At 41.7% G+C, this 57,671-nt stretch carries 56 protein-coding genes and 1 CRISPR repeat array (2 of these 57 running past the window's edge); of the genes, 32 read left to right on the top strand and 24 right to left on the bottom strand.

Annotated elements, in window-relative coordinates; all coding sequences use genetic code 11:
• From gltB to FN732_RS00945, 3 genes are all read right to left on the bottom strand, one after another.
• Positions 1 to 1,799, bottom strand: the beginning of a protein-coding gene (gltB, locus tag FN732_RS00935) for a glutamate synthase large subunit (protein WP_142933676.1). The gene continues 2,536 nt to the left of window position 1, outside the view; only the first 1,799 of its 4,335 coding nucleotides appear in the window; it begins with the start codon at positions 1,797 to 1,799; its stop codon lies off the left edge, out of view.
• Positions 1,800 to 1,839: 40 nt separating this feature from the next.
• The gene (locus FN732_RS00940; RefSeq protein ID WP_142933678.1) at positions 1,840 to 2,427 is read right to left on the bottom strand and encodes a hypothetical protein; all 588 of its coding nucleotides are present in this window, start codon (positions 2,425 to 2,427) and stop codon (positions 1,840 to 1,842) included.
• A 179-nt stretch (positions 2,428 to 2,606) separates the two neighbouring features.
• Entirely contained in the window at positions 2,607 to 3,200 is a 594-nt protein-coding gene (locus FN732_RS00945; RefSeq protein ID WP_142933680.1) for a LolA family protein, read from the bottom strand.
• 53 nt (positions 3,201 to 3,253) lie between these two features.
• Here FN732_RS00945 and rsmD point away from each other — a divergent pair, with 53 nt between their 5' ends.
• The 5 genes from rsmD to folK are packed head-to-tail and all read left to right on the top strand — an operon-like array spanning position 3,254 to position 7,138.
• Positions 3,254 to 3,829 (top strand): 16S rRNA (guanine(966)-N(2))-methyltransferase RsmD, encoded by a 576-nt coding sequence (gene rsmD / locus FN732_RS00950; protein ID WP_142933682.1) that lies wholly within the window; start codon positions 3,254 to 3,256, stop codon positions 3,827 to 3,829.
• Entirely contained in the window at positions 3,829 to 4,476 is a 648-nt protein-coding gene (locus FN732_RS00955; protein WP_142933684.1) for a 6-carboxytetrahydropterin synthase, read from the top strand. The genes rsmD and FN732_RS00955 overlap by 1 nt, the downstream gene beginning before the upstream one ends.
• Positions 4,466 to 6,232, top strand: coding sequence for an excinuclease ABC subunit UvrC (uvrC, locus tag FN732_RS00960; protein WP_142933686.1), 1,767 nt, complete (start codon positions 4,466 to 4,468; stop codon positions 6,230 to 6,232). Before FN732_RS00955 ends, uvrC begins: the two co-directional genes overlap by 11 nt.
• Positions 6,222 to 6,719, top strand: a complete 498-nt coding sequence (locus tag FN732_RS00965; RefSeq protein WP_142933688.1) for a CinA family protein — start codon at positions 6,222 to 6,224, stop codon at positions 6,717 to 6,719. Before uvrC ends, FN732_RS00965 begins: the two co-directional genes overlap by 11 nt.
• On the top strand, positions 6,716 to 7,138 hold the full coding sequence (gene folK / locus FN732_RS00970) for a 2-amino-4-hydroxy-6-hydroxymethyldihydropteridine diphosphokinase (RefSeq protein WP_142933690.1): 423 nt from the start codon (positions 6,716 to 6,718) through the stop codon (positions 7,136 to 7,138). The genes FN732_RS00965 and folK overlap by 4 nt, the downstream gene beginning before the upstream one ends.
• Here the strand turns inward: folK and FN732_RS00975 are convergent.
• Positions 7,103 to 8,221, bottom strand: a complete 1,119-nt coding sequence (locus tag FN732_RS00975; protein WP_142933692.1) for a KamA family radical SAM protein — start codon at positions 8,219 to 8,221, stop codon at positions 7,103 to 7,105. The genes folK and FN732_RS00975 overlap by 36 nt on opposite strands.
• A gap of 95 nt (positions 8,222 to 8,316) precedes the next feature.
• Positions 8,317 to 9,723 carry a SagB/ThcOx family dehydrogenase gene (locus FN732_RS00980; protein WP_142933694.1) on the bottom strand — a complete coding sequence of 469 codons (1,407 nt, stop codon included), beginning with the start codon at positions 9,721 to 9,723 and terminating at the stop codon, positions 8,317 to 8,319.
• 127 nt (positions 9,724 to 9,850) lie between these two features.
• On the opposite strand from FN732_RS00980, the gene FN732_RS00985 reads away from it, so the two are divergent.
• The 12 genes from FN732_RS00985 (at position 9,851) to serS (ending at position 23,583) form a co-directional block, all read left to right on the top strand.
• A complete protein-coding gene (locus FN732_RS00985; protein ID WP_142933696.1) occupies positions 9,851 to 10,543 on the top strand; it encodes a TIGR00703 family protein in 693 nt (230 codons plus the stop codon).
• 11 nt (positions 10,544 to 10,554) lie between these two features.
• Positions 10,555 to 11,271, top strand: a complete 717-nt coding sequence (locus FN732_RS00990; RefSeq protein ID WP_142933698.1) for a hypothetical protein — start codon at positions 10,555 to 10,557, stop codon at positions 11,269 to 11,271.
• A 25-nt stretch (positions 11,272 to 11,296) separates the two neighbouring features.
• The gene (gene pfdA, locus FN732_RS00995; protein WP_142933700.1) at positions 11,297 to 11,761 is read left to right on the top strand and encodes a prefoldin subunit alpha; all 465 of its coding nucleotides are present in this window, start codon (positions 11,297 to 11,299) and stop codon (positions 11,759 to 11,761) included.
• Positions 11,736 to 11,891 (top strand): prefoldin domain-containing protein, encoded by a 156-nt coding sequence (locus FN732_RS09530; RefSeq protein WP_185954193.1) that lies wholly within the window; start codon positions 11,736 to 11,738, stop codon positions 11,889 to 11,891. Before pfdA ends, FN732_RS09530 begins: the two co-directional genes overlap by 26 nt.
• A gap of 51 nt (positions 11,892 to 11,942) precedes the next feature.
• Positions 11,943 to 12,437: a hypothetical protein gene (locus FN732_RS01000; RefSeq protein ID WP_142933702.1), complete on the top strand. Its 495-nt coding sequence runs from the start codon at positions 11,943 to 11,945 to the stop codon at positions 12,435 to 12,437.
• A complete protein-coding gene (locus FN732_RS01005) occupies positions 12,437 to 13,012 on the top strand; it encodes a hypothetical protein (RefSeq protein WP_142933704.1) in 576 nt (191 codons plus the stop codon). The genes FN732_RS01000 and FN732_RS01005 overlap by 1 nt, the downstream gene beginning before the upstream one ends.
• Before the next feature lie 95 nt (positions 13,013 to 13,107).
• On the top strand, positions 13,108 to 13,728 hold the full coding sequence (locus FN732_RS01010; protein WP_142933706.1) for a hypothetical protein: 621 nt from the start codon (positions 13,108 to 13,110) through the stop codon (positions 13,726 to 13,728).
• The gene (der, locus tag FN732_RS01015) at positions 13,728 to 15,167 is read left to right on the top strand and encodes a ribosome biogenesis GTPase Der (protein WP_142933708.1); all 1,440 of its coding nucleotides are present in this window, start codon (positions 13,728 to 13,730) and stop codon (positions 15,165 to 15,167) included. The genes FN732_RS01010 and der overlap by 1 nt, the downstream gene beginning before the upstream one ends.
• A 9-nt stretch (positions 15,168 to 15,176) precedes the next feature.
• Positions 15,177 to 15,755 (top strand): flavodoxin family protein, encoded by a 579-nt coding sequence (locus FN732_RS01020; RefSeq protein ID WP_142933710.1) that lies wholly within the window; start codon positions 15,177 to 15,179, stop codon positions 15,753 to 15,755.
• Positions 15,756 to 15,757: 2 nt separating this feature from the next.
• Positions 15,758 to 16,451: direct repeats of the CRISPR family, unit length 29 nt; unit sequence CTTTATATCCCACTACGTTCAGATAAAAC.
• A gap of 272 nt (positions 16,452 to 16,723) precedes the next feature.
• Positions 16,724 to 18,679 carry a transglycosylase domain-containing protein gene (locus FN732_RS01025; RefSeq protein WP_142933712.1) on the top strand — a complete coding sequence of 652 codons (1,956 nt, stop codon included), beginning with the start codon at positions 16,724 to 16,726 and terminating at the stop codon, positions 18,677 to 18,679.
• Position 18,680: 1 nt separating this feature from the next.
• On the top strand, positions 18,681 to 22,310 hold the full coding sequence (locus tag FN732_RS09535; protein WP_425456856.1) for a DNA gyrase subunit A: 3,630 nt from the start codon (positions 18,681 to 18,683) through the stop codon (positions 22,308 to 22,310).
• The gene (gene serS / locus FN732_RS01040) at positions 22,303 to 23,583 is read left to right on the top strand and encodes a serine--tRNA ligase (protein WP_142933714.1); all 1,281 of its coding nucleotides are present in this window, start codon (positions 22,303 to 22,305) and stop codon (positions 23,581 to 23,583) included. The genes FN732_RS09535 and serS overlap by 8 nt, the downstream gene beginning before the upstream one ends.
• An 18-nt stretch (positions 23,584 to 23,601) precedes the next feature.
• Here the strand turns inward: serS and FN732_RS01045 are convergent, their stop codons facing one another.
• The 5 genes from FN732_RS01045 to FN732_RS01065 are packed head-to-tail and all read right to left on the bottom strand — an operon-like array spanning position 23,602 to position 30,508.
• Positions 23,602 to 25,626 (bottom strand): STT3 domain-containing protein, encoded by a 2,025-nt coding sequence (locus FN732_RS01045; protein WP_142933716.1) that lies wholly within the window; start codon positions 25,624 to 25,626, stop codon positions 23,602 to 23,604.
• A 20-nt stretch (positions 25,627 to 25,646) separates the two neighbouring features.
• Positions 25,647 to 27,599 (bottom strand): sensor histidine kinase, encoded by a 1,953-nt coding sequence (locus tag FN732_RS01050; protein WP_142933719.1) that lies wholly within the window; start codon positions 27,597 to 27,599, stop codon positions 25,647 to 25,649.
• On the bottom strand, positions 27,592 to 29,205 hold the full coding sequence (locus FN732_RS01055; protein ID WP_142933721.1) for an NAD(P)H-hydrate dehydratase: 1,614 nt from the start codon (positions 29,203 to 29,205) through the stop codon (positions 27,592 to 27,594). The genes FN732_RS01050 and FN732_RS01055 overlap by 8 nt, the downstream gene beginning before the upstream one ends.
• A gap of 17 nt (positions 29,206 to 29,222) precedes the next feature.
• A complete protein-coding gene (gene def, locus FN732_RS01060) occupies positions 29,223 to 29,756 on the bottom strand; it encodes a peptide deformylase (protein WP_142933723.1) in 534 nt (177 codons plus the stop codon).
• The gene (locus FN732_RS01065) at positions 29,741 to 30,508 is read right to left on the bottom strand and encodes a sugar phosphate isomerase/epimerase family protein (RefSeq protein WP_142933725.1); all 768 of its coding nucleotides are present in this window, start codon (positions 30,506 to 30,508) and stop codon (positions 29,741 to 29,743) included. The genes def and FN732_RS01065 overlap by 16 nt, the downstream gene beginning before the upstream one ends.
• Positions 30,509 to 30,587: 79 nt before the next feature.
• Here FN732_RS01065 and FN732_RS01070 point away from each other — a divergent pair, with 79 nt between their 5' ends.
• From FN732_RS01070 to FN732_RS01090, 5 genes are read left to right on the top strand one after another with little or no spacing between them, the layout of a single operon-like run.
• Positions 30,588 to 32,573, top strand: coding sequence for a hypothetical protein (locus FN732_RS01070; protein ID WP_142933727.1), 1,986 nt, complete (start codon positions 30,588 to 30,590; stop codon positions 32,571 to 32,573).
• Positions 32,574 to 32,599: 26 nt separating this feature from the next.
• Positions 32,600 to 32,944 (top strand): phosphoribosyl-AMP cyclohydrolase, encoded by a 345-nt coding sequence (gene hisI / locus FN732_RS01075; RefSeq protein ID WP_142933729.1) that lies wholly within the window; start codon positions 32,600 to 32,602, stop codon positions 32,942 to 32,944.
• Positions 32,941 to 33,228 (top strand): phosphoribosyl-ATP diphosphatase, encoded by a 288-nt coding sequence (hisE, locus tag FN732_RS01080; protein ID WP_142933731.1) that lies wholly within the window; start codon positions 32,941 to 32,943, stop codon positions 33,226 to 33,228. The genes hisI and hisE overlap by 4 nt, the downstream gene beginning before the upstream one ends.
• A complete protein-coding gene (locus FN732_RS01085; RefSeq protein WP_142933733.1) occupies positions 33,228 to 33,557 on the top strand; it encodes a PocR ligand-binding domain-containing protein in 330 nt (109 codons plus the stop codon). Before hisE ends, FN732_RS01085 begins: the two co-directional genes overlap by 1 nt.
• Positions 33,558 to 33,563: 6 nt before the next feature.
• On the top strand, positions 33,564 to 34,454 hold the full coding sequence (locus FN732_RS01090; RefSeq protein ID WP_142933735.1) for a GGDEF domain-containing protein: 891 nt from the start codon (positions 33,564 to 33,566) through the stop codon (positions 34,452 to 34,454).
• Here the strand turns inward: FN732_RS01090 and FN732_RS01095 are convergent.
• The gene (locus FN732_RS01095; RefSeq protein WP_142933737.1) at positions 34,431 to 34,772 is read right to left on the bottom strand and encodes a histidine triad nucleotide-binding protein; all 342 of its coding nucleotides are present in this window, start codon (positions 34,770 to 34,772) and stop codon (positions 34,431 to 34,433) included. The two genes, FN732_RS01090 and FN732_RS01095, sit on opposite strands and share 24 nt — an antisense overlap.
• Positions 34,772 to 36,004: a penicillin-binding transpeptidase domain-containing protein gene (locus tag FN732_RS01100; protein ID WP_142933739.1), complete on the bottom strand. Its 1,233-nt coding sequence runs from the start codon at positions 36,002 to 36,004 to the stop codon at positions 34,772 to 34,774. The genes FN732_RS01095 and FN732_RS01100 overlap by 1 nt, the downstream gene beginning before the upstream one ends.
• Before the next feature lie 59 nt (positions 36,005 to 36,063).
• Here FN732_RS01100 and FN732_RS01105 point away from each other — a divergent pair, with 59 nt between their 5' ends.
• The 10 genes from FN732_RS01105 (at position 36,064) to oadA (ending at position 46,983) form a co-directional block, all read left to right on the top strand.
• On the top strand, positions 36,064 to 37,128 hold the full coding sequence (locus FN732_RS01105) for a DNA double-strand break repair nuclease NurA (RefSeq protein ID WP_142933741.1): 1,065 nt from the start codon (positions 36,064 to 36,066) through the stop codon (positions 37,126 to 37,128).
• Positions 37,118 to 37,813, top strand: a complete 696-nt coding sequence (locus tag FN732_RS01110) for a class I SAM-dependent methyltransferase (RefSeq protein ID WP_142933743.1) — start codon at positions 37,118 to 37,120, stop codon at positions 37,811 to 37,813. Before FN732_RS01105 ends, FN732_RS01110 begins: the two co-directional genes overlap by 11 nt.
• Complete coding sequence (gene mnmH / locus FN732_RS01115; RefSeq protein ID WP_142933745.1) at positions 37,804 to 38,835, top strand: tRNA 2-selenouridine(34) synthase MnmH; 1,032 nt, start codon at positions 37,804 to 37,806, stop codon at positions 38,833 to 38,835. Before FN732_RS01110 ends, mnmH begins: the two co-directional genes overlap by 10 nt.
• Before the next feature lie 61 nt (positions 38,836 to 38,896).
• A complete protein-coding gene (gene amrS / locus FN732_RS01120; RefSeq protein WP_142933747.1) occupies positions 38,897 to 39,904 on the top strand; it encodes an AmmeMemoRadiSam system radical SAM enzyme in 1,008 nt (335 codons plus the stop codon).
• A gap of 44 nt (positions 39,905 to 39,948) precedes the next feature.
• On the top strand, positions 39,949 to 40,407 hold the full coding sequence (locus FN732_RS01125) for a YbhB/YbcL family Raf kinase inhibitor-like protein (RefSeq protein WP_142933749.1): 459 nt from the start codon (positions 39,949 to 39,951) through the stop codon (positions 40,405 to 40,407).
• Between the two features lie 14 nt (positions 40,408 to 40,421).
• Complete coding sequence (locus FN732_RS01130; protein WP_142933751.1) at positions 40,422 to 41,684, top strand: MBL fold metallo-hydrolase; 1,263 nt, start codon at positions 40,422 to 40,424, stop codon at positions 41,682 to 41,684.
• Entirely contained in the window at positions 41,681 to 43,120 is a 1,440-nt protein-coding gene (locus tag FN732_RS01135; protein WP_142933753.1) for a hypothetical protein, read from the top strand. The genes FN732_RS01130 and FN732_RS01135 overlap by 4 nt, the downstream gene beginning before the upstream one ends.
• Positions 43,121 to 43,240: 120 nt before the next feature.
• Positions 43,241 to 43,702, top strand: a complete 462-nt coding sequence (locus tag FN732_RS01140) for a phosphatidylglycerophosphatase A family protein (protein WP_185954195.1) — start codon at positions 43,241 to 43,243, stop codon at positions 43,700 to 43,702.
• Positions 43,695 to 45,113 carry an acetyl-CoA carboxylase biotin carboxylase subunit gene (gene accC / locus FN732_RS01145; protein WP_142933758.1) on the top strand — a complete coding sequence of 473 codons (1,419 nt, stop codon included), beginning with the start codon at positions 43,695 to 43,697 and terminating at the stop codon, positions 45,111 to 45,113. The genes FN732_RS01140 and accC overlap by 8 nt, the downstream gene beginning before the upstream one ends.
• 13 nt (positions 45,114 to 45,126) lie before the next feature.
• Complete coding sequence (gene oadA, locus FN732_RS01150) at positions 45,127 to 46,983, top strand: sodium-extruding oxaloacetate decarboxylase subunit alpha (RefSeq protein ID WP_142933760.1); 1,857 nt, start codon at positions 45,127 to 45,129, stop codon at positions 46,981 to 46,983.
• Between the two features lie 18 nt (positions 46,984 to 47,001).
• On the opposite strand, the gene FN732_RS01155 is transcribed toward oadA, so the two are convergent.
• From FN732_RS01155 to dapC, 12 genes are all read right to left on the bottom strand, one after another.
• Complete coding sequence (locus FN732_RS01155; protein ID WP_142933762.1) at positions 47,002 to 47,898, bottom strand: lysylphosphatidylglycerol synthase transmembrane domain-containing protein; 897 nt, start codon at positions 47,896 to 47,898, stop codon at positions 47,002 to 47,004.
• On the bottom strand, positions 47,885 to 48,850 hold the full coding sequence (locus FN732_RS01160) for a glycosyltransferase family 2 protein (RefSeq protein WP_142933764.1): 966 nt from the start codon (positions 48,848 to 48,850) through the stop codon (positions 47,885 to 47,887). Before FN732_RS01160 ends, FN732_RS01155 begins: the two co-directional genes overlap by 14 nt.
• Entirely contained in the window at positions 48,837 to 50,396 is a 1,560-nt protein-coding gene (locus FN732_RS01165) for an ArnT family glycosyltransferase (protein WP_142933766.1), read from the bottom strand. Before FN732_RS01165 ends, FN732_RS01160 begins: the two co-directional genes overlap by 14 nt.
• A 38-nt stretch (positions 50,397 to 50,434) precedes the next feature.
• Positions 50,435 to 51,337 carry a histone deacetylase family protein gene (locus FN732_RS01170; RefSeq protein ID WP_142933768.1) on the bottom strand — a complete coding sequence of 301 codons (903 nt, stop codon included), beginning with the start codon at positions 51,335 to 51,337 and terminating at the stop codon, positions 50,435 to 50,437.
• Positions 51,334 to 53,481 (bottom strand): ribonuclease R, encoded by a 2,148-nt coding sequence (gene rnr, locus FN732_RS01175; protein WP_142933770.1) that lies wholly within the window; start codon positions 53,479 to 53,481, stop codon positions 51,334 to 51,336. The genes FN732_RS01170 and rnr overlap by 4 nt, the downstream gene beginning before the upstream one ends.
• Positions 53,471 to 53,842, bottom strand: a complete 372-nt coding sequence (locus tag FN732_RS01180) for a toprim domain-containing protein (protein WP_142933772.1) — start codon at positions 53,840 to 53,842, stop codon at positions 53,471 to 53,473. The genes rnr and FN732_RS01180 overlap by 11 nt, the downstream gene beginning before the upstream one ends.
• Positions 53,842 to 54,762: a hypothetical protein gene (locus tag FN732_RS01185; protein ID WP_142933774.1), complete on the bottom strand. Its 921-nt coding sequence runs from the start codon at positions 54,760 to 54,762 to the stop codon at positions 53,842 to 53,844. The genes FN732_RS01180 and FN732_RS01185 overlap by 1 nt, the downstream gene beginning before the upstream one ends.
• The gene (locus FN732_RS01190) at positions 54,759 to 55,316 is read right to left on the bottom strand and encodes a C-GCAxxG-C-C family protein (protein ID WP_142933776.1); all 558 of its coding nucleotides are present in this window, start codon (positions 55,314 to 55,316) and stop codon (positions 54,759 to 54,761) included. The genes FN732_RS01185 and FN732_RS01190 overlap by 4 nt, the downstream gene beginning before the upstream one ends.
• 65 nt (positions 55,317 to 55,381) lie before the next feature.
• On the bottom strand, positions 55,382 to 56,671 hold the full coding sequence (gene eno, locus FN732_RS01195) for a phosphopyruvate hydratase (RefSeq protein WP_142933779.1): 1,290 nt from the start codon (positions 56,669 to 56,671) through the stop codon (positions 55,382 to 55,384).
• Complete coding sequence (gene tsaE, locus FN732_RS01200) at positions 56,659 to 57,117, bottom strand: tRNA (adenosine(37)-N6)-threonylcarbamoyltransferase complex ATPase subunit type 1 TsaE (protein WP_142933781.1); 459 nt, start codon at positions 57,115 to 57,117, stop codon at positions 56,659 to 56,661. Before tsaE ends, eno begins: the two co-directional genes overlap by 13 nt.
• The gene (locus FN732_RS01205; protein WP_142933783.1) at positions 57,110 to 57,499 is read right to left on the bottom strand and encodes an ExbD/TolR family protein; all 390 of its coding nucleotides are present in this window, start codon (positions 57,497 to 57,499) and stop codon (positions 57,110 to 57,112) included. The genes tsaE and FN732_RS01205 overlap by 8 nt, the downstream gene beginning before the upstream one ends.
• Positions 57,496 to 57,671: the 3' portion of a succinyldiaminopimelate transaminase gene (gene dapC, locus FN732_RS01210; protein ID WP_142933785.1), read on the bottom strand. 979 nt of this gene lie beyond the right edge of the window; 176 of the gene's 1,155 nt are visible here — the last part of the coding sequence; its start codon lies beyond the right edge, outside the window; the stop codon is at positions 57,496 to 57,498. Before dapC ends, FN732_RS01205 begins: the two co-directional genes overlap by 4 nt.

Genomic DNA, 57,671 nt, shown 5'->3' on the forward strand with positions numbered 1-57,671 from the left:
ATTGGGAACTCTACCTCTCTATCTGAGAGAACTACAATCTCGGTGTTTTCGTTCAATATTGATTCCTTTACAGAGGAGAAAAGTTTATCCAAACCCCTTTTTAGTGACGTCTCAAATTCCATTTTAAAGGTCTTTACGTTAACAAAATAGGTATTCTTAATCTCGTTAAACTCGGTAGGGGTTAAAAGAGGGGAGTCTATCTCTATTCTCCTCCTTAACTTTCCCGAGAGCTCCAAAAAGTTCACCTTCGACCCCAACCTTAACTTTAAGCTCATTACAGCCTTTTCCCTTATCGGGTCAATGGGTGGATTGGTTACCTGGGCAAACCTCTGCTTAAAGTGGCGAAACAGGAGGTAAGGCCTATCTAATAGATTTGGAATAGGAGTATCATCCCCCATGGAAAAGACCGGCTCCTTTCCCATTTCAGCCATGTACTCAACTACTTCCTCTAAATCCTCTTTGGAGTAGCAAAACTTAACCAACTCCCTGTTGAGATTTTCGGAAGGTTGTGGTTCTAAATGATTCTCCCTCTTTAGTTTGTAGAGCTTTCTCCTTACCTCTTTTTCAACTAAAAATTCCTCAGACATTTCACTCAGAATTTCCTTGTTTTCTTTTATCTCTCCCGTTTCCGTATCAACTAAAAAGACCTCTCCCGGCATCAATCTTCCAAACTTTTTGACCTCTCCATCAGGTACATCTATCATTCCAACTTCTGAACCAAAGACAACAAGACCGTTCTCTGTGACAATGTACCTTGCAGGCCTTAGTCCGTTCCTGTCTAACTTTCCTCCAACCACCCTTCCATCGGTAAAGGCAACTGCTGCAGGACCATCCCAGGGCTTCATTAGAAGGGATACGTACTCAAAGAATGCCTTCTCCTCCTCTGATAAGTCATCTAAGAGCTCATAGGCAGGGGGAATTAAAACCGTTATTGCAACCTCAGGCTTGATTCCAGAAATAACCATGAGTTCAAAAACTCTGTCCAAGGAGGCCGAGTCACTCTCGTCAAATTCCACAAGGGGAAGGACTTGAGAAATTCTCTCTCCTAACACTTTTGAACTTAGAATCGGCTCAATAGACCTAACAAAGTTTCTGTTAGAAGTTATTGTGTTTATCTCACCGTTGTGAGCTATCAACCTTAGAGGTTGGGCAAGCCTCCATTCAGGATTTGTATTTGTTGAGTACCTCTGGTGAAAAATGGCTATTGATGAGGAAAGTTCCTCATTCTGAAGGTCTAAAAAGAATCTCTTTAAATCGGGAGCAAGGAGCATTCCCTTGTAGACAACTAAATCCCCCGAAAGAGAAACAACGTAATTCTCCAGATTTAATTTCTGGAGCTCCCTTTCGAGTTTCCTCCTTAAAATGTAGGTTTCAACTCTATTTCCCTTTGGAGCTATTACCTGATAAATGGCAGGAAGACTTTTCCTCGCAATTTCCCCACACTGACTAACGTCTACAGGAACCTCCCTTAAAACAGCATCTCCTAACGTTTTCTTAACCTCCTCCTCTATCAGGGAGAGAGCTCCCTCTACATGGCCTTTCAGGAAGAATGTTCCTACAGTTACCTCTTTAAAATTGAAGTCTCCTCTGATTTTTTTGGCTTCCTTTACGAAAAATTCATGAGGGATTTGGAAAAGAATTCCTGAACCGTCTCCAGTTCTTCCGTCAGAGAGAGCAGCTCCTCTATGGGTTAAATTGGATACAGCCTTTAGTCCCTTATCAATTATTTCATAGCTTTTTTCACCGCTGATGGATGCAATAAATCCAACTCCACAGGAATCCTTAACACTTAAAGCCATTGTTACTCCTCTTATAGGTGGATTTTAATGAGAATTAATTTTAACAAAACCTTAGAATATATTTACCTAAGGGAGATTCTATCGGTTCAAGGCCTACAAATGTAGAGTTTCCAACTCTTTCCTTTTTGTAAACGTTTGAGGGGTAAAATACGTATTCGGGTTTCGTTATTTCAAGTATCTCCTTAAATACAGGTTTATCTGGAGCGTCAGAAACAACTAAAAAGTTCAACCTCTTTTCACCGCTCTTTAAAAAAAGAGCTATCAGGTTTTCAACGTCCTCTTTAAAAATGGAGTTTATTTTGCTTCTTCCTATTTTTCCCTTTATTCTTATCCACTCAGAACGGGTAAACTTTGCAGTTGAAGGGTTGTAAACTCCACTTACTCCAGAAAATACAACTCCTTCCTTTGTCTTGAAAATTCGGGACATGAAGTCAATGCCAGAGCTCCTTGATAAAACCTCAATTCTATCCCCTTTCCCTCGGGAATAGAACCACCTCTGAGGAATTTTTACAAGCTGCTCAAATCCGTGGGTTCCTAACGAAACCACCACATCCGGATTAGAAACCTCAATTAACCCTAAGAACCTTTCTAAATTTCCCCTAACCGGTCCCAACAGGAGTACTTCCATCTTACCTTCAAGCTCGCGTTTTTTAAAAATTATAGCTTAATAATTAAGAATTTCTCCTTGACGCCTTAACCTTTTGTTTCATATATTTATGAACAACATAAAGTTATTATATTTAGATGAATCGATTCAAAGATAGCTTTTTTCTATAGCTTCCCCTTCCAATTCCCATGGTACCCTCCTTAAGGCTGGCTCTGAGCCGGCCTTTCACACTCCTCCAACTTAAAGAGGGAATTTCTCAGCGGAACGTTCCTCTCAAACTCCTTAATTAGGTAAGTTTGCTCTGTTCCATCGTACTGAATTGCAACAACTTCCTTGAGTCTATCTCTTTCAAAGAGAAATCTAATTTCCTTAAAGTAGGAATTTTTACTCTTCGGTTTTAAAATGAAAATTTCATCAGAGTTTAACTTTCTGTGAATAATGTTGTATTCCTCCTTTAAGAGTTCTGGAGCTTCTACCAATTCCAGAATGGGAAACAGGGATAGATTTTCCTTCACACTTGAAATCTGACACGTTCCATCATCAAGAACTGTTTCCATTAAACGGCCGTTTGAGACAACAAGGGATTTGCTTCCCCACGTGTACTTCCAGAGAAACTTTAAAGGTCTTTCGTAGAAAATCTCTCCTTTGTACATGGTAACTTCATCACCGGCAACGGGGAGCTCCATCCTCTGAGAGAAAACAATATGAAGTGTATTTATTCCCTTAAAGTAATCTGTAAGTGTTCCTGCAAGGGAGGTTTGAAAGAGAAGAAGCACAAAAAGGAGAACCTTCACAATTTCCTCCTTCTATTTAAATTAAGTACTAACGCTAATTTATTGGAGTCAGAATGAAAGTTGTAGGTGGAAAATATAGAGGAAGGCCAATCAAATCGATGCCAAAAAGGGAGGATACAAAGCTTTTAAGGCCAACAACGGAAAGGGTAAAGGAGTCGGTCTTTTCCATTTTGAATAACTACCTTGAAGGAACAAAGTTTTTAGACCTCTTTGCAGGAACGGGCTCTATAGGAATTGAAGCCCTCAGCAGGGGAGCAGAAAAGGTTGTTTTTGTGGAGAGCGATAGAAGGTTCTGTAATCTTATAAAGGAAAACCTTAAAAAGCTTGGTATTCCAAGGGAAAAGTACGAAGTAATCTGCGATGACTATACAAGAGCCCTTAAAAAACTCTCAAAGAGAGGAGAGGTTTTTGACTTTATCTATGCGGACCCACCCTACGAAAGAGGTTACTACACAAGAGTTGTCAACATGGTTAAAAACTTAGGTTTACTCGATAGGGACGGTCTCTTAATTCTCGAGGAGCCGAAGAAGAATCCATTCATTCCTGAAGACGAGGAGTGGTTGGTTGAAAAGAGGAGCTACGGAACCACAACCGTCAGTTTCTTAAACTTTAACCCGGAGGACGAGTAATGTTTGAAATATCAAAGACATTTGAATTTTCGTCTGCCCACTCGGTTCACTCTCAAAGGCTTAATCCAGAATGGGCTGGTAACAGTTATCCAAAGTGTAGAAGACTTCCCGGACACGGTCACAACTACAGGCTCAAGGTTTTTCTATCCTCTGACAAATTGGATGAAAGTCAGATGGTTACCGATTTTGGTCATTTGAAGTGGTTGAAGGAGTTTATAGACGACTGTTTTGACCATAAACTAATATTAGGAATGGATGACCCGGCCTTTCATTTCCTCCTTGAAAGGTTAGGTTTAACGAATGGAAACAGTTTTATTATTCCACACGGAAAAGCCAAATCTACCATAGTTGATGAACACTTTAGAATTGAGACGAAAGAAATCTCTGAAATTTCATTAAAGGATTTAAATAGATTCAATTTCATTACTTTCAATAGCTACTCACCGAACGAGATATCTCCGATTACAGATTTTTACCAGAGGCTAATTGATGGAATAGCCTTTTTCAAGGGTTCACCAACCTCTGAGAACTTGGCAAGGTTTTTCTTTAAGTTTGTCTCTGAAAATGTAAAACCATTAGGAGTAAAGTGCAGTAGGGTGAAAATTTATGAAACTCCAACGTCCTGTGCATCGTACTTTGAAGAGTAAGGTTGAGTCCGTTCCAGAGCTTCCAGGTGTTTACCTGTTTAAGGATAGGGACGGAAATGTAATCTACGTTGGAAAGGCAAAATCCTTAAAGAGGAGACTTCTAAATCACCTATCGGCCACGAATCCAAGCGATAAGAGTTACAAAATCGTCAGCTCATCCTGTGACTTTGACTACATTGTGGTAAAGAGTGAAAGGGAGGCCTTAAAACTTGAGGCTGAGCTGATAAAAACGTACCTTCCAAGATTCAACGTTCTTTTAAAGGACGATAAGAGCTATCCTTTTCTCGTTATAACGGATGAGGAGTTTCCAACTGTAAAGATTGTAAGGAAAAAGGACGATGTTTCCGGAGAGAAGTTCGGTCCGTTCATTCCACCCAAAATTGCACGGCAGTTAAAGGAGCTCCTCCATAAAACCTTTAAACTGAGAAAGTGCAAGGAATTAAAGAAGAGGAATAAACCCTGCCTCCAGTACTACATAGAAAGGTGCACAGCCCCCTGCTGTGGCTACGTTGGAAAGAAGGAGTACAGAAACCAAGTTAAGGGAGCTCTATCCTTCCTAAAGGGAAACGTTAAGGAGCTCATAAAGGAACTCCACTCAAAAATCGAGGAGGCAGCCGAGAAGTTGGAGTTTGAAAGGGCTGCCTCACTGAGGGACCAGCTTCTTGCAATTAAGGAGGTCTATCAGAGGAGCTCTTACCTCTTTGATGAATTTCCCAACTGTGACATATTCTACTTGGAAGAGAAAAAGGGTCTCTTTAACGGAGTTAAGTTAACAGTTAGGAATGGAATCATCTACGGAAAGGAGAGCTTTACGTTTGACCCTGTTGACCCCTGGGATGAGGAATTACTTGAGGAGCTCTTTAACTACGGAGAGGAAAAAATTTCGAGTGAAGTTGTTGGAACGATATGGTTGAAGAACAACTACTCTTGCTTTGAACTTCCAGATAGGATTTTTACAAACTTTAAATCCCTTGATTCCCGTTATAAAACGGAGGATATACCAGAGAGCATTTTGACCCTTGTTAAAAAGAACAGAAAATTCGAAAGGGCAAGGTTAAATCTTGAAAAGCTGAGAGAGGAGTATGAATCTGTCTTTTACGATTTCTTTCCCAATAGGGTGGAGGTCTTTGACATCTCGACACTTCAGGGAGAGGCAACTGTAGGTTCTTGCGTTGTTTGGGAAAATGGAGAGTTTGTTAAAAGTGATTACAGAAGGTACAGAGTGAGAAGTGTAGATGGCGTCAACGATTATGCATCAATGGAGGAGGTTTTGAACAGGAGGTTTAAGAGGATAAAGTCGGGAGAGGTCAGAGCTCCAGACCTCGTTTTAGTCGATGGGGGAGTAGGACAGCTCAACGTGGCCGTAAGGGTCAGGGATTCCTTAAATCTGGATTTCAGGGTGTTCTCAATAGCAAAGAAGGAGGAGTTGGTTTTCACGGACGACGGAGAAATCATTGAAACTAAGAAGTATCCATTACTTTTCAGGTTCTTCACGTCCCTTCGGGATGAGGCCCACAGATTTGCAATAAGCTACAATAGAAAAGTTAGGGAAAGAGAGATGTTGAGGAGTTCCTTTGATGGAATAAAGGGGCTTGGGGTTAAGAGGAAAACACTGATAGAGAGGTTTTATCCGGATTTAAGGGAGCTCTCAATGGCAACAATTGAGGAGCTCCGAAGGATTGGCATTCCGAAGAACGTAGCAGAGGAAGTTATAAAACGGGCAAGGGAAGTTTTTGGAGGGAGAGATGAGAGTTGAGTTTCAACTGAAGGAGATTTTAACAAGGAAGGGGCTAACAGTATCGACTGCTGAAAGCTGTACAGGAGGTTTGGTTGCTGCACGTATTGTTAATGTTCCGGGGAGCTCTGAGTACTTTATGGGAGGAGTTGTTGCCTACGATAACAGTGTAAAGATGAAGGTTTTGAATGTAAAGGCAGAGACCCTATTAAAGTACGGAGCAGTGAGTGAAGAAACGGCAAGGGAGATGGCATTGGGTGTTAAGGAGCTAATAGGAACAGACTGTTCAATATCAACAACGGGAATAGCAGGTCCTACCGGAGGAACCCCAGAAAAGCCGGAAGGATTAACCTACATAGGCGTTTCCTTTAGAGATAGAGTCGAAGTTTTTAAGTTCATCTTTGAGGACAATGACCCCGACCCTGTAAAGAGGAGAAATAACAGGAGGAGAAAGGCCGCTAAAAAGGCCATCCAGCTTCTAGTAAAGCTGTTAGAGGGAAAGATTTGAGAGCTCTCCTGATTTTAGGAACAAACTTGGGAAATAGGAAGGAAAATCTTGAGAGAGCAGAAACTTTAATTGAGAAATTTGTAGGTAGGGTTTTGAAGAGGAGTTCTATAATTGAAACAGAGCCTTTTGGAGTTCCAAATCAACCACACTTTTTAAACTACGGCCTCTTGGTTGAAACCTTCCATCCTCCCTTTGAACTTTTAAAACTCTTAAAGTGGATAGAGAAGAGGGTCGGGAGGTACAGGACCTACAGATGGGGACCAAGAGTTATAGACATTGACATAGTTAGACTTGAGGGACTGAAAATCTCAACACCTGAACTTAAAGTTCCTCATCCAGGACTAAGGGACAGGGAATTTTTTAGGAAAATAGGGAAAGAGGTTCTAAACGAAAACCTCTTCCCTGTTAACGGGCTTTAAGTCATCGAGCCAACCGGCGTTTGGAGTGAGGATTCTCTTAAAGAGCTTACCGACTTTTTTGGGATTTTTACACTGGTGGTACTTTAGATAGATTTCATTTCCAATTATTCCGACAATCTCTATCTTTCCGGTTTTGTGGGACATTATGTACTTAAACCTCTTAGCATGACCATCTAACATCTGCTTTGCCTTCTCAACTATTTCGTAACCTTTTTTCAGAGGAACTTGAAAGTGGCTCTTTACCCTTTTTACAGGCCTACACTGAAAGACGTAGTAGGGAATAACACCGGCTGATGTTAGTTCCTTCATCAATCCTGCAAGGGTCTCTGGCGAGTCATTAACATTCTTCAGCAAAACAGTTTGGTTACTTACAGGAACACCGCTTCTTATCAAGGAATCAACGGCCTTTCTGGCTTCTCTTGTAACTTCTCTTGGGTGGTTAAAGTGTGTAACTAAGTAAACTCTCCTCTCGGGCTTTGAATACTTTGAAAAGACATCCAACAACTTTTCATCCTCGTAAATCCTCATAGGATAGAAAACTGGAACCCTACTTCCAAATCTGATGAATTTTAAATGTGGAACTTTTGACAGTTCTCCTAAGAAGTACTCTATTACGTCCGTTGGTAGAACTAAAGGGTCTCCTCCGGATATGAGAACGTTTGTAATTTCTGGATGGCCTTTAATGTACTCAAGTGCTGCATCAAAAAGCTTTAAAGTTTCATCGGTTGGGATTCCAACAAGCCTCTTTCTAAAACAGTGTCTACAGTAACCTGCACACCTGTTTGTGACGAGTAAAAGAGCAGTTTCTCTGTACTTGTGCTGGAGACCTGTCAAAACGGTGTTTTCCTTCTCTCCGCTTGTGTCGTAGGAGCCTGAAACGTTAAGCTCATCTAAACTCGGAAAAATTATGTTTTTAATTGGGTCTTTAGGGTCCTCCCAGTTTATCAAATTGGCATAGTAGTCAGGAATGAACATTGGGTGTTTTTCTACAACCCTTTTAAGCTTTTTCTTCTCCTCCTTTGGAATGGAAATGTTAAACTTTGACTCTATCTCCTCAATTCTTGAAAAACCGGGAATCTTCATAGAAAAACTCCTAATAGGATTTTAATCAGCCTTTAAAGTGGAGGATTTGTGACAAATTGGAAATATAATATAAAGTCTCCCAAGTATTCCGTCAATTAAAGAGAACCTACAGAGACAACGTAAACGGGCAATTCATTACTTTCTAAATTTAAAAACCTCTGAAGTTCAAAATCGTAAAAAGCTCCAATTCCACAAGCTCCAAGGTTTAATGATTCTGAGGAAAGATAAAGGTTCTCGCCAAGAGCTCCGGCCTCAATTAGAGCTCCCCTGTAATCCCTGCAGTTTCCATCTGAAAATCGGTAGGTAAAAACAACATTCATATTTGCCCTACTTACAAAGGACTGTCCCAAACAGAGGTATGCCATTTCCCTTCCGAAGTTTCCCCTTTCAACTAACGTCAAACTTCCATCTACAACCGTATATACGCCGTCCGGAACGCCGTTTACATTTCTAACCTGAATGAAAAAGTTGCACTTAGGAAAGCCCCAATCGGAGGGGAAACAGAGAAGTGATGACTCAACAATGAACCTAAACTCATCAAAGGAGATAAACTTTCCTGTAAATCCCCTTCTTGAACGCCTCTTTTTTATAACTTTGGAAATGGGAAGTGAACTAACTTCTGGAAAGGGACCTTCAGATTCAGGAATATCTCTAAAAAATTCACAATTATCCATCTTTGAAAGTTTGTAAACCTTTTCAATTAACTCACTCCTTACGGGCTTTCTCAGAACTGGTAGGGTTTCCGGAAATTTTTCAGGAGGGTAGGACTCTTCTCCCCAAAAGAGGGCAGGTTTTTCAGGAATTAAGGCACATAGAGAAAATTCCCTCTCTCCATCTACTCCTAAAAGTTCATTTACCGAATCATCGTTAAACAACGATAGAGCAGTTGTTTCAAGTCCTACGCTCTTTAAATAGACAACACCGTTTGAAACCATATGGCCTATATCAAGGAGGCAGTAGCGGAATGCCCTATCTCTGTACTTCCATGCACTTCTTTCGTAAATGGCAGTTATTACAGCAACGCAGTTTGTCTCTACAGTGGTACAGAGAGCCGTTTGTAGACTTTCAAAGTAGTTTCCTTCTGAAAGGAGCTCCAATGTGTGGTCGTACGGTTGATAGTGGTAAATTCCATCAGGAATTTCGGTTAAATCCCTAATAAAGAGGTAAAGTTCAAAGGGATAGAGAGCTCCAGCCGACGGAGTTGTCCTGAATCCAAAAGTTTCTCCGTGGAAGTTCTCAACCTTTGTAATTCCGTTCATTGAGAAGGCAAGGTTTGAAATTTCCTGAAGAGAGAGACTTTCAACAGCCCCTTGGAGGCAAATCCTATAGAGGGTATCAATAGTTTCCTGAGTAACAGCAATAAAGGGAAGGAGTCTAAACCTCCTTACTCCTTCGTAGAACTTGAAGGGGGAAGGGTAGTTAGACCAGTCGAGAAAGTGTGGCCTTCTTACACTCTCGTACGTATGGGACGTTTTTATGTGGTATTCGTAGCAGTCTTTCATTGATTTACCTCCTTTAGTGAAATTATAGTGGTCAATATTTACAATGTTACTTTAGATAACTTGACATAATTATTTAGATAACCTAAATTAAATATTAGAATCAATAAATCAAAAAGGAGATTTAAAGATGGATTTGAGAGAACTTAGAGAGATTCAGGCCTTAAATACCTTAGTTTTTGAAACGTTAGGACAACCTGAGAAGGAGAGGGAGTTTAAGTTCAAATCTCTAAAAAGATGGGGATTAGACCTTATCTTGGGCAAAAAAGAGGGAAAGGAGAGCTACTTCGTTTCTGAATACGGAAAGAGACAGAAGGGGGATATCTACGAGGAGAACGGAATAAAGTACGAAGTTAGCGAAGTTTTAGAGGAACTCCCCAAAAATAAGAAACTCTTTGCCCACATTGAAATGGAATCAGGAAGGGCATACTTAGTTGGGGAGCTCCGAGAGGGAGAGAACAACATAGAAATACTAAGACTTCCAGCTGCATCATTGCTGCTAGCCTACTTTAAAAAACACAAGCTTCACCACCTAATAGAAGCCCTCAGAAATGTAGGAACTGCAACAGAACTTGTAAAACAGAGGGGACAGGAAGGGAAACCGTACCCCTTTGAAAGGTTACCAAACATTGCAAGACGTTTTCTAAGAGAAGCCAAAAAAGTTGAAAAGGAGGCAGGATTCGGAAGGGTCGCCCTCGCTTACTTCGGGGAGAACAAGGATGGAGATCCAAGGTTTAGAGTTTCCTGGCTGCTACCAACCATAGCTCTATTCGAAATAGACATAGCAGAAAAGGCCGACAAAATACTGGCAGCCTTTAAATAGGAGGGAGAGTTATGGAGCTCTTAACCTGGACTCCGATACTTTTCTCAAAGAAAGGTTTTCCCCGGGATGAGGAGGGAAGGCCCTTCCTTCCTGGTAACATCTTAAGAGAAGCAGTAAATAGTGCAGTTATCTACTACTACATAAAAAAGGACAAGGAGATTGAAAACAGGGTAAAGAGATACCTTCTCAGGGAGAAGTTACAGATTGATACAGTAATTGACAGGATAAAGCAGATAATTTTCGACAAGTATCCTCTTCTTAGAGAAATTCAGTTTCCTGAAAGATTAGAACTCAAAGGAGAGGTTTTTGAAACAAAAGTAGAGATTTTTGACCTTAAGAACTGGCATGAGGTAGAGGAATTTAAAGCGGAAGTTTTCAAAGGTATAGTGGAAGTTCCTATTCCCTCTCCCTATCTGGAAAAGTTAAGGGCAGCAGGGCACTCTTTTTGTGAAGCCCTTGCAAGGATGGAAATGTCGATGCTTGGAGAACATCCCCTTACTGAGAGATTCTATAAGCCCCTTTTGAACGACATGAAAAGATGGGAAATTCCGTTAAGAGTGGGAATGTGGACAGAAGTGCGATTTAGAGGAAAACTTCTCTTCTTTTGGAGAGTGAAGGAAGTAAGGGAAAGGCTTATGAAAGAATTAAAGATGGATATAAGACCAAAAAGGGTTATCTACCTTCCAAGGGAAAAGTGTACTGCCGGTTGGTGTGAACTGAAAATTTAAATGAAAACTTTAAAGGAGGTGTGCCATGGCGATTAAAAAGGATGAAAAGAAGATGACAAGCCTTACAAGACAGTTGAGAAGTCTAATCGGGCAGATTGAGGCACTAAGGGTGGAGATTTCCCAGTTAGATGCCCTCATTTCCGAGTACAGACAGACAATTACAACCTTAAAAAATCTTAAGGAGCTTGGAGCTGGTAAAGAAGTACTCCTTCCTGTTGGGAGAATCGCTCAAGTTGGGGCAAAACTCGAAAATGTTGAAAAAGTTGTGATTAATATTGGAAGTGGAATAAGTGTAGAACTTCCGTTTGATGAGGCAGTAGAACAGATAGAGAAGGAAATTGTATCGGGAGTTGCACTAAGAGAAGCTCTTGAAAGGGCAATTGTAGAGCTCTACGGAAGAGTAGAAGAACTTTCCCAAAAAATAAGAGAACACGGTCATGCTGAAGCAGGGGAGGAGAGAAAAAATGGAGAAGAAGAAAGAAAAGAGTAAAGAAGAAATTATTGAGTTTCTAAAGAGCCTCCCTGATGGACGGAAAATATTTTATCAAATTGGTTCTATCATGGTGGAAGTAACAAGAGATGAAGCAGTAAAACTTCTTGGAGAAGAAAAGGAGGATTAATAAAAATGGGGAGGAGGGGGGAATTAAGAAAACTTACTAAGGAGGTTAGAAATGAGAAAACCTGCAGGAATCTTAATTTTAATTTCGTTAGTTGCACTATTTTTAGGATGGGGAATAGGAGAATTCTTTGGAACTCGCTCTGTTGAAAAAATTGTAACATCAATTCCTGCTTCTCCTATTGTTGTTGATGCTAAGTATAACAAGGAAAATCACTCAATAGTTTACTCAATGCTGAACCCTGGCGGATTGCCAATTACAATAGTTAATGAATCTTTTGTCTTTACTCCGGGAAAGGAGAGCTCCGAAAAGGGATACGTCATCTCACACATTCCCGTCCACATTGTTCTTCCTCCGGGAGTTATAACGAGAGTTGAAATGAAGCTAAAGTCGGGAACTGAAAAGTTAAAAGTTGGAGATGCCGTTTTAGCAACCTTTAGCTACGTTCATCCACTCTCTCCTGACGTTTATACAGTTGCCCATCCCTTTACAATGGGAGTAAAGACAGCTGCTAAAAACAGCAAAAAGACAAAAGAGGGAGGTAAGTAATGGGAGTTCAAAGAATTCTGTGGTGGATTTCTCTCATTCTATTTGTGGGATTAGTAGTAGTTGGAACTTTCTTTTTAACTGCCACAATAGCATCCTATCCTGAAGCTGCTGCCTTTGTTGTAGGATTTTTAGGATTCTGGCTCTTTGCAAACCGACTTATCTTTAACTACGGAGAGATAGCAAACAGCGCAAAGTCGCTAATAGAAGGTGAGAAACTTGACAAGGAGAACCTTTTAAACCGCGTTGCCAAGAACAGTAATGCCGCCAAGCTTCAAAAATTAGAAGAGCTAAGTACAGCCGCTCTTCTTTCCATGTGGTACAGTGCTCTTGAACCATTTAAATATGCCTACTATTTGGGATACTTTTTGGTGCTCCTAATAGCAATTCTTTTCGATTTAAACATAATATCTTCCTTAGTTTTTGCTCCAATTTCTGAAGCTTTAGCCTTAGGGGCTTCAATTCCTACCCTAATCGTTTGGGGATTACAGCTCCTTTCGGGATACTACCTGTCTGAAGCAATCGTAAAAGCTGTTAAAGAAGAAACAGAAGAAAAGACTTCCTCAAAAGAAGCATAATAAAACTAACCAGTTTTGCCATATAGGAAGGGGATAATCCTTTCCCCTTCTTTATTTTTTTATTAAATTCCTTCTAAAAGAAAAAGGAGGAGAAGATGGAGGATTTTATAAGCAGGAATTACAAGTATGACTTTTCTATGTGTAACGAACCAATAGAACTTGTCGCTGACGACTACGACCTATCTGAGTTCTTTGAAAGACTCGTAGGAATTTTGGAACCGGTATCTAATGAAGGAGAGAGGATAGAGTGCCCATACTGTGGAGCTCCACTTATGGTAGTTTATCCAGACAGGGTGGAGGAAACGGAACAGGAGGTCTACTTAGGGGAGGATGACGAACCATTCGTTGACCTTATAGAGATGGTTGAAGAGCTTGTAAAGGAAAAGAAGTTCAGGACCGTCATAGATGATACTCAAATGTACGGTGAGTGTAGAAAGTGTGGAAATACCTATGCCGCTCTAAAATTTGCCGTACCTACAACTACAAATTTTGAAAGTGTTGAGGAGCTCCGCTCATTTCTAAACAGTGCAAAGAGTGAAGGAGATAGGGAGTACTACTTCAGAGAGTTCTCTGACGTCGCTTTTATAGGAACTCGATACATTTATAACGAAGAGGAAATCTGGGAAATCGAAACTGTTCCATTTGCGTACGATGAAGCTATTGAATTCACGTGCGTATTTAAGAAACTCTACGATATCGTCATGGCGGAGGAGTAATGAAGAGACTCCCCGTTGTTGCAATAGTCGGAAGGCCAAACGTTGGAAAGTCCTCTCTCTTCAATAGACTTTTAGGAAAAAAAGTCGCAATAATTGATGATACTGCAGGAGTTACAAGGGATAGAGTTGTCCAAGAAGCTGATATTGATGGTTATAGAGTACTCTTGGTTGATACGGGTGGAGTAGATACTACAGGTAAGAGTCATGAGTTTGCAAAGGAGACGACGGAACAGGCCAAGAGGGCCATGGAGGAAGCTGACGTTATTGTGTTTGTGGTTGACGGAAAAGAGGGAGTAACTCCTTTGGACGAGGAAGTTGCAAGAATTCTTAGGAAATGGGAAAAACCTGTAATTGTTGCAGTTAATAAAGTTGATGAGCCTTACATGGAAGATGTTATCTACGAGTTTTACAAGTTGGGATTTGATGAACTTATCCCTGTGTCTGCAATTCATAAGATAGGAATTCCTACTCTTAAAGAGAAAATTGTTGAAAAGCTTCCTGAAGAACTGAAGGAGAAGGCGAGGGAGGAATTTCTAAAGGCAGAAAGGAGAGAAAAGGCAGAAAAGCTAATCTCTGGAGAAGCCACCGAAGAACTGAGGGAGCTCTCAGAGTCACTCGAAAGGGGAGAGGAGTACACTTTAGAGGAGGAGGAAAAAGAACCCATCAAGGTGGCCATAGTCGGAAGGCCAAACATGGGAAAGTCGACCCTTTTAAACGCTCTTGTGGGAGAGGAGAGAGCCATAGTTAGTGATATTCCCGGAACTACGAGGGATGCAATAGATACCTACGTAAAAATCGGAGATGACGAATTTGTATTTATAGATACGGCCGGTATTAGAAGAAGAGGAAAGATAAGAGATATTGAATACTACTCTTATTTGAGAGCTTTAGATGCAATTGATAGGGCCGATGTAGTTGTCCTTCTAATAGATGCAGAGGAGGGGCCAACAGAGAGGGATGCAAAGATAGCAGGAATAGCACTTGAAAAGTACAAACCTATAGTAATTGCTGTTAACAAAATTGACAAGCTTAAAACCCAATCTGATTGGGAGAGAATTCACAGGGAATTGGACCTAACCTTTGACTTTATTCCCTACGCACCAAGAGTTTTCATTTCTGCAAAGGAGAAGAAGGGATTAGAGGAGCTAATAAAGCAGATTAAAGATGTTTATTCTCAGTATACGAAGAAGGTAAGAACGGGAGAGTTCAACAGAGCTCTCCAAAAACTCATGGAGATTCACCAGCCTCCCGTTTACAAAAATAAAATTGTTAAAATTTACTACGGAACGCAGGTTAAAACGAAACCTCCAACATTTTTACTCTTCTCAAACTACCCCGAAGGAATTCCAAAGTCATTCAGGAGATTTTTAGAAAACAGGCTTAGGGATATCTTTGGTTTCAACAAAATACCCATAAGAATCGTTTTCAAAAAGAGATAGGGAGGAGAGATGAAAGTATTAGGAATTAACGGTTCTCACAGAAAGGGCTCTACGCTCCTTTTAATAGAGGAGGCTTTTAAAGAACTTGAAGGATTTGAAACAGAAATAATTTCTCTATCCGATTACGTTCTTGAATACTGCAAAATTTGTAATGCCTGTAAAAGAAACGGAGGAATTTGTATAGTTAAGGACGGTTACGAGGAAATAGCTCAAAAGATGAAGGAAGCGGACGCAATAATTGTTGGCTCTCCTGTTTACTTTGGCTCCGTAACTGGAATGCTCAAAACCCTCTTTGACCGCTCAAGAACTTTGAGGGTAAACTGGGATTTAAAGGACAAAGTTTGTGGAGCAATTGCAGTAGGAGCAACAAAACACGGTGGACAGGAGCATACACTTCAGGTAATTCTCTCATGGGCCTTAATTCATGGAATGATTGTTGTCTCAGACTCCGACCCTACATCACACTTTGGGTGTGCAGCAGTAGCAAAGCAGGTTGATGATGAGTTTGAGATTGATGAATGGGGCTTAAAAACAGCAAGGAGTTTGGGAAAGAGAATAAGGGAGGTTTTAGAATTAATGAAGAAATAATCTTTTCCATCCCACTACGTTCAGATAAAACAAACGCCAAGCCACGAGGCACAGCAACGCCCGCCGAGGCTTTATATCCCACTACGTTCAGATAAAACTGTCTAATTTGTAATGCAGTTGAACCTGTCGTTTTAGAAACTACTTTATATCCCACTACGTTCAGATAAAACCGTGAAAACCAGCTATAAAAGCCCCAACAACAAGCACTTTATATCCCACTACGTTCAGATAAAACCTTAGAAAGAGCAATTAGATACGGAACTTTATGGGCTTTATATCCCACTACGTTCAGATAAAACTTATCACTTATTGACACAATAGAGCTACCGGAGGCTACTTTATATCCCACTACGTTCAGATAAAACTAGTTAAAGAACTCTTCTATTTCCTCCTGTTTTGCATTCTTTATATCCCACTACGTTCAGATAAAACGAAAAAAGCTTCCGGTTTATGAAAGAAAAACAAAAACCTTTATATCCCACTACGTTCAGATAAAACAACAGATGGGCGGCCACTTTCGGAGCTCATTTAACGCTTTATATCCCACTACGTTCAGATAAAACTTGAATGAGTTGACTCAAAAAGCTTTGAATGCTTGTCTTTATATCCCACTACGTTCAGATAAAACTTTAGAACGTGCCTTGCCTTAGTGAAGGTCTCCTCTGAGCTTTATATCCCACTACGTTCAGATAAAACCTCGAAATCCATATTCTCTGAAGTCAAAGATTTGTAATTACTTTGTTAATTATACCATGTTCTGAAGAAGTACCTTTTTGCAGCAAATCGGTAGTTACAATTTTCACTTTCACGGAAAATTTAGTTCAATCAATTGTTTCTCAAGGTCTTTGTGTTATTTAATTGAAAATTCGATTCGCTGCAAATTTAAAGTTCTGCTAAGTGAAGAGAAAACTTCAAATTCTATAAATATGCAATAAATTTTCCCTTGTAAATTTCCAATGGAGGCATGAATGCTACGTTTGTTTCTTTTAACACTTGTTGCCGTAATTACACTCTTTCAACCTTCACTCGCTTCAAAATCCTACGAAATGAAACTCATGCCCCCTTTTGCTTCAGAAGTTTACGGAAACAATGGAAAAATTATTGGCTTTTACTATCAAAAACACTTTAGGCTGTACACCCCCTACGACAAAGTTCCCTTAAACCTGGTATATGCCGTAGTTACCGCTGAGGATGATAGATTCTTCAGCCACAAGGGTATAGACCCAATAGGGATTTTAAGGGCTGCAATCACAGACGTTAGTAGAGGAAAGGTTGTTCAGGGAGGAAGTACAATAACTCAACAACTTGCAAAGATGATTTTTCTCTCTCCACAGAGGACAATAGAGAGGAAGTTGAAGGAGATTGAGCTTGCAAGGAAGTTGGAAAAAAAACTAACGAAGGAAGAAATTTTAGAGCTCTACCTCAACTACGTTTACCTTTCAAACGGAGCCTACGGAGTTAGGGCAGCTGCCTGGGTTTTATTTGGAGAGGACCTCTATCAACTTACAACTGCCCAGTGTGCTCTCCTTGCTGGAATAATAAGAGGACCAGAGTACTACAATCCCTTTAAACATCCTGAGAGAGCTCTAAAAAGGAGAAACTTTATACTGAAGAAAATGTTAGAGAAAAACTACATAACAAAGGATGAGTACGAGAAAGCCATTAAGGAACCTTTAACTCCTCTCAAATCCCCAAATCTTCCAAGAACTGCCGGCTACGATTTGGACTTTGTTAAGTACGAGATTCTTAAAAAGGGAATTCTTACAAAGAGGGAGCTCTACACGGGTGGTTACAAAATATTTACATCTTTAGACCCAGAAATTGAAAACTACGCTCAGGAAATTTTGAAAAACTACAGGGACTTCTATGCGAATAAACACAAGGTTGATGACCTTCAGTGTGCAGGGTTTGCCGTTGACAGGGACGGAAGAGTTATCTTTATCGTCGGTGGAAGTAATTACTCAGAAACAAAGTTAAACAGAGCTTTCCAAGTCCAAAGGCCTATCGGTTCCACTGCAAAACCCTTTACATATCTGACAGCATTTCAAAATGGCTGGTCTCCACTGGACTTTATCTCTAACCAGCCTATAGAGAAACCTACAGACAAGTTTGACCCAAAGACGGGAGAGAGAGTCTGGTGGAGGCCTCAGAACTACGAAGGAACATTTTCCCCTTTTATGACCCTCAGAGAGGCACTAATGAACTCCGTTAATGTTGCAACACTCCATCTGGCAATGGAGTTTCCTCAAAAGGTGAGGAAAAACTTAATCAAGTTTGAATTGATAGATAAAAACTCTCCCTTTAACCTTTCATACGTTTTAGGAAGCTTCCCATCGAACTTATACAGGGTTGTAAGGGCTTTTTCAGGACTACAGAACGATGGAATATTAAAGGAACCTTACGTTGTTGAAAAGGTTGAAAACAAATTTGGAAGAGTGGTTTATCGGGGATTTCCAAAGCTAAAGAGGGCTTCAGATACCGCTTCAGTAGTAATTCTAAGGTCGATTTTAGAGGATGTAGTAAAGAGGGGAACGGCTAAAACAATATCCTACCTAACAAAGGATTTTGACGTTGCCGGAAAGACCGGGACTACAAACGACTTTAAAGATGCTTACTTTACAGGTTTTACCACATCGTTCGTAATGAGCATTTGGTTTGGAAGGGACAGCTACCAAACAATGTGGAGAGGAGCAGCAGGTGGAGTTGTTTCAGCTCCTCCATGGGGTAAAATAGCCGAGAAAATTTGTGAAAAGTACGGATGCGGTAGGTTTGAACCTCCTTACGAGGAGATAGTTAAAAACTATCCTCCACCCTCCCACTTCCCTGAGAAAGAGATGGAGGAAATTTACTACGACAACTTAATTAACCAGTTAGAAGAGGAGGAGTTAGTTGGAGAGGATAATAGCAGTTCCGATAGAAGATGAGATGAAGCAGTCCTACCTGGACTATGCAATGAGCGTAATTGTCGGGAGAGCTCTCCCCGACATCAGGGACGGTTTAAAGCCCGTTCACAGGAGAATTCTCTACTCGATGTACCAGCTTAACCTATATCCGGATAAGCCCTACAAAAAGAGTGCCCGTATAGTTGGGGAAACGTTGGGTAAGTTCCACCCCCACGGTGATACTGCCGTTTACGATGCACTGGTCAGAATGGCTCAGGACTTTTCAATGAGGTATCCCCTCATTGACGGTCAGGGAAACTTCGGCTCAATAGACGGTGACTCTGCAGCGGCAATGAGGTACTGTGTAACTGGAGATACCCTCATAACCACAGATAGGGGAATAATTCCCATATCCGAATTGGCAGAAACGGAGGAAAATTCGGAAGTAGAGATAAATGTAAAGGTTCAGTCTCTAAACGGGAAAGTAAACAGAGCAGTGAAATTCTTCAACTCCGGTAAACACCCTGTTATTAAAATCACAACGGAAGAGGGATTTGAGATAAAGGGAAGCTTTAACCACCCAATTCTTACCTTTACTGTAGAAAACAACAGACCCGTCTTCAAGTGGAAGCTCCTAAAAAGGGTATCTGAGGGAGATTACGTCATAATAAACCGAAATTTTAACAACATTAATCCCTCCCAGGACTTGGTTTCTCCAGAGGAAGCCTTTCTCCTCGGAGCTCTTACCTCTGAAGGCTACAGCTCAGAAAATAGGGTCGGATTTAACAATACGGACAAGGAGTTTGCAAAGAAAGTTGAAGAGAACATAAAAACTTTGGGCTATCGGCTATGCAGGTATGAAAGAGAGTTACCCAGTGGAAAAACGTTAGTTGAAATTCAAGTACACGAAAAACATTTCATAGAAAATCTTAAGCTGTTAGGATTTTCAGGGAAAAGTGGAGAAAAGGGCATCCCTCCAGCCATTTTAATGTCCGGAAAGAAAGTACAGAGACTCTTTCTGCAAGCCCTTTTTGAGGGTGACGGCAGCGTTTACGAAACTAACAGGTCTGTTGTTATCTCCTACTCCTCAAAGAGCCTAAGGCTTATAAAGGAACTTCAAATCCTTCTCCTACACTTTGGAATAGTTTCCAAAATTCACCCAGACAGAGAAAACTTCAGACTTTTAATAGGAGGAAGGGAAAACGTAAAACTATTTAAGGATTTCATAGGTTTTGCAGGGGAAAAACAGAAAAAATTGGAGGAGCTATATCAGAAATTACTAAAGGACAAAAAGGGAAGCCTCTCTAAGACAGACTTTATACCATTTATTTCCGAATACATTCGGAATAAATATAACATCTGGTGGATTAAGAAGATAAACTTTGATAGGTACGATAGGCTTCAGCAAAACCTGCCGAAGTTAAGGAAAGTCCTAAGCTACAAGGACATCTCGCTGATAGAGGAACTCCTTAAAAACAGGTACTACTTTGCAAAGGTAAAGAAGATAGAGGATGCAGGAGTAGAAACAGTTTACTCCGTTAAAGTTGACAGTCCTTGCCACTCCTTTGTTGCCAACGGATTTATAAACCACAACACCGAAGCAAGGCTTTCAAGAATTTCTATGGAGCTCCTTAAGGACATAGAAAAGGACACAGTTGACTTTAAGCCAAACTTTGACGGCTCCCTTGAAGAACCGGAAGTTCTCCCTGCAAGGTTTCCGAACTTGCTGGTAAACGGAGCCTCAGGAATTGCAGTTGGAATGGCAACAAACATTCCTCCCCACAACCTAAAGGAGGTTTGCGAGGCCGTTAAGTACTTGGTTGACCACCCAGAAGCTGTAACTGAGGAACTCCTTCAGTTTGTTAAGGGACCTGACTTTCCCACAGGTGCTGAGGTAATAAATCCCGAAGACATTCCAAAAATCTACAAGAGCGGCAGGGGAAGTGTAACGGTAAGGGCAAAACACAGGATTGAGGAGATAGGAAGGAGGACGGCAATTGTAATTACGGAGCTCCCCTATCAGGTAAACAAAGCGGACCTAATCAAGAAGATTGCAGACCTTGTCAGGGAAAAGAAGATAGACGGAATTTCGGACATAAGGGATGAATCGGACAGGGAAGGGATAAGGGTTGTTATAGAGCTGAAGAGGGAAGCTACTCCTCAGGTTGTTCTGAATAAGCTCTACAAGTTCACCCCACTCCAAACGAACTTCAACTACAACATGATTGCTCTCATCAACGGAGAACCGAAACTGTTTAACTTAAAGAAGTATCTATCTGAATTTATAAAGTTTAGAAAAGAGGTCATTCTAAGGAAAACGGCCTTTCTTCTTAAGAAGGCCGAGTCAAGGCTCCACGTATTAGAGGGATTGAAGAGGGCTCTCCAAAACATAGATAGGGTTGTTGAAATTGTTAAGGGTGCAGAGAGCCCCCAGTTGGCACAGGAGGAACTCTCTAAGGAATTTGGTTTAACGGAGACTCAAACTAAAGCAATCCTTGACATGAAACTCCAGAGAATTACAGGACTTGAGAGGGAAAAGTTAGAGGAGGAGTATAACAAACTCAAAAAGGAAGCCGAGTACTACAGGTTTGTTTTGGAGAACGAAGAGGAGCAGAAGAGGCTGATAAAGGAAGAGATGGACGAATTAATTTCAACCTATGCCGACGAGAGAAAAACACTGATAATTTCAAAGGAAGCAGAGATAGACGTTGAATCAATGATTGAGGAAGAAGAGGTTTTAATCTTCCTCACTCACAAGGGATTTGTCGCAAGGGTTTCTGCTACATCCTACAGAACTCAGGGAAGGAGCGGAACTGGAGTTCGGGGAATAAGAACGAGGGAAGGAGATTTCGTTAAGGACGTTATAACTGCCTCCTCAAAGGACTACCTACTCATATTCACAAATCAGGGAAAGGTCTACTGGCTCAAGGCTTACGAAATTCCAAAGATGGAGAGGCCTTCAAGGGGACATTCGATTAGAAACTTTCTCCCTGGAATGTCAGGAAATGAAATTGTTTCAAGAATAATTCCTGTAAGTGACTTTTCCGTTAAAAGGGACATCTTCTTCGTTACTCAGAAGGGATACGTGAAGAGGACTCCCCTTTCTGAGTTTTCAAACCCCCGTTCAACGGGAATAAATGCCATTAATTTGGAACCTGGAGACAGATTAATCTTTGTAGGTCTGGTAAGCGAAAAGGACAATGCCATTTTGGTTTCAAGAAATGGAAAAGCCATAAGGTTTCCCGTTCAGGACGTTCGCCAGATGGGGAGGGGAGCAAGAGGAGTTAGGGGAATGCTTTTAGATGAAAACGATGTCGTTGTTTCTGCAACAATAGTTGAGCCGGACGATAGATACCTACTAATTGTTACTGAAAAGGGATACGGAAAACGGGTTAAGATTGACGAGTTCCCTCTCCAGAGAAGGGGAGGAAAGGGACTCATTGCTTCAAAGCTCTCCGAAAGGACGGGTAAGCTCGCCTATGCCGTTACGTTAAAGGATGGAGAACCTGTAATTTTAGTTTCCAAGAAAGGGAAAATTATTAGGGTTAAGAGCGAGGATATTCCCGTTTACGGAAGGCACACAAGGGGAGTCAGAATACAAAGGCTTTCAGAGGGTGATTCTGTAGTTTCCGTGTCCGTTGTTACATCTGAGGATGGAGGAGAGGATGATTGATGTAAAGCGATTAAGAAGGGAGCCTGAGAGGATAAAGGAACTTCTATCAAGGAGGGACAAAGCTTACGCTGAGTTGGTTGATGAGCTGTTAGCCGTTGACGGTGAAAGGAGAGCTCTCATAAGTGAGGTTGAGAAGTTAAAGTCTGAGAGGAACAGACTATCTAAGGAGATTGGAAAGCTATTCAAGGAAGGAAGAAAGGAAGATGCTTTAAATCTCAAATCAAAAGTTGAGGAGATTTCAGATAGAATCGTTCAGTTGGAGAGGGAACTTTCTCAAATAGAGGAGAAGTTTAACAGTCTGATTTTGTCAATTCCCAACCCTCCACACCCTTCAGTTCCCGTTGGTGAGGATGAAAACGACAACGTTGTTGTTAGATACTGGGGGGAAAAGCCAGAGTTTGATTTTGAGCCAGTTCCCCACTGGGACATAGCCAAAAATCTTGACATACTTGACTTTGAAAGGGCAACAAAGTTGGCAGGTTCAAGGTTCGTCATATACAAAAAGTGGGGAGCTAAGTTAGAGAGGGCCCTAATCAACTTTATGCTTGACCTTCATACTCAGGAGCACGGCTACGAAGAGGTAATTCCCCCCTTCTTGGTAAACACAAAAACGATGACAGGTACGGGACAGCTACCAAAGTTTAAGAACGACCTGTACAAAGTAGAAAACGACGACCTTTGGCTCATTCCAACTGCAGAGGTTCCGCTAACAAACATCCACTCTGGTGAAATACTAAGTGAGAAGGAGCTTCCAAAGTACTACACAGCTTATACTCCCTGTTTTAGAAGGGAGGCAGGAGCCCATGGAAGGGACGTTAGGGGAATAATGAGGCTTCACCAATTTAACAAGGTTGAACTTGTGAAAATTGTTCACCCGGATACCTCCTACGAAGAGCTTGAGAGGCTTGTAAGGGAGGCAGAGAGGGTTTTACAGCTTTTAAACCTCCACTACAGGGTTGTGGAGCTCTGTACCGGAGATTTAGGATTTTCGGCTGCAAAGACGTACGATATTGAAGTCTGGATTCCTTCTCAGGAGAGGTACAGGGAGATTTCCTCCTGTTCGAACTGTGAGGATTTTCAGGCACGAAGAGCCAAAATTAGGTTCAGGGATAAGGAAGGAAAAACAAGGTTGGTCCATACGCTCAACGGTTCCGGTTTGGCCGTTGGAAGGACAGTTATAGCTATTTTAGAGCAGTACCAGCAGAAGGACGGCTCTGTAGTTGTTCCCGAAGTTTTAAGGGACTACATGAAATTGAACGTTATAACTCCTTAAGGGGCTTTTAAGCCCCAATTACTGTCTCACCTGATAAACAACCGAAGTAGGAAAGTTATCCCAGACAAGTTTAAATAAGTTTTTATTATAGTTTCTCAGTATGTACATTTGATTAAACATACTTCTGTAAACTTGCTCGTCCTCTAAGAATACCATCTTTTCTTTCCTATCGCTTATAAATTCAACAATAAGACCTCGGTCGTTAAATTTTCTTTTTCCTATTCTTGACTCTTCCCTAACTACCAAGTACTTAATCGGTACTTCCCTTTTCGATACTAAAATTGTTCCTTTGTTAAGGTCTATTAACAATCCATCACAGTTTAAAATATTTCTATCAATTAAAGTGCACGCTTTTAATGGTTTTAGAAGACCTCTCCTTCCCCTTTTAAGGTCAAAATTCCAGGTTCCAAAATAGTTAATCCAGCCAAATTTGCCGAATTCATCCGAGGTAAATATCCAGAAAACAGGATGTTTAATAGGTTTAGAAAACTCTCCGGAAAAAATCTCATCCCTTATTTCTTGAGGTTTTACTCCCTTCTTAATTAAGTCCTCTATACCCTTTGCCCCCAAATTTGATATTCCCAGTATTGTGTTGTATGCAACCCTTGGGTCTGACGTTGAAAATGTGGTTGCTACAAAGTATGTTTTTGGAGAAACTTGACTTCCTCCATCGTGGTACACAGCCCTGTTTGAGTAGTATTGAATTGCATAACCGTAGTCCCACCAGGTCCATATCCAGCTTCCCTCAGGGGTAATTTCTCTAAGCTTCAGAAAAGTCTCTGTAAGTCCTGGTGTTATTTTTGGAAACGCGACGAACTTTACAGATTTTTCATTAGCAAAAACGAAACCTGCTCCGATGAAAATGGAGAGTAGAATGACTGCTGTTTTTTCCATCCATTGATTTAACCTTTCCCTATCCTTTAGAAACTTAATTAATAAATCAGCCAAAAATCCCAATCCTGCACCAACAAAAGGGGATAGGTACATCGCAAATCTATTTCCCCCTTTAAAAGAGATAAGCCCTATCAGAAAAACGGGGATTATGGGAACTAAGGATTTCCAATATCTGTAAAGGAGAATTAGGAAAGAGGCCAATCCGACTATCAGAATTATTTCATTTCCTCCAGTCATTTCTGATAGAAGTTTCAAATTGAAGTGTTTCTGCTCGCCTATAGACATCTGAACGTTTGGGAAACCACCTTCAACCGATTTGTGGAAGTACGAATAGAGGTAGGTATATACACTCCCGTAAAAATTTTTAACTCCTTCAATAATTGTTAAGGGATTTGAGAGGAGAAACAGAACAGTTAGATTTTTCCAGTCCTCCTTTGAAAAGTTAATTCTCCTTATGGAGGCCACGTAAATTATGTAAAACATAAAAATAACAGTCACAAGTCCTGGGTGGGAATACCACCAGTTGTAGAGCTCCAGCGTCAATCCAGCCAGAATTAAGAGAGCAATTCTGAGTTTTTTATCTTCTACCCTGTAAGTTTCAAAGAGTAAGTAACCTGCCATAAATGGGAAGAAGAGGTTTAGGGAATCTGTATCGAACCTGCAGATGCTCGTCCTGATGAGGTATATAAGTGAAATTGAACCAAGAAGAGCCCCGCCAAACCCTGAAACAGGCAATCCTAATCTGTAGAAATAGAGGACAAAAGGTACAACAAACAGAATGGAAAGCAGAGGAGTAAGGTAGTAGGAAATGTTTTCTATGTGAGTATCAAATATTTTGGCTAAACCTGCACCTATGTAACTCTCCATAGGTATTGGTGAAGGGTAGGTTACGTTACCGGTTATGTAGTTATCCGGAACAAACCTCAAAGGGTCCAACTTCCCTGCCCTGTAAGTCTTTTCAACTTCTTCCCTTGCCCACCTTGCAAAGTAAAAGGCATCGTAACTTGTAAAGAGTGGTCTATCCTTGTAGTAAAAAACCTCCCTGTGCCCTCTCCAAACCTTTCCATCGTCAAACCTTATGTAGAGTCCAACACCAATGGGGATTAAAATGAGAAATAGTAATGTCAATACAGAGAAAACCCTTCCCATTCTTCCTCTCTTTCTTCGTTTTACATTGGCAATTCTATAACAAAGGTATTTTTATCAACAGTATAAATTTTGCCTCCATGGTCAGAGATTATCTTCTTTACAATTGAGAGGCCAAGTCCCCAACCCTCTTCCTTTGTGGTCACGTAGGGGTTAAAGAGCTTCTCTGCAATTTCATCGGGAATACCGGGGCCGTTATCCCTGAAAACTATGAATACCTTTCCATCCTTCTCTGTTGTGGATACCCTTACTTTTGTTGCTCCGGCAGATATACTGTTATCTATCAGGTTTATAAGTACCTCCCTCATCAATCCCCTATCAACCGGGATTTTTGGGAGCTCCTCCAACTCGTACTCAACCTCAACCCTGTTTTGGTATGGCTCAAGAGTTTGTTTTATGAGCTGATTGATGTCTGTCAACCTCTTCTCAGGAAGGGGAAGCCTTGCAAACTTTCTAAACTCATCAATTAATCTCCTTATTACCTCTACCTCCTCCAATATGGATTTAACAATTTTATTGAGATTCTCTTCAGAAAGCCTTCCCTTTTCATAGAGTCTCTTTATCCTTTCAGCATTCAGCGTTATAGGGGTTAGGGGATTTTTTATTTCGTGGGCTATTCTCTGCGCTACTTCCCTCCATGCTTCTGCCTTTTTTGCCCTTACAAGGTCGGAAACGTCCTCAATTATTAAAATCCTGTCCCCAATCTCAGGAGATATTATTATTTCTAAGGTTAAGAACTTCTCCTTACCTCCAATTTCTTCCCTAACTTCTCCCTTATTCTTTTCCTCCTTTAGAAGCTTTTCTACCTCCTTTTTAAGGTTTGGATACTCATCAAGGACTTCCATAATATTTCTTCCCCTTACTCTGCCTGAGAGCTTAAAGAGTTTCTTGGCCTCATTGTTACAGGAAACTACTCTTCCGGAAAAGTCAAAAGTAATAATTGCAGGGGAAATTGCGTTTAAAACCTCCTCCAAGTACTTTCTGTTCTCCTCCAAGTTCTTCTTTAGAGTCTTAAGCTGACTTACCATTGAGTTAAAGGCAGTAATTACGTGCTTTAACTCCCCTGTAGCCTCCTCCTCAGGAATTCTTATATCCAAGTTTCCCTCAGAGATTTTCTCAGTAGCCCTGTAGAGGGCATCTATGGGAACGGAAATCCTACTTTCAAAATACTTTGCAAACCAGAGAGCTCCAAAGAGAACGGCAAGTCCCATAATTCCGAAAGTTACGGTGTAAATAGTCTTTATTGGAGTTTTATATGCAGTTAGTGTTTCGTAGCTTGAATGGAGTTCCTTTATCTTTAGTATATTCTGAGCCAATTTATTGGGAAGCCTTTTGGATACACAGACGAAGAGGCTCTTTTTTTTAAGACAGTAAATAAACATTTTTGATGACTTATCAAGGTATGAAAACTCCTTTAACCCTGAAATCTTTTTAATCTCATCGGAGGAAAGGGGAAACCTTCCCACCAACGTCTCCCTTTTTCCCTCCTTTCTAAAAAAGCCATCAATTCCGTAGGCCTTTAGGGTGTACGGATAAACTTTCCTGTATGAAAGCTGCTGAGTTTTTCTCTTTAAATCTCTCTCGAGAAAACTGAGGAATTCCTCCGTAGTCTCGTAGGATGTTGAGACGATTCTCTTAATTTGAATGCGCAGTAGCCTGTCAAGGCCCTGATTGATAACTCCAGATGCCCAAAATATTGAAAAGAGAGCTGGACCCAAAACCAATAAGAGAAATGCTGTAAATATCTTTACCCTTAAATTTGTTCTAAAGTGTGGGAGGAAAAAGAGGGCTAAATTTCTGATGAAGAAGACAAAGAGAACCGTTATAACAATTAAGATAAAAGCCATGAGAAGGTGAAATAGGGGATTGTTCAAGTAAAACTCCCCCGAAATGGAGGAGAGGAGGGAAACTCCAAAGTAACCAACAAGGAGTATTCCCAAGAGGAGAAGAAGGGCTACTCCTAACTTTTTATACACCTACAATCTCTCTCAAACTGGTTACGAAGGGAGAGGTATGTTTTTCAAACCTCGTTTCGGCTTCCTTAATTCTCTTAATAGCCTTTGGGAGAAAGTCAATCAAATCCCAGGCCTTTAGTGATTCCTGAGAGAGCTCCCCGGCTGCCAAATCTCCTGCCAGGGAATGGAGGAAAACACTGAACTTTGCAGAGTCCTCCTCATCAATTCCCATTCCTAAGAGAGCTCCAACAACTCCAGAGAGAACATCTCCCGTTCCTGCCGTTGCCATTCCGGGGTTTCCTATAACGTTAACAAAGGTTTTTCCATTTGGAGTTGAAACTACTGTTCTTCCACTCTTTAAAACTACCGTTACGTTAAACTTTTCAGAGAAATCAAGAGAAGACCTAAAAGGCTCTTTCAGTATTTCATCCTTTGTTAGCTTTGAAATTCTTGAAAATTCTCCAATGTGGGGAGTAAGTATTATGGGCTGTTCCTTTAACTTTAAAACCTCTGGAGATTCAGAAAGTGCATTTATTCCATCTGCATCTATAACCATTGGGAGTTTACACTCCTTAACAAGTTCCCTTACAAACTCGTAAGTTTCAGGGTTGTTTCCAAGTCCAGGTCCGAGGACAACGGCAGAGAACTTACCGTTTTCAAGAATTTCCAACACACTATCCAAGTTTTCAATTCCAAAGTAACCTTTGTTGTCATCGTTAACAGGAATTGACATTACCTCCGTTAACTTCGTTTCAAAAATCTGGTTCAGCGATTTTGGAACGACTACTGTTGATAGTCCTCCCCCTGTCCTCAAAACGGCCTCTGCTGCCATCGATGGAGCTCCCGTTTTTCCAACGGAACCACCTATAACGGCAACATGGCCGTAGGTGTACTTGTGACTCATTATTTCCCTTTCAGGGAAAGTAAAGAAAACCTCGTCGGCAGTTAGGAGAAATCTGTTAAGTCCCATTAGAAAGGGAACGTCCTCTGGAATTGATATATCGACGACAAAGAGTTCTCCAACGCTGTAACATGCAGGAGGCATAACGTGGACAATCTTTGGAAATGCAAAGGTTACAGTTATGTCTGCCTTGATGTGAGGGCCTATTACCTCCCCCGTACCTCCAGAGAGCCCTGAGGGTATGTCAACGGAAACAACGGTCCTGTTTGAGTTATTTATAACATCTACAACGTCCTTGTAAAATCCAGTTAAAGGTTTTGAAAGGCCTGTTCCAAAGAGAGCATCAACTATCAGTGAGCTTTCCTTAACAAGGGAGTAGAACTCCACCAACTTTTCATCACTGTCTATTACGTGAACGGGAATAGGAAGTTTTGAAACTACATCGTAGTTTAATTTTGCATCTCCCTTTAGGTTTTCAGGAGAGGAAGTAAGAACAACCTCAACATCGTAACCTAAATTGTACAGGTGTCTTGCTACAGCTAAGCCGTCTCCTCCGTTGTTTCCCTTTCCACAGACAACTAAAACTGAACTTCCTTCAGTGTACCTGTATACAACCTCTGCCACCCCACGGGAGGCGTTTTCCATCAGAACAATTCCCGGAATACCCAACGTTTCTATTGTTTCCCTATCTACCTCTGCCATCTCCTTTGAATTTAAGAGCCTCATCCCTCCTCCTTTAAAAACTATTTTTTAGCTGCCATCTTTCTCTCGTACTCCCTCTTTAACTTCCTGTACTTCTCAAGGGCCAACCTCCTTTGAAGAGGTGATAACCTGTCTATAAAGACAATTCCATTGAGGTGGTCTATTTCGTGCTGAAAAGCCCTTGCGAGGAGACCTTCACCTTCTATTTCAAATTCCTCTCCTTCAAGGTTCTGGGCCTTTACCTTTGCATAGGCCGCCCTCTTGACCTTTTTGTAGAGACCCGGAAGTGAAAGACAGCCTTCTTCCTTAACAATTTCCCCCTCCAATTTGACTATCTCAGGGTTAACGAGAACAATCTTCTCCTTACCCTGTTTTTCTGTCCCAGCATTCACATCAATTACAACTACCCTCCTTAAAACTCCAACCTGGTTTGCTGCAAGACCAACCCCTCCCCTTTTGTACATCGTTTCAAACATATCGTTAACCAAATTCTTGAGCTCCCCGTTAAACTCCTTAACTTCCTCTGCCCTTGTCTTTAAGACCTGATTTGGGTAAACAACTATTTCTCTCTCCATAGAGCTTTCCTCCTTAGAAATTCAAGGCTTTCCTTAACTCCCTGTGGAGTTTTATTTTCAAGGTTTAAAATATATTCTGTTTTAAGCTGATTTATTAATTCAAAAATACCCTCAACGTCTATCCTTCCTTTACCCAACGGAAGGTGCTGGTCTGAATTTCCACAGTTATCGTGGAGGTGGAATTCGTAGATTCTATCCCCCAACTCCTCAAACCAATTTGAAATTGGAACCTTAGAAAATAGATTAATGTGGCCTATATCAAGGCATACACCTACATCTTTTGGGAGCTCCCTCATAAAGTTTTTTAAGTTTTCCGGAGTCTCATCAAAGACGTTCTCAAGGACAATTTTCCCGTACCAGTTTTCCAAAACCTCCTCAAACGTTGAGAGAGCCCTCTCAAACCAGCTCTTGTAGAAGGACTTTACCTTTTGAGGGTGGTATCCTGTATGAAATACTATGAGCTTTGCATCTAAAACCCTCGATACAGTTATGGTTTCAAAGAACCTATCCTTAGTTGCTTTTAAAACATAGCCATCAAGAGCTCCCGGATTTAGGTCTATAAACGGGGCATGAACAGTTATAGGTCTATCACCTACCTCCCTCTTTAACTTTCCAAAGTCCTTCAGTGTCAATCTGTCCAAAACATCCGAGGTTATCTGGAGCTCTACCCCTAAACCTAAGGATAAAACCTCCCTTAAAGCATCCCTTCCTTTTAGTATCTCCTTTCCTGAAACGTGCCCTACTATCTCCATTTCAAATTCCTTTCCTTTTTAAGTTAAGTACAATTTATTTTCGAGTACCCGCAAAAACAAAGAAAGTAAGAGGTAATGAATGAAAAGGATAGTTCCTCTGATAGTTCTCCTCCCGCTGACGGCCTACGGCTTCCAGATTTCCGGAGAAACTGGAGGATACTCCGTTAAACTTAAGGGAAACTACAAGAGACAGGTTGGATTTGAAAGGTGGAAGGGGAAAAAGGGAGGCTACTACTACAGGTTGGATTTAAAGGAAAGTTTCCATTTAGGAAAAAGTGCCGATTTTTTCCTGTCGGTCACAACCGGTTCAACAAAAGTTCCCTACGAAAGTATACTCACCTCAGAAAGGGATAAGCTGTTTTACGGTGGTTTTAAAACGTTCAACATTAAGGAGCTCTACCTAATAAAGAGGGGATTCATCTGGAGAAAATTAACCCTAAAGGCTGGAAAGCAGGAGTTTAGAATTCCCGGTCTTATTAAAGATTGCCTTTGGGGAGGGAGCTTTATCTACCAGCTAAATAAGAACTTTTCAATTTACTGGAACCAGATTGCAGGTTACGAGGGGAAGTACCTCCTCTTTTCCGGAGATGAGGATGACGTCGATATCTCCCAGTTTGGGGTTAACTGGAAGGGCTTGAACCTTGGTTTCTACAGGATAATGGATGCAAGGGGAAACCTTTCTGGAATTTCAAAGGGTGGAGTTTACGGAGAGTACTCTAAAAAGGGTTTTAAAACCTCTCTATTTTCACAGAACGGAAAATGGGGAGGAATCTCAAGGTTGGACCTGAATGTAATTGAGATAAAGGCCGGTTACTCTCAAAGGGGAACTACCTCCTACGGCTACGGGGAGGATTGGGAAAACTCAGCTTTAATCTTTAAGCCCTCATTTTCAGGGGTCAGGTTTCTATCCCTCTCCTTTTCACCTTACAGGTTCTTAAGAGTTAACCTGTCAAGATTTGAAAAATCATCGGGAAGGCAGATAGGAAATGAAGTTGGAGGAGAGCTCCGCTATCCAATTTACAGGGGAGAACTCTTTTTAAGGGGAGCCGTAGGCTCTCACAACTCTTACGCCCTCTTTGGAGGTTACAGGTGGGGAGTTAATAATTTAGAAAAATTTCCTCCTGCCAATTTCTCTGTTAAAAACTACTTCAGTATATCTGGAGAGTACTCAGACCTTCCAAGGAGAAGGTACAGGCCTCAGATTGACTTTGACGGGTGGGATAGAGCAAAGCACGTTGGCTACTGGCACACCACTTATAAACTGAGCCTTAAATCCGAAAATTTGAGGTTTAAAGTATCAACAGGAAGGAATACAAAGGTTGACTATGTGGTATGGGGGAACACTTCCGACAACTTTCTCTACCAGAAGAGCCACGGGAAACTCTGGCACCTTGAGGAGTTGAACTACTCCTTCAGAAATTTCCGACTTGGACTCCAACCCTTTGAAATCAAGGGAGTTATGAAGGATTACCTCTCGGGAATTCTCTACGAAACTTCGGAATTAAAGGCCGGAGCCCTCTACCACAAGGAGAGGAGCCAATTGGGGGTTTACACGTTATCGTACAAAAACCTCTCCTACGTTTTCCTTTCAAACGGCTACCGTTCAAATTCACTCCTCTCACTCTACTTAAAAGCTTTTGGACTCACAGCTTCACTTTCGAAGGAGTGGGGTAAGGGACAGAGTGGAGAGTGGGGAGTTCTCCTTGAAACAAAAAGGAAACTTTTCGGTAACGAATTAACCGTTAGGTATAGGGTTCATTCAAAGAAATTCTCAACGTACGGAGTCAGGGAATACTACAGGGACGATGGATTGACTGTAAGGCCGGGTGAGGGTGATGAGAGATATCTAAAGATTCTCATTGAAAGACCTTTAAACTATAAATTCTCTCCAAAGTTGGGTTTCATCTACAACAGACTCTACAGGTTCTCCGGGGATTTTGTCTCTCAGGAGTTTGGCATTTCCATCTCTTTCAAGCCCTGCAGAAGTGGAACGTTCAGCCTCCTTGGAGCTCTCGGAACAAACGGCTCCTACTACGAAGGAGTTAAGTTTTCCGTTTCTTGGTAGAATTAAGCTCTCACTTTGGAGGGGAAATGAGATTCTCTGAGGAAATCTTAAATGAGATTGACTTTGAAAAGGGAAACGGCTTAGTTCCCGTTGTTGTCCAGGACTTTAAAACAAAAAAAATCTTAATGGTTGCTTATGCAAACAGGGAGGCTCTCCAGAAAACCCTTGAAACGGGATTTGCACACTACTACTCCCGCTCAAGGAAGGAGCTCTGGAAAAAGGGGGAAACCTCCGGAAATTTACAGAGAGTGAAGGAGATTTACATTGACTGTGATGGGGATACCCTCCTTTACGTCGTTAACCAGAAGGGAGTTGCATGCCATACAGGAGAGTACAGCTGTTTCTTTAGAAAGCTTGCGGAGGAGGAATGAGAATAGGCGATGTCTTAGAGGAACTCTACAGGACCGTTGAGGAGAGGAAGAGGGAACTTCCTGAGGGTTCGTACACAGCCTCCCTCTTTAAGAGGGGAGAGGACAGAATTCTCCAGAAGGTCGGAGAGGAGGCAGTGGAGACAATCTTAGCTTTGAAGTCTGGAAGGAGAGAGGATGCTGTTTACGAGGTATCTGACCTCCTCTACCACTTAACTGTTGCACTTGTTAACAGCGGAATTTCCCTTGAGGAGATTGCAGAGGAACTCAATAGAAGGAAAAAGTAGTGATAATTAAAAGACTTGACGAAGTCATTAATCCAGAGGATTTGGGAAGGCTTTTAAGGAAGTTTATGTACAACGTAAATACCTCATCGATGGTGTGGGATGAAAGGGGAAAGCTCCGATACTACGACTTCATTACTCCCTTCTGCCAGTTAGTCTACAGCAAGGTTCCGGAGAGGTGCGAGGCAGACAGAAAGGAGAGGTTTGAAAAGGCAAAGAAAAGGAGGAAGCCCTTCCTCCACACCTGTTTTGCAGGAAAGCTCAACTACGTAGTTCCACTAAAGTTTCAGGAGAAGGAAAAGACCTTTTTCTGCGGTGTCGCAGGTGGCTGACAGGGTATGTCGGAGCTCTCCCGGAGGGAGATAGAAAATTTAAAGAAACTTTCAGAAGAGATAGGAGTTCCCTACGGAAAGCTTCTTTCGTATGCAGAGGAAGATTTTGAGTACGGCTGTCAGAGGACAGGAGTTAAAGTTCAGAAAATTCATAGAAAAAAGATTTTGCTACAAAAGGCAGAATTCTTTTTAAAGGCATTCAAAAGAAGAATTTATTTTAAGGAAATACCTAAGGAATTTATGTTAATTGTTGAAAGATTGGAAGAATTAGTTGGGTGGAACTTTATAAAAAGGCTCCCAACTGAAAAGAAGAAAGAACTTTATCCTGTTTTTGATACTATTAACGATTTAATTGATTCATTCCGATTCTTTTCGAATCTATTTTTACCTTCAAAAATAACGAATTACGCCTTCAGAGACCCACTGACAAAGGTTTTTAATAGACACTTCTTAGAAGAGCAGGTTTATTTTTTAAGAAATAATCCTAAGTTATTTCCTATTGGTCTAATTTACGTTGATATGGATAACTTAAAGTACATAAACGACACACTTGGCCATAAAGTTGGTGATATTTACATAAAGAAGTTAGCAGAGGCTTTGCTCTCATCAATAAGGAACACTGATTTTATTGTCCGGATAGGAGGAGACGAGTTTCTAATTATTCTTCTAAGGACGGATGAAAATGCCGTTAAGGAGGTGGTTAAGAGAATCAAAAGAAATTTGAGCTTCGCTAACTCCACATTTAGACTCTCTCCTATTCCTCTTTCTGCATCGATAGGCTGGAGTTTATGGAAGTCTCCCCAAGAACCCTTTGAGAAAGCCCTTGAGGAGGCAGATTTAAGAATGTACGAAGATAAAAAGAGAAAAAAGGAACTATCGACAGACCATGGGTCCTAAGGGTTTTCCTCCAAGCAGATGGAAATGGAGATGGTAAATCTCCTGACCACCATCCCTGTTGCAGTTAACTAAAACTCTGTAACCACTCTCTGCTATTCCCAATTCCTTAGCAATTTCCTTGATGACTAAGAAGATGTGCCCAATTAGCCCCTTATGTTTTTCCTCTAAGTCGTTAAGCGTTGGAATGTGCTCCTTTGGAATAACCAGTACGTGAACAGGGGCTTGGGGATTTATATCGTGAAATGCCATAACCTTTTCATCCTCGTAAACGACCTTCGCGGGAATCTCCTTTTTAACAATCTTGCAGAAGACACACATTATCTTCCCTCCCTTGCAAATTTTAGGTTAAGTTTAGCAAAATCTACTCCTGCCAAAGCTGTAATTTCATAACCGGACAGGTAGTAAAGTTTACCGTTTACTGCAACAGACGAAACTGCCATCTGTTGATTCCCATACTTTATAAACCCTGTAAACCACTCACACCTTCCCTCAGGGTAACTGAGCTCAGATAGGGTTCCCGTTTTTCCTCCTATCTCAAGTCCCCTATACCTCCTTGAGACTCTAAAATACCTTCTACCTGAAACAGGACCTATTTTTGTCGTTAATCTCATCATATCCTCTATCTCTTTCGCAGTTTTTTTACTTATTACCCTCTGGATAGGAGTTGGGGTAAACTTGTAAAATTTACCCGTTCTAAGGTCTTTGATTGATTCAACGATGTAAGGCTTCATCATAACTCCACCGTTCAATATCACCTGAGATATTAGAGCTTCATGAAACGGGCTCGTTGTTGTTCTGCCAAGTCCTGCCGCCGTTAGAGCAATTTCGTAGTCCCCCTTTGGTTCATCAATCCTCCCCCAGGGAAAGTTGTAGTCCTTCCTGTTAAATCCAAAGAGCTCTGCATACTTTAAAAGTCTATCCTTTCCAATTAATCTTCCCAAGTTCCCGAAGAATGGATTTGCAGAGGTTGCAAATGAGTCTGAGAACCTCCTCCTTATCTGGAGTTTACTGTTTAGCCAAACGTAGGGAGAGCACGAATCCCCCACTCCACCGCACACGAGTTCCGTTTTCGGATTTGCAAGTCCACTGTCAAGGGCAGCTGCAGCAGTTACTATTTTGAATGTGGAGGCCGTTGGGAAGTTCGTCTTGAAGAGTAGATTCGGGTAGTCTATTCCTGAAACAGCTGCAAGGACTTTCCCCGTTTTAGGTTCAATGGCTACAAAGGAGGCATACTTTAGTTTGAACCTCTTAAATTCCCTTTTAATTCTCTGCTGAAACAGGGGATTTACCGTAAACGTTACCTCGTAAATTCCGTCGTTATAAACGTACCTTCCATCGATGACCTTTGATTTTTTAAAGAGTTCGTACTGAAAGCGAAAGTCCGATTTAACCAAATTTACAAATCGGGGTTCAGAATACTCCTCTCTCTGTTTGACTACTACTTTCCTTGGCTTATTTGTTGTCTTTTCTACCTCAGAATTCCCCTGTAGAAAACTAAACAAGAGGATTGAACAGGATATTCCTACTACAGAGAAAATCCATTTTTTCATCAGAACCTCCTTTTTCTAAATGTAATAAAATAGGTTAGAAATCGTTTGGAGGTAGAGTTTTGACAATTAAAGGTATTCTCCTTGAAATAGCTTCAAGAAAGAGGGGAGCTCTCTCAGTTTCACCTCAGGACGTTGAGAGGGCAAGGAGAAAAATTTCTAAGATGTGGAACAGTAACCTTCCTGAGGTTCTACCTCCAAAGTTGGCGGCTGGGGTTGACGGAAGCAGGAACAAGAAGGTTTATGCCGGTTACGTAGTCTATGCCTTGGGTGTGGCATCCCTTGTCTTTGAGAAAGAAAGGAGAAAAAACTCCGTTATAAATGGGGATGTTGATATTCTAAAGCCCGAAGAGTACTCAGATTCGAGACTAAGAAACCTCATGGGAATTTTGGAGTACAAGGGAGCTCTCTCAACACTTCCGAAAACAGAACTCCTCTTTTTAGACGGTTCAATTGTTGGAGCTCTCGTCCGTCCTAATGTCTTCCTCTACGAGGTAAAGGGAGAGGTAAAGAAGTTTGTTGAGGAGCTCTTTGAGGAGTTAAAGGGAAAATTTTCGTCTGACAAAATTGATTCAAAGGACTTTTATCCTGAAATTTCTAAAAAGTACTCGGGAGAGGACTTTGTTGTTGCCTGCGGCTATCTTGAGTACTTGGAGTACCTTTTGACTATCTACAGACTCTTAGAGCTCTCTGTAAGGGATGGAAAGTCAATAGTTTCCATATCAAAGAGGTCAAACTCAAGACTCTACCGTTTGGATACTGTCCTTCCTGACATTGCAGTTTTAAACTTTCTCCAGCCTCCTCCCGGTTACTCAGAGCCCTTTGAGTTTTCAATTGAGGAGGAGAAGAAGTTTCAGTTTCCGGGGAAATTTGATGAGGCTTTAAGGAGATTTAAATTTAAAACGTTCTTCTTGAAGATGAAGGAGGGAATCTACAAGGTAGAGCTCCTCGGCAACATCTCCGTTGAGGAGGCAATCTCATACATGAGGTTTTACGAAGTTTCAGGATACAACTATATCCTAAAGGAGGTTCACGAGAGGGTAAAAATAACCTCATCAGACATGGAGGACATAATAAGGGAATTGAAATTTAGAGGAGTAACAGGGAGGGAGGCCCTTGGAGAGTAACCCCTTTAAAGGAGAAAGGGCTTCAGAGTACGACCTATTCTTTCAAACGAATTACGGAAGGGTAGTTTACTCTTTGGAGAGGGAGCTCCTCCTCAAGGGCCTTTCAGATTACTTAAGGGGAAACTCCCTTGAGGTTGGATGTGGTACGGGAATCTGGATGAAAACATTTAAAGATGAGGGATTTGGTGAACCCGTTGGACTTGACATTTCATACGATATGCTTCTTCAGGCAAAGAGAAAGGGTTTAAAAAAACTGGTAATGGGAACAGCACTGAGACTTCCCTTCAGGGACGATACATTTGACCTTACCTACTTCGTTACGAGTTTAGAGTTCATCGTTGATAGGGAGAGGGCTCTCCTTGAGGCAACGAGGGTTTCAAGAAAAGCCATTGCAGTGGCCTTTCTCAATAAGTATTCTCTCTTAAACATATACAGAATTGTTAAATCGTACTTCTCCAAGTCAACTTACTCTCCATCCTCCTTTCTAACGATAGATGAACTTAAAAAGTTGGCTTCCTTTGTTTCATCAGTCGGAAGGAAGGGTTTAAAACTGGAAAAATTCCTGACAACTATTAATTTATCGGTGGGAAACTTCATTGAAGAGTCTCTGGAGAGGAAATTTGGTTTTGAACTCCCATTTGGAGCATTTGCCTTGGCGGTTTTTAGGGTTGTAAGATGGAGTTAGTTAGGGAAATAAGTATTGAAGAGGCTTTTAAAAAGGGCTTTAAGTTCATTGATGTAAGAACAAAGAGTGAATTTGAAGAGTTTCACATCCCCGGAGCTTACAATGTTCCCCTCTTTTCTGAGGAGGAGAGGAGAAAAATATCGGAGGTTTACTACAGTAAGGGAGAAAAGGAAGCACGTCTCCTTGCCCTAAAATTAGTTGGCCCCAAGCTGTACAACATTGTTTCAGAGGTAAAGGAAATAAAGGAAAGAGAGGGAAGGGTTGTTGTCTACTGCTGGCGAGGTGGAATGAGGAGCCTTGCCGTTTCTGCCATTTGCACCCTTGTAGGAATAAACGTTCCAAGGTTGATTGGGGGTTACAGGGAGTTCAGACGTTACACGTTAAGGAGAATGGAGGAAATTCTAAAGGACAAAAAATTGATTGTTGTTTACGGTCCAACTGGAAGTGGAAAGACGAGGATTTTGAGAACTCTGAAGGAGGAAGGGTTTCCCGTAATTGACCTTGAAGGACTTGCAGGCCATAGGGGCTCTGTTTTCGGTGGAATAGGACTAAAACAGCCTTCTCAGAAAATGTTTGACTCACTCCTCTGGTTGGAACTTGAGAGATTGAAGGACTCTCCAGTTATAGTTGTTGAGGGGGAGAGCAAGAGGATAGGAAAGCTCTTCATTCCTGAGCCCTTCTGGAAGGCTATGGAGAGGGGAGAAAAGGTCTCAATTGAGATACCATTAGAGGAGAGGATAAAAATTTCTATGGAGGATTACCAGGTTAACAAGTTTTCTCCTGACGTTTATCTAAAGGCACTTGAAAGAATAAGAAAAATTTTAGGCGATGAAAAGTATCAGAGAATAAAAAAGCTGATAGAGGAGAAGAACTACCCGGAAGCAGTCAGGGAGCTAATGATTAACTACTACGATAAACTTTACAAAAAATCAACTCCTGAAAGCGTTGAATCTCTAAAGGCAGAAAACTTCTCACAGGCTCTTTCCCTCCTCAGGGAACGCCTGAAGAGTAAAAAGTTCTAACAAGTTTTCCTACCAAATTTTCATATATTCAATTATGAGGAATAATCCTAAGGAGGGAGAGATGCCAAAAGCAATTGCGAGCTATTGGGAGCCTTTAGAGGATAAGAAGGTAAGGTGTACACTTTGTCCAAGAAACTGCATCATTCCAAACGGGGGAAAGGGGTTCTGTTTGGTTAGGGTAAACGAGGATGGAAATTTATTTACAACGGTATATTCAGAGATAACCTCTGCAAACTACGACCCTGTTGAAAAGAAACCTCTCTACCACTTCTACCCCGGTTCTGTAATCTTCTCAATAGGAACGAACGGCTGTAACCTCGACTGTAAATCCTGTCAAAACTGGGAAATTGCCCGTCAGGATACCCCACACATGAGGCAGGTATTTACGCCTGAAGCAGCCGTTGAGTATGCAAAGAGGTACGGCTCAATTGGAATTGCATACACGTACAACGACCCGATAATCTGGTTTGAGTACGTAAAGGACACTGCTGAGAGGATGAAGGAGGCAGGGCTTGTTAACGTAATGGTTACAAACGGGAATATAAACATAGAGGCTTTGAGGGAGCTCCTTCCCCTAATGGATGCCTTCAACGTTGACCTTAAGGGAATGGACAGGGATTACTACCTGAAGTTTTCATCCTTTCCAAATCCTAACGTCTGGCAAACGTGTGAGGAGATTAAAAAGGCCGGTAAACACCTTGAACTTACAAAGCTCATAGTTCCGGGATTTGACAATTTCACCCCTGAGTACTTTGAGAGATTTGGAAAGTGGATTTCTGAAAACTTGGGCAAGGATGTTCCGTTGCACTACTCAAGGTTTTTCCCTGCCTACAAGCTGATGGATACACCCCCAACACCAGTTGAGGTCATAGATATGGCATACGACGTTACTAAAGATTATCTCTGGTACGTCTATGTGGGGAACGTTATAGAGCCTGAGAGGGAATCAACCTACTGTCCCCAGTGTGGAGAGCTCTTAGTCAAAAGGGTAGGTTACAACGTAGAGGTTCTTTTTACCAAAGATGGGAAGTGTCCTAACTGTGGAAGGCCTGTAGATTTCGTTTTTTGAAAAAATGGTAAACTCTATAGAAATCCTGTAAAGAGGAGGGAGAGATGAGAATTTTCAGCCCTGCATTTGGAAACGGCGAGTACATACCTATCAAATACACCTGCGACGGAGAGGACGTTTCCCCACCCCTTCTCTTTCTTGACCCACCGGAGGAAACCCAGAGCTTTGCCCTTTTAGTTGACGACCCCGATGCCCCTGGTGGAGTCTTTACCCACTGGATTATCTACGATATCCCTTCAAACTTTGAAGGACTCCCCGAGGATGTCCCCCCCGCTCCAGAACTTGAGTACGGAATAAAGCAGGGTATTAACGACTTTGGTAGAGTGGGTTACGGAGGTCCCTGTCCACCACCGGGAAGGCCCCACAGGTACTTCTTTGTTCTATTTGCCTTGGACGTTCCTTCAATCGGAATTCCTGCAGGGGTTGACAAGTCTGAGTTCCTGTCGGCAATTGAGGGGCATGTTCTATCTCAGGATGAACTTGTAGGACTCTACAGTAGATAATAGATTTTCCCCCTATGGAAAATTTGTTCATACCAATCGGTGGCGGAAACGAAATAGGGGCAAGCTGTTACCTTTACATCGTTGATGGTTTAAAGTTTGTTGTTGATTCTGGGATACGGTTTTCTCCAAAGGAGCCATTTCCAGACTTTAATTTATTAAAATCATTGGCTCCTGAAATTGATGCTATTTTCATAACCCATGCCCACATCGACCACTGCGGGAGTATTCACATCCTATCCAATCTCTACCCTGAAACTCCCATATACACAACCCATGAAACGGCCCAGCTCCTTTCGCTGATGGTTGAGGATGCAATAAAGGTTCGGCACATCCAGAATAGAAATTCTCAGGATGAGTGGAAGGAGTACAAGCTCCTGGATAGAGCCCTCTCCAAAATTGAGAGGAGGGATTTCTTTGACAGAATTGTAGTTAAAAACGTTGAGTTTACTTTTTACCCGGCCGGACACATTTTAGGAGCTCTCTCTTTAGGTGCATTCTACGGAGAAAACTCCTTTCTGTTCCACTCTGGAGACATCTCCATTTCCCCGCAAAAGACCGTTGAGGGCGCATTCATTCCAGACCAAAGGGCAGACCTTTTAGTTTGTGAAAGCACCTACTTCTACTCATCGAGGAGCTTTGACAGAGAGAGGAGTGAGAAGGAGCTCTTAAATACCGTTAGGGAAACGGTGGAGAGGAGGGGAAAGGTTTTAATACCTGTTTTTGCCCTCGGAAGGGCTCAGGAGATTATGTTGATACTCTCTGAGGGTATGGAGAGGGGAGAGATTCCACCAATTACCGTTTACGTTGACGGCCTTGCAAAGGAGGTTTCAACCATTTATGAGAACCTATTAAACAAAAACTTTTTTAACTACTATCTTCAGCCAGCTCCCTCCTATAAAGGTCTTTCCTTTAAAGAGGCATGTGAGGAGAACTTGAGGGAGGCAGACTGTATCCTATCAACCTCTGGAATGCTGATGGAAGGAACACCTTCATTCATCTATAGTGGGTTAATCTCAAGAAACCCCAAGAACGCAATAGTATTCAGTGGATACATGGCCGAGGAGAGCTTCGGATACAGGCTCCTTAATGATAGAAAGATTTTCAGTTCTTACAGGTGTCAAATAAGAAAACACCACCTCTCTGCCCACTCCGACAAGGAGGAGTTAGAAACCCTTCTAAATAGACTTTCTCCCAAAAGAGTAGTTATGGTTCACGGATATCCAACGAAGGAGAATGAGAAGTTTCATGCGTTCAACAGGGAGGTTGTAAGATTTTGAGAGTCTACTTGGGATACCCCCTTTCCTTCTCTCCAAAAGGTGAATTTAAACTGAAAGATAATTTTTTAAGGGAAGTAAACTGTAACTATTCCTCAATTCCAGTTGAAGTCAAAAAGAAACTACTTTCGCTTTTGGAAAATATATCACAGAAAGACTACATTTTTTTAGACGGTATATCGTACGACGGGATAGACCTATTAGAGTTTTCGCTCTTTCCGATAGAGAAGTTGGACGTTGATGAGGTTGTTGTTCCCGGCTATCTCTACGGAAAGCAGACCTATTTAATAAGGGAGCTCTTTAAAAAAGTTTTTAACAGAAAAGTTACTGTTCTCTACGATTTCAACTTCTTTGATTCAGGTTCAATAGTTATAAATGTTGGCTATACAAGGAGCTCTATCTCCCTTGGGGGAAAACTTCTCTCGGTTGTACCAATTGGTGAATTTCACTTTGTAGACATTTTCGGAAATTACCTTTTCAATAGAACTATAGGTGAACTTGGAATTTCAAATGCAAAGTTGAGAAAAGAGGGTATAAGAGGAGAGCTCCTTGACAGCTGCCGTGCCTCGGCGGCAAGAATCCTCTTTGGCCGTTCAGATACCCTCTCCCTACCTCAGCTTAACTACAGGAGAACTGTTCCAAAAGGTGAGGTTGAGAAGGCCATTAGCCCGATTTTAGGAAGTGCAAGGTATGGAGACGTTATCCTATCCCTTTCAAACTTCTCCTCAATTTTCGTCAAGCTCCTCTACACCTACGAGGAAATCTACAGGGAGAGGTTAAAGGTCTCATCAATCTCCGTCATAGGAAGGTTGAGGTGGCCCTTTATTCACCTCCTTAAAACCGTCTTTCCCATACCTGTCAATGAGCTTTCAGGGAAGGAGTTTTTAAACCTAAAGGTTGAAAACAGGCATTTAAAGGTTGATGTAAGGAATTTTTCACTCGACAGGTCAGTTCTAAGGCTTGAGGAGATTGAGGAGGAGCCTGAGGAGATAAGTTTAGAATCCCTGAGGTACTACTTCAACAAGAGGGACTTAAAGGGAGTAAAGGTTATAGAGGAGCTCTCAAAAGGGCTTTCTAAGGACAGCTCCTTTGTTTACGAACTTCTTAACATAGTTAAGAGGTGTTTTGCCACTCAGATGGAGGATATTTTCTACTTAAATGCATCAATTGCTGCTCTGAGCCACTTGGATTTGAACAACTTTCTCTTTAAAAAGGTTCAAAGGGAGATGGAAAATAAGGCCTTTGACTGGCAGTTACCCTTTGAGACAAAGATAAACATTCTCTACTTCTGTTATAAGAACAGGGAGAAACTGAATGGAACTCCCCTGTCAATCTTTCCCTACCTAATGGTCACCTACATAAGAAACAGAAAGGTTTCAGAGGGAGAAAAGAACTTTGTAAGAACCGTTGCCGAAGAATTTTTTAAACTTAATTCCTAAAAAGATTAAAGGAGTAAAACGCAGCTAAAAAAGGGAGGTATGTACAGAACATACTCTTTTAAAACTCTACGCAGGATAATCCGTTAAAATTAAAACTTAACCTTCAAAGATTAGGAGGTAATGTTGAAATTCCTTCTTGAATTCATAGCAACAGGTTTTTTCTCTGGAAAGCTGCCAAAAATGCCGGGGACTTGGGGGTCGATACTTGCATCTATCCTATGTTACTTTTTCTGGCCTTCTAACTTGACATATCAAATATTAATTATCATCGTAACTTTTAGTCTGAGTGTTCTTTCTTCTGATTTTGTATCCAAACAGCTGAGAGAGAAAGACCCTGATATCGTTGTTATTGATGAGATTTTAGGTATTGAGATTACATTTTTAGGATTAAATGTCTACCATGACATAAAACTCGCATTCTTAGGTCTCTTAATATTTAGAGTTATTGATATAATAAAACCCCCTCCAATTCCCTGGTTTGAGAGACTACCAGGTGGCTGGGGAATAACTGTAGATGATGCTGTAGCAGGTATCGTTTCCAATTTTTTGTTAAGACTCGTTGGAGGTCTTATTTATGTTTAAAAAGGTTCTAATTGCAAACAGGGGTGAAGTAGCCACAAGAATAATAAGGGCATGTAAGGAGTTGGGAATAAAAACCGTTGCTATATACTCTGAAGCCGATGTAAACTCACTTCACGTCAAAAAGGCCGATGAAGCCTTTCTCATCCACGGAGACCCTATAAAGGCATATCTCAACTATTACAAGATTGTTGACATTGCAAAAAGGGCAGGAGCTGATGCAATCCACCCAGGTTACGGTTTTCTCTCGGAAAGAGCTGACTTTGCCGAGTACGCAAGAAAGCATGGAATAGAGTTTATAGGGCCTTCAGTAGAGCACCTTAAAATCTTCGGTAGCAAGATTGAATCAAAGAGACTTATGAAGGAGTTGGGCGTTCCTGTTGCAGAGGGAAGTGAAGAACCCATTTTTGATGTTGAAAAGGCAAAGGAGATAGCTGAAAAGATAGGCTACCCTGTCATGATAAAGGCAGCCCATGGTGGTGGAGGAAGGGGGCTTAGGGTTGCAAGGAATGAAAAGGAGCTAATTTCCCAGTTCCAAATAGCTGTTAAGGAGGCTGAGGCGGCCTTTGGAAAAGGAGAAGTTTTTATAGAAAAGTTCATTGAAAATCCGAGGCACATAGAGATTCAAATAGTTGCTGATAAACATGGAAATGTTGTTCATTTGGGGGAAAGGGACTGTTCTCTTCAGAGAAGACACCAGAAGGTTTTAGAAATTGCCCCTTCACCCGTTTTAACGAGAAGGCAAAGAGAAAAGTTAGGTAAAGTCTGCGTCGAAGCAGCTAAAAAAATAGGTTACTACGGTGTTGGAACGTGGGAATTTTTAATGGATAAGTATGGAAACTTTTACTTTATGGAGGTGAACCCAAGGCTTCAAGTGGAGCATACGATAACTGAGGAAGTTACTGGAATAGACATTGTACAGGAGCAGATTAGAATTGCTGCCGGAATGGGACTCTCCTTTTCTCAGAGAAATGTCCAAATATACGGCTTTGCCTTTCAGTTTAGAATAAATGCTGAGGACCCAAAGAGGGATTTTGTTCCCGTTCCAGGGACGATTACTGCCTACTACTCACCTGGTGGTATCGGAGTAAGAATAGATGGTGTTGTCTACAAAGGATATACGATTCCTCCTTACTACGATTCAATGGTTGCAAAGTTAATAGTTTGGGGAAGAAGCTGGGATGAAACTATCAGGCGCTCAAAGAGAGCTCTAGGCGAATTTGTTATAAGGGGCGTTCCAACGACAATTCCCTTCTTTAAAAAAATTATAAACGACCCTGAATTTGTTAAAGCCCAGTTTGATACTTCATTTATAGATAGGAAGATAAAGGAATTTACGTTCATAAAGGAAACGGATCCAGAGGTTCTTGCACTTGCAATTTCGGCAGCCATAGCTGCCCACCATGGGCTTTAAAAAGGAGGCATGAATGGGAAAAAAGATTCTCTTTACAGATGTTACATTGAGGGATGCTCACCAGTCACTCTTTGCAACAAGAATGAAGACAAGGGATATGGTGGAGATTGCTCCTGTTATAGATAGGGCAGGCTTCTGGTCTGTTGAAATGTGGGGAGGAGCAACGTTCGACGTTTGCCTAAGGTTTTTAAGGGAGGACCCCTGGGAAAGATTAAGAATTTTGAGAAAACTAATGCCAAACTCTAAGCTCCAGATGTTACTTAGGGGACAGAACCTTGTAGGTTACAGACACTATCCTGACGATGTTGTCAGAGCTTTTGTAAGAAAGGCTGCAGAGAATGGAATCGACGTGTTCAGGATATTTGATGCTCTTAACGACCTGAGGAACGTTGAAGTTGCAGTTGAGACTGCAAAGGAGATGGGAAAGATTGTTGAAGGAGCTCTCTCCTACACAATAAGTCCCGTTCACACAGAGGACCTCTACATAGAGCTTGCCCTTGAATTTAAGGAGATGGGAGCAGACATAATAACTATCAAGGACATGGCCGGTCTTTTATCCCCAGAAAGGGCCTACACACTTGTAAAGGCCCTGAAGGAGGAGGTTGGCCTACCTGTTCACATTCATACCCACTGTACCAGTGGCCTTGCAGAGATGGCTCAGTTGAAGGCAGCAGAGGCAGGAGCTGATATCTTTGACGTAGCCATATCACCTATGGCCTCGGATACCTCCCATCCTGCAGTTGAAACGATGGCATACGCTTTAGGGGAATTTGGATACGAGATTGGCCTTGATGGGACTTCCCTAAAAAAGATGGCTCAGCACTTTAAGGAAGTTAGGAAGAAGTACAAAAAGTACGATATAGACTTTAAGGGAATAGATGCTGCAGTTCTTGAGCACCAGATACCCGGCGGAATGATTTCTAACCTTATAAACCAACTGAAGGAGCAGGGAGCTCTCGACAGGTTAGAGGAAGTCCTTGAGGAAGTACCAAGGGTTAGGGAGGACTTGGGTTATCCTCCACTTGTTACTCCTACAAGCCAGATAGTTGGAACTCAGGCTGTACTCAACGTCCTCTCAGGCGAGAGGTACAAGATGATTACCCAGGAAACGAAGAACTACGTTAAAGGACTCTACGGTAAACCTCCGGCTCCAATTAAGGAGGAGATAATCAGGAAAGTATTAGGGGATGAGGAACCAATAACCTGTAGGCCGGCAGATTTACTCCAACCTGAGCTTGAAAAGTGTAGAGAGGAAATAAAGGACCTTGCAAGAAGCGAGGAAGATGTTCTCTCCTACTGTCTCTTTCCAAAGGTTGCAAAGGAGTTCTTCGAGTGGAGAGAGAAGGTTGAAAGAGGAGAAATTCCTGCAATTTCTGAGGAAGACCTCCACGATATGGAAGAAGAAGAAAAACAGTGTCCTCAGCCCTTGGCTCCTACAGAGTTCATGATTAACGTCCACGGTGAAACCTACCACGTTAAGATTGCCGGTGTTGGTCATAAGAAGGAAGGGAAAAAACCTTACTTTATTAAAATTGATGGAAGACTTGAGGAAGTTGTTGTTGAACCCTTAGTTGAAATTGTTCCAACGAGGGGAGAGGTAGAAATTGCAGGAGAGCTAACAAGCTCCTCAAGGAGGCCAAGAGCCACAAGGGAGGGAGATGTTACATCACCCATGCCTGCAAAGGTTGTTGAAATAAAGGTAAAAGAGGGTGATAGAGTTAACGAAGGTGATGTTGTTGCCATTGTTGAAGCGATGAAGATGCAGAACGAGGTTCATGCTCCTATAAGTGGAGTTGTTAAGGCGATTTACGTAAACGTTGGAGATAACGTAAACCCCGATGAAGCCCTGATGACGATAGAACCTGAATAGTCAAGGTAGGCCTCGTGCCTACCCTTTAAATTTCCCTGATAGATAAATCCATCCGAAAAAGGCAAGAACCCCTGACATTGTAAAGAGTAAGAGGTGAAAGTAGAAAGCCACAGTTAGGGCGTAACTTCCTTTTAATCCAAGTAGAGCAAAGCCTCCAACCAAACCTGCTTCGTAAGTTCCGAATCCCCCTATACTGTGAATCGGTAGAACAGTAGTTAATTCACCGAATGTTGCTACAAATATCGTTTTTGGAAATGAGATGTTTATTCCTCCAGCCTTCAATATAAAGAAAAAAGAGAGAAATTTAAAAGTCCAATTTAAAATTGAGTAGGTAAAAACGAGGGTTAAATTCTTCTTTGAGTTAAAATTGGAGAAGAAACTGAACAGAGTAAAAGCTATGGGAAACTTATTTTTAAACTTTCTCAATAACTTAAAGCCTATAAAAATTATTAGGAGAATGAAAAAAAACAAAAATACAGAAATCAAGAGTAATTTCTTGTTCTGAAAAGAAATAAATACTGTAGAAAGAGTAAAAAGAATGGATAAGGAGAGTAAATCAAACAACCTTACCAATAAAAGTGTCGCCGATGAAATTACTCCTTCTACGCTAAAAAGCTTCTTCAAAATTATGGGAAACGAAGCTTCTCCAGACCTAAAAGGAAGTAGATTGTTGAAGAATGTGTGAACTGCCATAACTGCTGATAGGTCTAACGTTTTAATTTCTGGAAAGAATAGGGTAAATCTCTTTGCCCGTAGAAAATAGGTAGAGATATAGATAATGAGGGATAGAAACAAGTATATTGGAGATAGGCAGTTGAGAATTTCGTTAAGTTTTGAGAATACGTTGTACTCAACGAGAAAGTAGATAAAGATTGAAAGTATTATTAGAGATACAAGTAGGCTATTTCTCTTCAACGTTGAGAGCTCTCCTTACAACGTAGGGCTTTTTGTTCTGAGACTCGTAGTAGATTCTCATGAGGATTTCACTCAAAATTCCGGTAGTGAACATCTGAGTTCCAGCAATCATAAATAGGACAGATATTATTAGTAGAGGTCTCTGTCCTATTGAGTGTCCCGTTAACTTCAGAAGGACGAGGTAGAGAAACGGAAAGAAACCTATAGAAAAGAGAACTATTCCTAAGAGGCCAAAGAAGTGAATTGGTTTCTGCATAAACTTTTGTAAGAACCAGATGAAGAATAGGTCGGAAATCACCTTGAAGGTCCTCGATATTCCATACTTTGACCTTCCAAACCTCCTTGGGTGGTGCTCAACGGGAATTTCTACTATTCTGTTTGGAGAAGTTACTGTCGAAACGAGGGCTGGAATGAACCTGTGGAGCTCTCCATAGAGCCTTACTCTCTTTATTACATCACTCCTGTACGCCTTCAAAGTGCATCCGTAGTCGTGAATTCTCACTCCAGTCAGTTTTCCTATTAACCAGTTTGCCACCTTTGAGGGAAGCTTCCTTGAAACTGCTGCATCCTTTCTGTTCTTTCTCCAGCCACTTACAACATCGTAGCCTTCCTTTATCTTTTCAATTAATCTTGGAATGTCTTTCGGGTCGTTCTGGAGGTCTCCATCCATCGTAATTATCACATCGCCCGCTGAGTGGTCTATCCCTGCAACAATTGCAGGAGTCTGTCCGAAGTTCCTCGAAAACTCTATTACTTTTACCTTTTTATCCTTCCTCGCAATCTCCTCTAAAATCTCCCCTGTCCTGTCTGTACTTCCGTCGTTAACGAAGATAACTTCATAGTCGTAGGGAAGTTCTCTTAAAACTTCTACTAACTGTTTGTAGAGAATGGGGACATTCTCCTCCTCGTTGTAAACGGGAATAACAACAGAGAGCTTTTTAATTTCCTCCATATAGCTTCTCCAAATTGTAGTTTGAAATGACAACTATACTGTGTTTTGTAAGCAGTTCCTTCTTCCTGTCAAGAATGTGGTATTGAATTCCCTTTAATCTCCTAAGCCTGTTTTCCCTCGTTACTACAACAACAGGTTTTCTACTGTTTAGAAGCTTAACTATTTTATCCCTGTTTAAATCCCTCAACTTACCGCTTCTGTAGTAGAAGACTATCTCTGGACTTGTATAGTCGAAAAATGCAAATTTACACTCCTTACATTTTGCATTCAACTTCCTCAATTCCTTACCTATCTGAGGTTTAGCTCTGTAGGGCTCTAAAGAGGGTAATGTTACCCACTTAAACAGAATCATTCCAGTTAAAAAGCCAACAGTAAGTACCTGGAGAGCTCTGCCACTCCAGAGGGAAAGCCACGAAGCTACGAGTGGAGGAATTAAGAAGAGAGCTCCCCATAGAGGCCAACCTTTGTAGAGCCAGAAGGCACATCCTATAAACGTTAAAAGTGTAAAGTAGAATGCGGTTAAGTAGGAAGGGAGGTTTTCTCTAAACCTCATTAAGTACCAAGTTGTTAAAACGGCAAACGGAGGAAATGAGGGAAGTAGGTAGTGGGCCAATTTTGTGTGGGCTATCTGGAAGAATAAAAGTACAGTAGAAAACCAGACGAGGGAAAACTCGAGTACAGGATTACTGAGAAAGTTTTTTCTCTGGAATACTCTGTATACTGCAAAGGGGAAGAAGAAAACCCAGGGAATGTAGAGCCAGAAATAGTTGGCAAGGTAGTACCACCAATAGGTTGGGTGGCCCGGAATTTTTCCTGTAAAACGGTGGATGTTGTGAAAGATGATAAATTCCTTAAAGAATTCGTATCCGTGCTTCTTTAAAACTGCCCCATACCAAGGTAGAACAACTAAAAAGTAGATAAAAAATCCGGAAAACCAGGGAATTCTCTTAAGTCCCTCTTTGAGCTCCCTCCTTAAAACCATGTAGAAAATGGCAATAATTCCTGGTAGGGCAAGACCAACAGGTCCCTTTGTGAGTGTTGCAAGTCCGGAGAAGAGGAATGCCAACCTGTGGTAGTTTTTATTTTTTCTGTGGTGTCCCTCGAAGAAGAAAATGAGGGATGCTGAGATGAAAAAGGTTAAAACAATGTCGGGCATTGCTACCGAGGACATCACTATAAAGTCTAAAAGGGAAAGGAGAACTAAGGAGCTCCAGAATGCAAACTCTTCCTTCTTCCACCTTGAGAGCCACCAGTAGAGGAGTAGAACTGTAAGGATACCAAATATGGAGACAAAAAATCTTCCTCCAAATTCGTTAACTCCGAAAATTTTGTATCCTAAAGCTATGAGCCAGTAAATTAGAATCGGTTTATCAAACCTGAATTCGTAGTTGTAGTAGGGAGTAATGTAGTCTCCCGATTTAACCATCTCATAGGCGGCCTCTAAGTACTTTGGCTCATCCTTGTCAAAGGCCGAGTAGAGACCGTTAGGTAGAACTAAGAGTAGAAAAGAAACTATAAAGATGATTAGAGCTCTCTTTCCCTTCATCTGACTTCCTTAAAATTTTTAAGAAATTGTAATGTATCTCAGGAAGTTATTACATTCATGGAAATTCTCGAACATCTTTCAAGAGCTCTCAAGTTGTACCCTCCCTCAAGGGTAAAGAGTATCGGAACTGAGAGCTCCTTTGCAGACTCAACAATTTGGGAGACTACAAACTCAACGCCACTATCTGAAACCTCAAGGCCTGTAAGAGGGTCGTCCGAGTGTAGGTCGTACCCTGCAGATACAAGAATTACTTCAGGTTCAAATTCCCTTACGGTTTTTCTGAAAATACCAGAATAGACCTCCATGTATTCCCTATCACCACTTCCCTCCCCCATTGGAACGTTTAGGATGTGGTCGTTGTTCTCCTTTTCACTTCCCGTTCCAGGGTAGAAGGGATACTGGTGGGTTGAGAAGTAGAAGACGTTTGGATTGTCGTAGAATGTACTCTGAGTTCCGTTTCCATGGTGAGCATCAAAGTCAACGATAAATACCCTTTCAAAGTCTAAGGATAGGGCTTTTACTGCAGCAACTGCTACATTGTTAAATATGCAAAATCCCATTGCCCTATCCCTTTCTGCGTGGTGTCCCGGAGGTCTTACTGCACAGAAAACTGCATCAAACTCCCCACTTTTCAGTATTTCCACCCCTAACTCGTTAGCTCCTGCTGCCATTAGAGCTGAATCACAGGTGAACTGGTTGTAGTACGTATCGGGGTCGAAAAATCTTGGAGCTCTCTCCCGACAGGAGGTTATCACATCTGTTATGTAGTTTTCGCTGTGAATGGCCCTTAAGAGCTCGTAGGAAACTTGCTTCGGTTTTATTATCGGGAGCTCTGCCTCAAAAATGGGCTTCATGAAGTACTTGAGCCTTAGAGCGTTTTCAGGATGGGTTGGTAAATCGTGCTTTAAAAATACATCATCGTAGATAACTGCCAATTTCAACTCAACTTCCTCACGATTTCAAAGTCAGCCCTTCTACTTTCAACGTCGACACTCAAAAGTTTTGCAAGGACTCTGTCCCCGATTCTAAATACCGTTCCCGTCTTTTCCCCTACTAAACAGTACTGTTTAGGAACACATATGTAGTAGTCGTTCTTTAAATTTGTAACGTGAATGAAACCTGGAATTACCTGCTCTATCGTTTCTATGTAAAGCCCTTGTTCTGAAACTCCTGTAATTATTGCCTCAAAGACCTCTCCTACGTGGTTCTGTGCGTACTGGAGTTTTTTAAGTTCAACAACGTCCCTTTCTGCCTCGTCCGCCGTAATTGAGCGCTCCGTAACGTGCTTACAGACAATCTCTAACTTTTCCTCCCATGCAGGTATAGATTCAGGTTTGAACTCTCCCTTTAAAGCCATCTTTATGAGCCTGTGAAGCTGGAGGTCTGCATACCTCCTTATGGGAGAAGTAAAGTGGGTATAGTAGGTTGAAGCCAGTCCAAAGTGTCCAATGTTATCGGGGGAGTACTTTGCCCTTGCCATTGTTCTCAGCATTAAGTAATTGACCAACTTTTCCTCAGGTTTCCCTTCGACCTGCTCCAAAATTTTCTGGAGGAGCTTTGGCTGAACGTCGTTTTGAACGGAGGGAGCTCTTATTCCAAGTGAGCGAACAAAGTTGAGAAACTCCTGTAGCTTCTCCCTGTCCGGTGACTCGTGAACTCTGTATATACTCGGATAGTCCGTCCAGAACATGTACTCGGCAACGGTCTCGTTTGCTGCAATCATAAACTCCTCTATAATTCTGTGACTCCAGAGCCTCTCTGCCTTGTATATGTCTATCGGTTCCCCCTCTGCGTTGAGAACGACAACAGGCTCTGGAAGGTCAAAGTCTAAGGATCCCCTCTTGTACCTTTTCTTGTAGAGAATTTGGGCAAGTTCGTACATTGTTTTCAGGGAATCAACAACGTGGGGAAACTTATCTATAGCCTCCTCATCCCCATCAATTATTTTCTGAGCAATCGTGTAAGTGAGCCTTGCCTTACTGTGGATAACACTCTCGTATATCTTGTAGTCAACAACAAATCCCCTTCTGTTTATCTCCATTTCACAGGTAAACGTCAACCTATCTACGTTAGGATTGAGGGAGCATATTCCGTTTGAGAGCCTCTCTGGAAGCATTGGAATGCACCTATCTGGAAAGTAAACACTCGTTCCCCTCTTGTAGGCTTCCCTATCAAGGAAACTTCCCGGTTTTACATAGTGGGAAACATCTGCTATGTGGACAAAGAGTTTATAGTTACCGTTTGGAAGTTTCTTTATTGCAACTGCATCGTCAAAGTCCCTTGCATTTTCCCCATCTATGGTAAAACAAAGCTGCTCCCTTAAGTCAACCCTTCCTTCTATTTCCTCCTCTTTAACCTCAAGAGGAATTTTTTCAGCTTCTTCCAAAACCTCCCTTGGAAACTCAACGGGAAGGTCGTACTTTCTTATTATCAGCTCTATATCAAGCTTTGGACCGGTTTTTCCCAAGTTCTCAACCACCCTTCCTACAGGTCCCCTTGTTTCAGATGGATAGGAGATTATCTCTACAACAACGTAGTCCCCATCCTCAACGTTTTTACAGTCCTCATGGGTAAGAATAACGTCGTAGCGAATTCTCTTATCCTCAGGTACAACAAAGCATGACTTTTTGCTCTTTTCAACCCTTCCTACAATTTTCTTAACGGCTCTTTCAATTATCGAAACTATCTTTCCCTCTCTTCTCCCTTCCCTACCTTCCTTTACAATCTCAACTGCAACAATATCTCCGTTCATTGCTCCAGACATGTTTCTCCCTGGAACAAAAACTCCCTTTCCTCCCTCTATCGGGTCAACAAATCCGTACCCTTCTCTGTAAACACAGAGCTTTCCAACGACTAAGTTCAGCTTTTCAGGAAGGGCGTACTTTGCCCCTTTCAGCTTTACAAGTTTTCCCCTCTTTGCAAGTTCCTTGAGCTTTTCACGGAGCTCCCCCCTCTCCTCAGGTGGAATTCCCAAGTACTTAGCTATCTCCCTCGCCTTTAAGGGTTTGTTGAATCTATGTAGAGCCTCAAAAATTCCCTCCTCTATTCTCTTATCCCTCTCAAACTCGTTGACTTCAGATTCCATCTCTCCTCCTCAATTCCTCAACTATTTTTTCTACAAACTTCACTCCCGTTTGTCGGAGCTCCTCCCTAAAGCTCCCATCAACCTTCAGTCCGTATCCCTTTAAAATTCTGCTTAACTTGTTAAATATCTCCTCACCTTCAGGGTCGAAGTCCGTCAGTAAAACAACGCCCCTAAAATTTTCAGAGAGGTACTCCGCAACGTCGTGAAATTTCCTTCCCTTTAAATCTATTACATTTTCAACTCCCAACCTCTCTAAAGCTCTCCTGTCCCTCTTGCCCTCAACGAGTACTGCCCAATCTGGATGCTTTAGGTTAAACTGTCTCAACCTTACGAGAAAGTGCTTAAGTTCCTTTCCTTCCATTAGAACCACTTAACTAAGATTATTCCTACAGTAAAATTGTAAATTATCGGAAGCCCTGCCTGAAGTAGAAGTAGGTTCAGCGTAATCCTCAAGGGATAAAGCCCTACGTAGTAAGGGAGAAGATAAGCCCACCAGCTCCTAAGAAGAGAAAACATGGCATTTCCAACAGCCATTGTTCCCAGTATGTGAGTTATCCTTATTCCTTCCTTTATCATCAATTTTATAAGTCCGTAGGCAACGGGAGGGCTTATTGCAGCAGTTGTTATGTAGGTTATCTCAAGGGAGTTAAAACCTAAACTTCCAAAAACTGGATTTAGTTTAACTGTTAACCAGTTCATTATGCCATTCTTTATTAGAAAGACAACGAGTAAAAAGAGGGGAGTAAACTTTAAAAGAAAAAGAAGAGCTTCCTTAATTCCCTTCTTTATTCCCCTCTTTAAGCTCTCTACAGAAATTTCTGGTTTGAATCCATCAAGTTTTGAAATCTCAACCTGAGCACTTCTGTATCTCCTCTTTCCAACTACTGAAACGAAGATAAAGATTATTATGTCAAAGAAGAGCCTTAGGAGGGCATAGTAAACAGCGATAATTCCTATGAGGGGAAGGAGAACGGGAAGGTAGTAGCGGTAGAGAAACATAAGCCTCATCGGTAGGTTTGAAGCAAGAATGGCTAAATAGAGGTCTTTTGGTTCTATCTCTCCCTTTTTAAGGAGCTCAGAAGCAGCAACGTGAGCAGCCCTTGGGGTTATCAGGTAGAGAACAGGAACGTTTGTAAGTAGTGGGTGGAGTCCAAACTTTGAAAGGGAAAGGGTTTTTAAACCTATCCAGTTGACAGTTCCCGTTTCAACCAAGAGGGCTGCTAAGATGTAACCGAAAGAAACGGCAGTGACAATTACAACGTAGAGCTCTAAGAAGTTCATCTAACTTCTACAGGCTCTGAGGAGTACTTTTTGATGAGCTGGACCGTCTTCATAGCTACATCTGCAGTTATTGCTGCACACCTTTCTGCTCTTTCCAGACTCCTTGGAGGTACTCCAGCTTTTCTGCTCCAATTTAGAATGGAGTCTCTACACAGAATTGAACCAACTGCTACCTTTGGGAGGTCTTTGAACCTTTTTCCTTTGAAGATTGGAAGGGGAGTTCTGTTGTGAAAATCTATCAACTCCTTTGCAGCTTGAACTGAAAGTTCTAACGTAAGGGTTGCTGAAAATAGAAAAAACGCTCCCGTTAGAGCTCCACATACCACTCCCCATTTGTGGGGGAGTTTTTCTGTTAACATCCTAATTTCACTGTACGTTATTGGAAATTGGGCCTCTTCGTTAAATGCTGTAATTACCGCATACTCACAGTTGTAATCCCAATAGTAGCTGTAGGCTAACTCTCCTATTCTCTCCTCTGACGGTACCTCTATCTGAAAGGTTCCCAACTTACTCTGGATAAACTCTAAATTCTCAGAAATTTTTGAGAACTCCAAAAGTTTAACCTCCAGAAGTTTTGAAGGGGAATTTAGGAATTAAAGGAAGGGGGACAAGCCCCCGATTAGAACTCTAAGTTGTAAAAGACGTCCACTCCTTTAAATACTGCAGAGCCGTTCAGGATTTCCTCAATTCTCAAAAGCTGGTTGTACTTGGCGTTCCTTTCACTCCTTGCCGGAGCTCCTGTCTTAATCTGACCACTGTTTACAGCAACGGCAAGGTCTGCTATGAAGTTATCCTCGGTCTCCCCTGAACGGTGGGAAACGACAGTTGTGTAGTTTGCCCTCTTTGCCATCTCTATAGTTTCAAGTGTTTCAGTTACAGTTCCTATCTGGTTCAGCTTTATGAGAATTGAGTTTGCAAATCCCTCCTTTATTCCGATTCTGAGGAGCTCCGTATTTGTACAGAAAACGTCATCCCCTACAAGCTGAACCTTATCCCCCAATGCTGCAGTGAGAAGTTTCCAACCTTCGTGGTCGTCCTCTGCCATTCCGTCCTCTATTGAGATAATTGGATACTTCTCAACCAAACTCCTGTAGAAGTCAACAAGCTCTTCCCTGTTTAGTTTCTTACCCTCTCCAGAAAGCTCGTAAACTCCTTCCCCCTTGTAGAACTCACTTGATGCTGCATCAAGTGCAATGAGAACGTCCTCCCCTGGAGTGTATCCTGCCTCCTCTATAGCCCTTAATATTACTTGGATAGCCTCCTCATTTGATGTTAGGTTGGGAGCAAATCCCCCTTCGTCTCCAACGTTCGTTGAGTGCCCCATCCTCTTTAGAACCTTTTTAAGTGTATGGTAAACCTCAACCCCTATCCTAAGGGATTCAGAGAACGTTTCTCCTCCAACGGGCATTATCATAAACTCCTGAAGGTCAACGTTGTTATCCGCATGGACTCCACCGTTTAAAATGTTCATCATAGGAACGGGAAGCTCCTTAGCATTTGTTCCTCCAATGTACCTAAAGAGAGGAAGTCCCAACTCCTCGGCAGATGCCCTACATACCGCCATTGAAACGCCCAAAATTGCATTTGCTCCCAAGTTGCTCTTGTTGGGAGTTCCATCAAGCTCAATCATAAGCCTGTCAACGTTAGCCTGGTCTGCTGACTCAACTCCTATGAGGGCTGGAGCTATAACCTCGTTAACGTTTTTGACGGCCTTTAAGACTCCCTTTCCCATGTACCTCTTTGGGTCCTTGTCTCGGAGCTCCAAAGCCTCCTTCTCTCCGGTCGATGCTCCACTTGGAACGGCAGCCCTTGCAACTACTCCGCTTTCAAGGGTTACCTCTACCTCAACTGTAGGATTTCCCCTTGAATCCAAAATCTCCCTTGCCCTTACATCTGCTATTCTTGACATTTCTCCTCCAGAATTTCCTTTAATTTTTCGCAAATTTTACCCTTAGGGTCCTTTACCTTAAAGACTCTGTAGTCTCCCCTATCAGAGCACTCAACAACAATAGCATCCTCCTCACCTTCCAAGGACTCTCCCCACTCAAAGACCTTTATTCTCTTATCGGTTAAGAGCTCGTCAAGCCCCAAATCCGACAAATCTCCACTTCCTAACCTGTAAAGGTCGGAGTGGACCAATTTTTCATACTCATGAACAAGTGTAAACGAAGGTGACGAGACTTCATCTTCGGGAATTCCAAGTGCCGAGGCAATTCCCTTCGTTAAAATTGTTTTTCCACAGCCTAAATCTCCCTTTAGGATTAATAGAGCTCCCTCAGGAAGGACCTTTCCCAGAGCTCTTCCTAATTTTTTCGTTTCCTCTTCACTTTTAGATATGAACTCACACTCACTCAACTCTTTGCCCCACAAGAGATACCTTTTTGACACCAGACTTTCTTAACGTATCGAGGAGATTGAAAACGTACTGGTAAGGAGTTTCCTTATCTGCCTTAATGAAGACCCTCCTATCCTTTGGAATGACGTTTGCTACCTTGAGAGGGTCCTTGTAGAGCTTCCCCCTGTAGTATATCCTACCCCACCTGTCCATTGTGATTTTTACACTCTCTCCCATTTCCTGAATTGCTGCTCCGCCCTTTGGAACCTGAACTTTTATCTCCCCTCCTGAGATAAACTCGGTAGTTACCGCAAGAAATATAACAAGCATCAGTGTGAGGTCTAAAAGGGGAGAGAGGTTAATTTCAGAAATTAAGCTTCTTTTACGTTCCCTTATTTTCAAAGCTTAAACTCCTTGTGGGCTTTTATCCAAACTTCAACGGCCTCTCTACACTCCTCAACTGTTGGAACGAGGGCTATTCTGAAGAATCCCTCTCCTCCCTTACCAAAAAACTCTCCCGGAGAAATTACAATTCCGTAGTTTAGTAAATGGAGGGCATAGTCCTCTCCGGAAA

It is taken from the genome of Balnearium lithotrophicum (assembly GCF_900182585.1).
GTDB classification, from domain to species: domain Bacteria; phylum Aquificota; class Aquificia; order Desulfurobacteriales; family Desulfurobacteriaceae; genus Balnearium; species Balnearium lithotrophicum.

Excerpts from the sequence above, each read along its gene's own strand:
- pfdA (WP_142933700.1), top strand. The coding sequence starts at position 11,297 with ATGGCGATTAAAAAGGATGAAAAGAAGATGACAAGCCTTACAAGACAG.
- FN732_RS01095 (WP_142933737.1), bottom strand. The coding sequence starts at position 34,772 with ATGTGTGTCTTCTGCAAGATTGTTAAAAAGGAGATTCCCGCGAAGGTC.
- hisE (WP_142933731.1), top strand. The coding sequence starts at position 32,941 with ATGAGAATAGGCGATGTCTTAGAGGAACTCTACAGGACCGTTGAGGAG.
- accC (WP_142933758.1), top strand. The coding sequence starts at position 43,695 with ATGTTTAAAAAGGTTCTAATTGCAAACAGGGGTGAAGTAGCCACAAGA.
- rsmD (WP_142933682.1), top strand. The coding sequence starts at position 3,254 with ATGAAAGTTGTAGGTGGAAAATATAGAGGAAGGCCAATCAAATCGATG.
- FN732_RS01010 (WP_142933706.1), top strand. The coding sequence starts at position 13,108 with ATGGAGGATTTTATAAGCAGGAATTACAAGTATGACTTTTCTATGTGT.
- mnmH (WP_142933745.1), top strand. The coding sequence starts at position 37,804 with ATGGAGTTAGTTAGGGAAATAAGTATTGAAGAGGCTTTTAAAAAGGGC.
- FN732_RS01185 (WP_142933774.1), bottom strand. The coding sequence starts at position 54,762 with ATGAACTTCTTAGAGCTCTACGTTGTAATTGTCACTGCCGTTTCTTTC.
- FN732_RS00985 (WP_142933696.1), top strand. The coding sequence starts at position 9,851 with ATGGATTTGAGAGAACTTAGAGAGATTCAGGCCTTAAATACCTTAGTT.
- eno (WP_142933779.1), bottom strand. The coding sequence starts at position 56,671 with ATGTCAAGAATAGCAGATGTAAGGGCAAGGGAGATTTTGGATTCAAGG.
- FN732_RS09535 (WP_425456856.1), top strand. The coding sequence starts at position 18,681 with ATGAAGCAGTCCTACCTGGACTATGCAATGAGCGTAATTGTCGGGAGA.
- FN732_RS00980 (WP_142933694.1), bottom strand. The coding sequence starts at position 9,723 with ATGAAAGACTGCTACGAATACCACATAAAAACGTCCCATACGTACGAG.
- FN732_RS01070 (WP_142933727.1), top strand. The coding sequence starts at position 30,588 with ATGAAAAGGATAGTTCCTCTGATAGTTCTCCTCCCGCTGACGGCCTAC.
- FN732_RS01005 (WP_142933704.1), top strand. The coding sequence starts at position 12,437 with ATGGGAGTTCAAAGAATTCTGTGGTGGATTTCTCTCATTCTATTTGTG.
- amrS (WP_142933747.1), top strand. The coding sequence starts at position 38,897 with ATGCCAAAAGCAATTGCGAGCTATTGGGAGCCTTTAGAGGATAAGAAG.
- FN732_RS01090 (WP_142933735.1), top strand. The coding sequence starts at position 33,564 with ATGTCGGAGCTCTCCCGGAGGGAGATAGAAAATTTAAAGAAACTTTCA.
- der (WP_142933708.1), top strand. The coding sequence starts at position 13,728 with ATGAAGAGACTCCCCGTTGTTGCAATAGTCGGAAGGCCAAACGTTGGA.
- FN732_RS01165 (WP_142933766.1), bottom strand. The coding sequence starts at position 50,396 with ATGAAGGGAAAGAGAGCTCTAATCATCTTTATAGTTTCTTTTCTACTC.
- def (WP_142933723.1), bottom strand. The coding sequence starts at position 29,756 with ATGGAGAGAGAAATAGTTGTTTACCCAAATCAGGTCTTAAAGACAAGG.
- FN732_RS00955 (WP_142933684.1), top strand. The coding sequence starts at position 3,829 with ATGTTTGAAATATCAAAGACATTTGAATTTTCGTCTGCCCACTCGGTT.
- FN732_RS01130 (WP_142933751.1), top strand. The coding sequence starts at position 40,422 with ATGGAAAATTTGTTCATACCAATCGGTGGCGGAAACGAAATAGGGGCA.
- serS (WP_142933714.1), top strand. The coding sequence starts at position 22,303 with ATGATTGATGTAAAGCGATTAAGAAGGGAGCCTGAGAGGATAAAGGAA.
- FN732_RS01055 (WP_142933721.1), bottom strand. The coding sequence starts at position 29,205 with ATGAGGCTCTTAAATTCAAAGGAGATGGCAGAGGTAGATAGGGAAACA.
- FN732_RS00965 (WP_142933688.1), top strand. The coding sequence starts at position 6,222 with ATGAGAGTTGAGTTTCAACTGAAGGAGATTTTAACAAGGAAGGGGCTA.
- rnr (WP_142933770.1), bottom strand. The coding sequence starts at position 53,481 with ATGGAATCTGAAGTCAACGAGTTTGAGAGGGATAAGAGAATAGAGGAG.
- FN732_RS01140 (WP_185954195.1), top strand. The coding sequence starts at position 43,241 with ATGTTGAAATTCCTTCTTGAATTCATAGCAACAGGTTTTTTCTCTGGA.
- FN732_RS00990 (WP_142933698.1), top strand. The coding sequence starts at position 10,555 with ATGGAGCTCTTAACCTGGACTCCGATACTTTTCTCAAAGAAAGGTTTT.
- FN732_RS01100 (WP_142933739.1), bottom strand. The coding sequence starts at position 36,004 with ATGAAAAAATGGATTTTCTCTGTAGTAGGAATATCCTGTTCAATCCTC.
- FN732_RS01045 (WP_142933716.1), bottom strand. The coding sequence starts at position 25,626 with ATGGGAAGGGTTTTCTCTGTATTGACATTACTATTTCTCATTTTAATC.
- FN732_RS00975 (WP_142933692.1), bottom strand. The coding sequence starts at position 8,221 with ATGAAGATTCCCGGTTTTTCAAGAATTGAGGAGATAGAGTCAAAGTTT.
- FN732_RS01160 (WP_142933764.1), bottom strand. The coding sequence starts at position 48,850 with ATGGAGGAAATTAAAAAGCTCTCTGTTGTTATTCCCGTTTACAACGAG.
- FN732_RS01180 (WP_142933772.1), bottom strand. The coding sequence starts at position 53,842 with ATGGAAGGAAAGGAACTTAAGCACTTTCTCGTAAGGTTGAGACAGTTT.
- FN732_RS00940 (WP_142933678.1), bottom strand. The coding sequence starts at position 2,427 with ATGGAAGTACTCCTGTTGGGACCGGTTAGGGGAAATTTAGAAAGGTTC.
- FN732_RS01125 (WP_142933749.1), top strand. The coding sequence starts at position 39,949 with ATGAGAATTTTCAGCCCTGCATTTGGAAACGGCGAGTACATACCTATC.
- FN732_RS01020 (WP_142933710.1), top strand. The coding sequence starts at position 15,177 with ATGAAAGTATTAGGAATTAACGGTTCTCACAGAAAGGGCTCTACGCTC.
- FN732_RS09530 (WP_185954193.1), top strand. The coding sequence starts at position 11,736 with ATGGAGAAGAAGAAAGAAAAGAGTAAAGAAGAAATTATTGAGTTTCTA.
- hisI (WP_142933729.1), top strand. The coding sequence starts at position 32,600 with ATGAGATTCTCTGAGGAAATCTTAAATGAGATTGACTTTGAAAAGGGA.
- FN732_RS01065 (WP_142933725.1), bottom strand. The coding sequence starts at position 30,508 with ATGGAGATAGTAGGGCACGTTTCAGGAAAGGAGATACTAAAAGGAAGG.
- oadA (WP_142933760.1), top strand. The coding sequence starts at position 45,127 with ATGGGAAAAAAGATTCTCTTTACAGATGTTACATTGAGGGATGCTCAC.
- FN732_RS01000 (WP_142933702.1), top strand. The coding sequence starts at position 11,943 with ATGAGAAAACCTGCAGGAATCTTAATTTTAATTTCGTTAGTTGCACTA.
- FN732_RS01025 (WP_142933712.1), top strand. The coding sequence starts at position 16,724 with ATGCTACGTTTGTTTCTTTTAACACTTGTTGCCGTAATTACACTCTTT.